We start from the raw sequence: 57,671 nt of genomic DNA, 5'->3' as shown, positions 1-57,671 counted from the left end.
CCCCGACCGCACGAACGACCCCGCCTGGTCTGCCCAGTAGGTTGGCGCCATGGAGGGTCTCTGGCTCGCCGCGCTGAGCGGCCTCATCGGTGGCGGGACGCTGCTCGTCGGCGCCGGCGTGGCATGGTTCGTCGACATCCCGCAGCGCGTCGTCGCCGGGATCATGGCGCTGGGCGCCGGCGTGCTGATCTCGACGCTCGCGTTCGAGCTCGTCGAGGAGGCCGCCGACGACGGCGGACTGGTGCCGACCGCTGTGGGGTTCCTCGGCGGCGCGATCCTGTACATCGTCGCCGATCAGCTCATCTCGCGTCCGAAGAAGCGCAAGCCCGTCGCCGGGGTCGACGGGGACGGCAGCGCCAGCATCGTCGCACGGCGTGCCGGCGCCGCCGGAGCCGCGAGCGGCGCAGGCCTCGTGATCGCGGTCGGGGCCCTCATCGACGGCATCCCCGAATCGATCGTGATGGGCCTCTCGGTGCTGCAGGGCGGCATCAGCATCCCGATCGTCGCGGCGATCGCCATCAGCAACTTCCCCGAGGGGCTCGGGTCGACGGCCGCGCTCAAGCGCGGTGGAAGCTCCGCGCGCTACGTGGCGCTGCTGTGGTGCGGCATCGCGGTGGTCACCGTGATCGCGTCGGTGCTGGGATACGCGGCGTTCCAGGCCGCTCCGCCCAGCCTCATCGCGCTCATCACGACGATCGCCGCCGGCGGCCTGCTCGCCATGGTGTGCAACACGATGATCCCCGAGGCCTTCGACGAGCAGCGCGCGCTCACCGGCCTGTGGGCGACGATCGGGTTCCTCGGGGCGTTCCTGCTGCACGAGGTGGCCGGCTGACCCGGGAGGGAGCGCTGTGCCAGGGTGTGAGACATGAGGTTCCTGCGCTGGTTCGTGCGATTCCCCGTGGTGTGGCTCACGATCATCGTCCTCATCGTCGTGCTGGCGTTCGGCGCCGCCGGGTACGAGCGCACGACGAAGTGGATCGCGATCGTCTACGTGAGCCTGGTCATCGCGTGGACGCTCCTCGGGATGGTCCGGGACGTCCTGCGCGGTCACGTCGGCTTGGACGTGCTGGCGGTGGTGGCGATGGTCGCGACCCTCGCCGTCGGCGAGTACGTCGCCTCGCTCGTCATCGTGCTGATGCTGTCGGGCGGTGAGGCGCTCGAGGATTACGCCAGCCGCCGGGCCAAGCGCGAGCTCACGGCGCTGCTCGACCGCTCGCCGCAGGTCGCGCACGTCCTCGTGCACCCGCAGTCCGACAGCGACGAGGTGCAGGACGCCGACGCCGACGACGTGCGCGTCGGCGACGTGCTGCTGGTGCGACCCGCCGAGATCGTGCCGGTCGACGGCACGCTGCTGAGCGAGGACGGCTCGTTCGACGAGTCGTCGCTCACCGGCGAGAGCCTGCCCGTGACCCGCTCGGCAGGCGACGAGGTTCTCTCGGGCTCGGTCAACGGGTCGCGGGCGGTGCGGATCCGCGCGCTGCGGCGCAGCGCCGACAGCCAGTACCAGCAGATCGTCGAGCTCGTGAAGCAGGCGCAGGAGGATCGCGCCCCCACGGTGCGACTGGCCGACCGCTTCGCCATCCCGTTCACGGCGGTGTCGCTCGTGATCGCGGGGGCGGCGTGGGCCGTGTCGGGCGATCCGACGCGCTTCGCCGAGGTGCTGGTGCTGGCCACGCCGTGCCCGCTGCTGATCGCCGCACCTGTCGCGTTCCTCGGCGGCCTCTCGCGAGCGGCGAAGGCCGGCATCATCGTCAAGGGCGGCGCGGTCATCGAGCAGCTCGCGCGCGTGCGGTCGGCGGCCTTCGACAAGACCGGCACGCTCACCGAGGGGCGCCCCGACCTCGTCGCCGTCGAGCCGGCTCCCGGCTTCGGCGAGGACGAGCTGCTGACGCTCGCCGCGTCGGCCGAGCAGTACTCCAGCCATGTGCTGGCCGACGGGATCCGCCGCGCGGCAGCGGGCCGCGGCATCCACCTGCTCTCTGCCGACGAAGCGCACGAGGTGGCGACGAACGGGGTCACGGCGCAGATCGACGGACGCACGGTCGTCGTCGGCAAGCCCGCGTACGTGGCGTCGCTGGCACCCGACACGGTGCGGCGAGGCATCCGCGAGGGCGAGGCTGCCGCGTACGTCGCCGTCGACGGGCGGTTCGCGGGCACGCTCGTCCTGGCCGACGATCCGCGCCCCGAGTCGCGCGCGGTCGTGACGTGGCTGCGTGACACCGGGGTCGAACGGATCGCGATGCTCACCGGCGACGCGAAGGCGACGGCGGATGCCGTGGCCCGCAGCGTCGGGATCACCGATGTGCATGCCGAGCTGCTGCCGCCCGAGAAGGTGCAGCTGGCCGCGCAGATGAGGCCGCGGCCGGTGATGATGGTCGGCGACGGCGTGAACGACGCCCCGGTGCTGGCCGCCGCCGACATCGGCGTCGCAATGGGCGCCAAGGGGTCGACGGCGGCGGGCGAGGCGGCGGACGCCGTCGTGCTGAAGGACTCTCTCGCCGGCATCGCCGACGCCGTCTCGATCGGGCGCCACACCCTGCGTGTCGCGTACACCGCGATCTGGATCGGCATCGCGCTCAGCATCGGGCTCATGCTCGTCGCGACGACGGGTGTGATCCCCGCAGTGGCCGGCGCCCTCATCCAGGAGGGCGTCGACCTCGCCACGATCCTCTACGCGCTGCGCGCACTGACGGGACCGGCGTCGGGGCTGGTCGTGCCCGCCCCTGCGCCGGACGGACGGGCCGCCGTCGCCGAACCCGCCTGAGGCCCCACCGGTCAGGACAGCGCCGCAGCCGCGACGGGAGCGGCGACGCGGCGAGCGAGCAGCGCCGTCGCGGCGCCGAGCACGACGGCGACGACCGACACCCAGATCAGCACGCGGAAGTCGACGACCGCGAGCAGCCCCGCGCCGATGACCGATGCCAGGGTCTGCGGCACGTTGATCACGACGTTGGCGGCCGCACCGGTGCGGCCCTGGAGGGCGTCGGGCGTGAGCCGCTGCCGCAGGGTGGCGAAGGCCACGACGGTGAGCGGGATGCCCAGGCCCAGGACGAACATGCCGACGCCGCCGGCGATCACCGAGCCGAACGCCCACGGAACGCTTCCCGCGGCCACCAGCACCAGGCCGAGCGCGGCGGTGCGCCCCTCGCCCCAGCGCGTGACGAGCGTGGCCGACAGCACGCCGCCGAGCACGGCGCCCGCGCCCTGGACGGGGACGAGCACGCCGATGGCGGCGGGGTCGGCGTGCATGGCATCGAGTGCGGGGAACACCACGATGTTGAGCAGGCCGGTCGCGCCGAAGCCGATCGCGACGGCGATCGTCACCACGCGCAGGCTCTGCGGCGAGAAGAGCTGCACGAACCCGGCGGCGAGTTCGTGGAAGTACCCGCGCCGCGCCTCGCGCACCGGTGCGGCAGCGCCGACCGGGAGCCCGGCGACGACCACGGCGGCCACCGCGAAGCACGCCGCCGTGAGCACGATGACGGCGGGAGCGCCGAGCCACACGTACAGGGCCGTGCCGATGAGCGGCGACACGAGCCGCAGCGCGTTGTCGATGGTCGACAGCAGGCCGTTGCCTGAAGCGAGCTGGTCGTCGCGCAGCATCGCGCGGATGATGCCCGACTGCGCCGACCCCGTCACGTACCCGGCGGCGCTGTAGACCACCATGACCGCGTACACGAGCCACAGCTGCTCGGCGCCCGAGACGAGCAGCAGCGACAGCAGCACCGGGACCAGCGCGGCGTTGTTGATCACGAGGAGCCGGCGGCGCGGCATCCGGTCAGCCATCATGCCGATGAACGGCGCGAGGATCGCAGGAACGCCGAGCGCCACGAACACGAAGCCGGCGGCCACATCCGACCCGGTGAGCTCCTTCACCCACACCGCGATCATGAGGTACAGGGCGCTGTCACCGAGGTTCGTCGCGACCCAAGCGCCCGCCAGGCGCGGGAACCCGGGGGCCGACCATGCGACAGGAAGCCGCAGGCGGCGCGGCGACGCCCCGCTCATCGGTCCGCCTCCGGGTCGAGGCGCACGGGTTCGGGGTTGACGACGGCGAAGAAGCGCGAGAACCGCGCACCCTCGGGGCGCTTCGACGGATCCGAGTGACGGCCCGCGAACCGGTTGGTGATGTCCTGCACCTCACGGCTGAGCTGCGCCAGCTCTTCGGCCGTCGCCCAGAACGACGAGCGCGTGAACGTCGTCGCCTGCACCCATTCGTCGCTCTCGCGGTCGATGCGCGAGAACCAGTCCCTGGCCCGCAGGAACTCGGACTCGAGCCCCATCGACGCCACGGCCTGCACCGCGAGCATGGATCCGGGCACGTCCGGATCGGGACGCATGTCGAAGTCCGCCACCTTCACCCGCCAGGGCTTCTCGCGCCCGCGGCGTTCGGCGCGCTCGATGTAGCCGTACTTCTCGAGCATGCGCAGGTGGAACGAGCAGCTCGCAGGCGACTCCCCCAGCGCCTCCGCGCACTCTGTCGCGGTCGCCTCGCCGACGTCGCCGAGATGGTCGAGCAGTGCGATGCGCACGGGGTGGGCCAGCGCGCGGATGCGCTCGGGGTCGGTGATGCGCTCGCGGCGTCGTTCGGTCATACGGCGAGACTAGATTCTAAAGACTCCTTTCGCAAGACTGCTTTAGAATAGAGCTTGGGGATGCCGCCACCCGGCCGGGTGGCGGCATCCCCCTCATCGAGCCCGGGTCACGGCCACGGCGACGGCGCCGGCGGTGCGACCACCGGCGGGCGGTCGTCGCACGTGATGGTGTTCGGCAGCTCCCACGACGCGAGCCACGGGCCGGTCGTTCCGCCGCCGTCGTTGCCGCCGAGATCCGTGACCGAGAACTCCGACCCCGTGGGCGGGAAGCCGAACGACCCGCAGTTGTTGATGCCGACGGCGCCGACATTGCGGGCGTCGACGTTCTGGAACGACGCCCCGCCCTTCACGCGCGCACTCAGCACCGACGTGCCCGTGCCGTCGACGCGCACGTCGGCGAACGACACGTCGGACATCGAGTAGAGGTCCTTCACTCCCCACTCCGACACCAGCAGGATCGCGTTGTACGTGCTGTCGAGGTAATGGTCGCCGGTCACGTGGATGCCCGAGATCGAGCCCTCCAGGGCGTAGACCCACAGCGACCCGAGCCCGATGTTCCAGTTGAGCTCGCGCGTGCCCGCGCGCACTGTTGTGTTGTCGCGGAAGGTGAGCGCCCCAGCGAACGGGTGCGCGCCGAACCGCGAGCCGGCGTGCAGCGCGCTTCCCTCGCGGATCGTGTCGGCCACCAGGTTGCCCGCCACCGTGTTGTCGGTGCCGCCGTAGATCGCGATGCCGTTGGCGAGGTTCGGCGTCTGCACGGTGTTGCGCTCGAACGTGTTGCGCGCGTTCGTGAGCGTCGTGCCGCCCTTCGCCTCCGCCCACATCGCCAGGCCGTCGTCGCCGGAGTTGCGCACGAAGTTGTGCCGCGCGACCGAGTCGGTGACGCCGATGTGGAAGTTCAGCGCATCGGCGATCTGGTCGACGATGATGTTGCGCTCGACCGTCACGTTCGACATCGGGCCGTCGAACCACATCCCCACCTTGGTGTGCTGGATGTAGAGGTCCGAGAACGACGAGTCGTGGAACGCGCCGCCGATCGCGTTGACCTGGTCGGTGTCGATGCGCTCGCGCACGTCGCCGATGATCGAGAAGCCCGACAGGTGGACGTCGGTGCTGCCTCCGTCGGCGGCATCCTTTCCGTAGAACCCGACGCCCGTATGCGTCGAGCCGTCCGCGGCGGGCTCGGCGAGCGCCACCTCAGAGCCGAAGACGATCGTGTGCCAGTTGCCGGCGCCCCGGATCGTCACGTCGTCGACGACGATGTGGCGTTCGACGCGGAACCGCCCCTGCGGCACATACACGACCTGCCCCCGCTGCTTGGCGGCCGCGATCGCCGCGTCGAAGGCATCGGCGGAGTCCGTCCGGCCTGTCGGGTCGGCGCCGAAGTCGACGACGTCCACCGCCTTCTTCACGACGACCGGCTTGCCCACCAGCTCGGTGTCGATGAGGTCGATCACCGTCCACGGCACGTCAGCGGACGCGGTCAGGCGCACCTTGTCTCCCGCCTTGTAGGTCTTGTGCAGCGGCAGCCGCTGCTCGTCGTAGAACTTCATCGGCCGGAAGGGCGTCGCCGGCTCGAACGCCGGCGTGGTCGCCGCGGGCACGCACGCGCATTCGGCGACCCACCAGTCCGGATGCAGCAGCCCCGCGCGCGGGTCGTTCGTGAACGGGTACTGGTTGTAGAGGTACGCGTACTCCGACGTGAGCTGCATCGTCGTGGTGTGGGGCCCGGCCTGAACGGTGAGCGGCGCGGTGAGCCCACCGCCGCCTGGCGCGTCGGGGATGCTGTAGCGCACGGTCAGCGCGTTCGCCGCCGCCGGAAGCGTGAACTCGACGTACTCCCCCGGCGCCAGGCGCACGGCCGAGCGCCCCGACGCCTCCGCCTCGATCGTGTACGCCTCACGGCTCGGGCCGATCACCGTGCCGTTCGTGACGGCGTTCTCGGCCTCCTGCTCGAGGAACGCCACGTCGGCACCGCGCCCGGCGACGAGCGCGGGATCGAGCGCCGCGCGCGTGACGACCGGCGCGGGCGTGTTCCAGCCCGGCGGCGCCGCGACGGCGGCCGGGGCCGTCACCGCCGCTCCGAGGGCGAGGGATGCCGCGGCCACAGCCGCGACGAGGGTTCGGGGTCGTGTCATCAGCGACTCGCTTCATCCGGGACGGGACGGGCGACGATGCCCGCTCGCGCTCAATCTAGAGCGCGAGCACGCGAGTTCTCAAGCACTTGCCGTGTTTTTGCGTCATTCCTATGATTTCTTGCGCGTCTTGCGCAAGCCGATCCGTCCCGGACGAGGCGTTTCGTCTGCGGGCGCCAGAGCGCCCTCCGCTCAACGACCGGTTACCGGCTGACCCCAACCACCACCGGCCGTTGAGCGAGCGAGGAACGAGCGAGACGAAACGCCCGCACCTCTGACCTCCCTCACCACCGGCCGTTGAGCGAGCGAGGAACGAGCGAGACGAAACGCCCACGTGCACGATCGGCCTGGGCCGCCGGCATCCACTTGCAACGCGCTAGGCGGTGGCCCAGAGGTCGTCGTCGTCGACCGCCGCACCGGGGGCGTCGACCGCCAGGCCGTGCAGCAGCTCGAGCGCGCCGTGGACCTCGTCGAGGCGTCCTTCGACCGCCAGCTCGCGCATGCGCACCGACGGCTTGTGCAGCAGCACGCCCGCCAGGTGACGCAGCGCCGCCTCGACGTCGTCGCCGGCGCCGCGCGCGCGGGCACGGGCGATCTCGTCGTCCACGACCTTGAGCACCTCGCCGCGCAGCGCGGTGATGGCAGGGCCGACCTCGCGGTCGGCGGCGAACTCGGTCGCGGCGTCGCCGACGATCGCGCGGGCGTCGGCGTGCGCGCTGAACTGCTCCAGCGGCGCGTGCAGCCGGATGGTCTCGAGGTCGAGCAGCTCGACCCCCTCGACCTCGCCGACGGCGGGGTCGACGTTGCGCGGCAGGCCGAGGTCGATCACGAGCACCCGGCGACCGGACGTGAACGCGTCGGCGTGCACGACGGCGTCCGCCGTGCACGTGATCACCACATCGGCCTGCGCGGCCGCCGCGGCGAAATCCGTCACCGGCAGCAGGCCGCGCTGCACGGCGAAGCCCTCGGCACGCCCCGAGGGCGAGAAGACGTGGAGGTCGCCGGCGCCGCGGGCGCGCAGCGCGTCCACGGTGCGCGCGGCGTAGCGGCCGGTGCCGACCAGCACGATGCGCGCAGCCGACCAGTCTGCGACGCGGCTCGAGGCGAGCTCGAGGGCGAGCCGCACGAGCGAGCGGTGGGCGCCGCGCAGCTGCGTGCGGTTGCGCACGCCGCGGCTCGTGTGCGTGGCCCTCTGGAACAGCCGCTCCAGCTCCCCGCTGGTGAGGCCGTCGGCGCGCGCGGCATCGAGGGCCCGGCGCACCTGGCCCGAGATCTCGTCCTCACCGACGACGACCGACTCCAGGCCGCTCGTGACGGCGAACAGGTGGGCGGCGGCATCCGCTCCCTGATGCACGGCCACCGATGCGCGCAGCACGTCCGCAGACACATCGGATGCCGCGGCCATCGCTTCGACGACGGACTCGACCGCGACGGCCTCGCCACCGGTGAGCGGCTCATCGATGTCGAGATAGGCCTCGAACCGGCTGCAGGTCGCGAGGACGACAGCGCCCGAGACGAAGATCTCGTCGCGCACGAGTGCACGCGTCGCGTCGGGCGCCCCGACAGAGAGACGCTCCAGGGTGTCGAGGCTCGCGTTCCGATGGTTCGCGGTCAGACAGAGGAGCACGACTCTAATCTTAACGTGTGATGTTGCATGACTCTCACCCTTCCGTCCTCCAGAGAAACGATCCCCCCGCGCTGATACGCGCGTACCGGGGCGATCGGCCCGCGGTGACGCCGGTGTGGTTCATGCGGCAGGCGGGCCGCTCCCTTCCCGAGTACCGCGAGCTGCGCGTCGGCACCGACATGCTCGACGCGTGCCTGAACCCCGAGCTGGCCAGCGAGATCACCCTGCAGCCGGTGCGTCGGCACGGCGTCGACGCGGGCATCTTCTTCAGCGACATCGTGATCCCGGTGCGCCTGGCGGGCGTCGACGTGCGCATCGTCGCCGGCCGCGGTCCCGTGCTCGAGAACCCGGTCCGCACCGCGGCAGACGTGGCGTCGCTGCCCCCGCTCGACCCCGCGGCGCTCGCTCCCATCCGCGAGGCCGTCGCCCTCACCGTGGCCGAGCTCGGCACGACGCCGCTCATCGGCTTCGCGGGCGCCCCGTACACGCTCGCGTCGTACCTCGTCGAGGGCGGCCCGTCCAAGGAGCAGCTCAAGACCCGCGCGCTGATGCACTCCGACCCCGACACGTGGGCCGCGCTGCTGACGTGGTGCGCCGGAATCACGGGCGCGTTCCTGCGGGCGCAGCTCGAGGCCGGCGCGTCGGCGGGCCAGCTGTTCGACTCGTGGGCGGGCTCGCTGAGCCTCGCCGACTACACGCAGCACGTCGCGCCGTTCTCGTCCCTCGCCCTCGACGCCGTGCGCGACCTGGAAGTGCCGCTCGTGCACTTCGGCGTCGGCACCGGCGAGCTCCTCGCCGCGATGCGCGACGTCGGCGTCGACGCCGTGGGCGTCGACTGGCGCCTGCCGCTCGACGAGGCCGTACGACGCGTCGGTCAGGGTGTCACGGTGCAGGGCAACATCGACCCCGCGCTGCTGCGCGCTCCGTGGCCGGTGCTCGAAGCGCACCTCGTGGACGTCCTCGAGCGCGGCAAGGCGGCCCGTGCCCACGTGCTCAACCTCGGCCACGGTGTGCCGCCCGACACCGACCCGACCGTCCTCACGCGCATCGTGGAGTTCGTGCACGCGCATGCCTGACCGCTCCGGCCGCTTCTCGATCGTCGGCGGCGGCGTCGGCGGGCTCGTGGTGGCCCGGCGGCTCGCGGCCTCGGGGGCGCGCGTGACGGTGTTCGAGGCATCCGATCGCCTCGGCGGCACCGTCGCCCGCCACGAGGTCGCCGGGATCGGATTGGATGCCGCCGCCGAGAGCTTCGCCGTCCGCGGCGGCGTCGTAGCGGGCCTGCTCGCCGAGCTCGGGCTGCAGGACGACATCGTGGCGCCCGCGCCGGGGCCGGCCTGGCTGCAGCCGGTCGCGGGCGACGCCGTGCCGCTGCCGGCGACGGCCCTGCTCGGCATTCCGGCGGACCCGCTGGCGGACGACGTCGTGCGGGTCGTCGGCCGCCCGGTGGCCGAGCGCGCCGTCGAACTCGACGGGCTGCCGCTGGACGACGTCCCCGCGACGCTCGGTGCCCTCGTGCGGTCGCGCTACGGGGACGGCCTGCTCGACGGGCTCGTCGCACCCGTCGTGCACGGCGTGCACTCGCAGCACCCCGACGACCTGCCGGTCGCCCGCGCCCACCCGGGCCTGGGCGACGCCGTGCGCGAGGCCGGGTCCTTGCACGCCGCGGTCGCGCGACTGCGCGCGGCCGCTCCCCCGGGCTCCGCGGTCGCCGGCCTCCGCGGCGGCGTCCACCGCATCGTGCCCGCGCTCGCCGACGACCTCGAGCGCCACGGCGGCGAGGTGCGCCTGAACGCGCGCGTCGACGATGTGTCGGCGCTCGACGGCACCGTGGTCGTCGCCGCGCCGGGCGTCGCGTCGACGCCGGGCCCCGGCCGGCGCATCGATCTCGTCACGCTGGTGGTCGAGCAGGCCGAATTGGATGCCGCACCCCGCGGCACCGGCCTGCTGGTCGCCGCGGGGGCCCCGGTGGGCGCCCGCGCCCTCACGCACGCCACGGCCAAGTGGGCGTGGCTGCGGGAGGCCGCCGCCGGGCGGCACATCCTGCGACTGTCGTACGACCAGACCCCCGCCGACCCGGTGGGCGCGGCCCGCGCCGATGCCGAGACGCTGCTGGGCGTGAAGCTGCCGACCCTGGTCGACGCGGCGCACGTCTCGTGGATACGGCCGGGCGCGGCATCCATCCCTCCCGAGATGACGGTCGTGGGCGAGACCGTCGCGGGCTCGGGTCTTGCGGGCATCGTGGCGCACGCCGAGCGGACGGCGACGGGCCTGCTCGCCCGCTGAGCGCCCGCTGTCCTCCGTCCCCACGCTTCGTCTCGCCGGCGCTCGCTCAGCGACCGGGTGCCCGATCACCGGACGCTGAGCGAGGGAGGAACGACCGAGACCAAGCGCCACCTGTACCGCCCCGCGGCCGAGAGCGTGCTCAGCGAGGCGTGAAAAGATGGAACCATGACGGACACGCCGGCCCCGACCTCCCCTGACACCCTCGGCTACACCCTGTGGGCCGTGTTCCGGCGAGACCCGTCCCGCCCGGCTGGGGAGGGCGATCTGGCTGCCGCCGTCGCCGAGGTCGAGGCGTCCGGGGTCGTCGTCCGCGGCTTCTACGACGTGTCGGGGCTGCGCGCCGACGCCGACCTCATGATCTGGCTCACCGGCATCGGGGTGGCCCCCGAGGTGCTGCAGTCGGCGCTGCGGACGCTGCGCCGCGCCGAGCCGCTCGCGAGCCTGCTCCCCGTGTGGAACGTCATGGGCGTGCACCGCGACGCCGAGTTCTCGGCATCCCACCTGCCCGCGTTCATGCGCGACAAGGACCCCGAGGCGTGGCTCACCGTCTACCCCTTCGTCCGGTCGTACGACTGGTACATCCTTCCCGACGACGAGCGCCGCCAGATGCTCGCCGACCACGGCCGCAAGGGCGCCGCGCACCGCACGGTGCTGAGCAACACCGTGGCGTCGTTCGCGCTCGGCGACTACGAGTGGATCCTCGCGCTCGAGGCGCCCGAGCTCGTCGAGCTGGTCGACCTCATGCGCGACCTGCGCCAGACAGAGGCCCGCCGGCACGTGCGCGAAGAGGTGCCGTTCTTCACCGGGCGCCGCATCGGCCTCGATGAGATCGCCGAGGTGCTGGCATGACCACCCTGCGGATCGGGACGCGCGGCAGCACGCTCGCCCTCGCCCAGACCGGCATGTTCGCGGACGACCTCGCCGACGCGACCGGCGTGACGACCGAGATCGTCACGATCACGACCGACGGCGACCGCTCCAACGAGCCGCTGTCGCGGGCAGGCGGCACGGGCCTGTTCACCGGCGCCCTGCGCGACGCGCTCGAAGCGGGCGAGTGCGACGTGATCGTCCACTCGCTGAAAGACCTTCCCACGGCGCCGCACGAGCGGCTCGTGGTCGCCGCGATCCCCACCCGTGAGGACCCGCGCGACGCACTCGTCTCCCGCGACGGCCTCACGCTCGACCAGCTGCCCGCCGGCGCCCGCGTGGGCACCGGCTCGCCGCGCCGCATGGCCCAGCTGCGCGCCCGTCGGCCCGACCTCGAGGTCGTCGACATCCGCGGAAACGTCGACACGCGCCTGGGCAAGGTCACCAGCGGAGAACTGGATGCCGTCATCCTGGCCGCCGCGGGCCTTCGGCGCATCGCACGCGCCGATGTGGTGACCGAGTTCCTCGACGCCGACGCGTGGCCCACCGCGCCGGGTCAGGGTGCCCTGGCGGTCGAGGTGCGCCGCGGTCAGGAGGACCTCGTGAGCGCCCTCGACCACGCCGAGACCCGCGCCGCCGTCGAAGCCGAGCGCGAGGTGCTCGCGCTGCTCGAAGCGGGCTGCTCCGCGCCCGTGGGCGCGCGGGCCGTCGTCGACGCCGGCCTGCTGCTGCTGTCGGCGAGCGTCTACAGCCTCGACGGCACCACCGTCCTCACCTCGTCGCACGCGGCGGTCTGGCCCGATGCCGACGCTCCGCGCGACATCGCGACCGCCGTCGCGCGCGAGCTGCTCGCCGCCGGCGCCGCCGACCTGACCGGAGAACGCCCGTGACCACGGACCGCCCCCGTCGCCTGCGCGCGACGCCCGCCATGCGCCGGCTCGTCGCCGAGACGCGCCTGCACCCCGCCGAGCTGATCCTGCCCGTCTTCGTGCGCGAGGGCGCCGGCGCGCCCGTGCCGATCTCGTCCATGCCCGGCGTCGTGCAGCACACCACGGAATCGCTCAAGGGCGTCGTGGCGGATGCCGCGTCCGCCGGCATCGGCGGCATCATGCTGTTCGGCGTGCCCGAGCACAAAGACGCGGTGGGATCCGGCGCGACCGACCCCGACGGCATCCTCAACGTCGCCACACGCGTCGCGGTCGCCGAGGCGGGCGACGCTCTCGTCGTGCAGACCGACCTCTGCCTCGACGAGTTCACCGATCACGGCCACTGCGGTGTGCTCGATGCGAACGGCTACGTCGACAACGACGCGACGCTCGACCGCTACCGCGAGATGGGCGTGGCGCAGGCGCAGGCGGGGTCCCAGCTGCTCGGACTGTCGGGCATGATGGACGGCCAGGTCGCCGCCGTGCGCGACGCGCTCGACGACGCGGGGTACGCGAACACACCGATCCTCGCGTACGCCGCCAAGTACGCCTCGGCGTTCTACGGCCCGTTCCGCGAGGCCGTGCAGTCCTCGCTCGTGGGCGATCGCCGCACCTACCAGCAGGACCCGGCCAACCGTCGTGAGGGGGCCCGCGAGCTCGAGCTCGACCTCGCCGAGGGCGCCGACATCGTCATGGTCAAGCCCGCGATGAGCTATCTCGACGTGCTGGCGGATGCCGCGGCATCCAGCCCCGTCCCGGTGTGGGCGTACCAGGTGTCGGGCGAGTACGCCATGATCGAGGCGGCCGCCGCCCACGGCTGGATCGACCGCCGCCGTGCGATCGAGGAGTCGGTGGTCGGCATCCGCCGCGCCGGCGCCGACGCCGTGCTGACCTACTGGGCCCTCGAGCTGGCGGAGTGGATCCGATGACGACCAACGCCCAGGAATTCGACCGCGCCCGCGGCGCCATGCCGGGCGGCGTGAACTCGCCGGTGCGCGCCTTCGGCTCGGTGGCCGAGACGCCGCGGTTCTTCGTGTCGGCGTCCGGTCCGTACGTCACCGACGTCGAGGGTCGCGAGTACGTCGACCTCGTCGGCTCGTGGGGTCCGGCCATCCTCGGCCACGCGCACCCCGCCGTCGTGACGGCGGTGCAGGATGCCGCAGCCCGGGGCCTCGGGTTCGGCGCGAGCACGCCGGGCGAGACCGAGCTGGCCGAGCTCATCGCCGCCCGCGTCACCCGTCCCCCGCTCGTTGAGCGAGCGAGGAACGAGCGAGACGAAACGCCGCGAGCCGGCCTCGAGACGCACCCCGTGGAACGCGTCCGGCTCGTGTCGACGGGCACCGAGGCGACGATGACGGCCATCCGCCTCGCCCGCGGTGCGACCGGTCGCGACCTCGTCGTGAAGTTCGCCGGGCACTACCACGGCCACTCGGACGGTCTGCTGGCCGAGGCGGGGTCGGGCGTCGCGACGCTCGCGATGCCGGGCTCGGCCGGCGTCCCCGCGGCCATCGCCGCGCAGACACTCGTCATCCCCTACAACGACCTCGACGCGGTGCGCGAGGTGTTCGCCGCTCGCGGCGACGAGATCGCCGCGGTGATCGTCGAGGCAGCGCCTGCCAACATGGGCATCGTCCCGCCCGCGCACGGCTTCAACGCCGCGCTCGCCGACATCGCCCACGCCCACGGCGCGCTGCTGATCCTCGACGAGGTGCTCACGGGCTTCCGCGTCGGACCGGCCGGCTGGTACGGCATCGACCCGGTGCCGTTCGCGCCCGACCTCATCACCTTCGGAAAGGTCGTCGGCGGCGGGCTGCCGCTGGCCGCGATCGGCGGCCCGGCGGCGCTCATGGAGCTGCTGGCGCCCCTCGGTCCCGTCTACCAGGCGGGCACGCTGAGCGGCAATCCGCTCGCCGTCGCGGCCGGGCGGGCGACGCTCGACCACCTCGACGCCGCCGCGTACGAGCGCATCGACACCGCGGCCGCGACGGTCGCGGAGGCGACGACGGCCGCCCTGCACGAGGCAGGCGTCACGCACGTGCTGCAGCGCTCGGGAAACCTGTTCTCGATCCAGTTCGCCGCCGAGCCGCCCATCGACTACGACACCGTGAAGGCACAGGAGGCGTTCCGCTATCCGCCGTTCTTCCGGGCCATGCTCGCGCAGGGCGTGTCGCTGCCGCCGTCGGTCTTCGAAGCGTGGTTCGTGTCGGCATCCCACGATGACACCGCCGTATCGCGCATCGTCGACGCCCTACCTGCCGCTGCGCGCGCGGCGGCGGAGGCCACGCCGGACTGACCCGCTCGGCACCCACGTGCCGGGGCGGGATCATCCGCGGGGATGACGCCGGGCAGGGCGGATCCCTCTCGCGCCCGACGCGCCGCGCCACCCGTGCGCGGCACGGTGGAAGCATGAGTTCTTTCGTGATCGAGGCCACCGGCCTCGAGAAGTCCTTCGGCACGACGCGGGCGCTGGCGGGGGTGTCGCTCGCCGTTCGCGCGGGCGAGTCGCTGGCCATCATGGGCGCCTCCGGATCGGGCAAGACCACGCTGCTGCACTGCCTCGCCGGCATCACGCTCCCCGACGCAGGGACCGTCGCCTTCGACGGCCGCGCGGGCCGGGTGAAGGTGAACGCGCTGAACGAGCGGGACCGCTCGCAGCTGCGCCGCGAGCAGTTCGGGTTCGTCTTCCAGCAGGGGCTGCTGATCCCCGAGCTCACCGCCATCGAGAACGTCGCCCTGGCCCTCATGCTGAACGGCATGACCCGTCGTGAAGCCGTTCCGCACGCCGCCGGCTGGCTCGCCGCGCTGGGCCTCACCGGCATGGAGGACCGCCGCATCGGACAGCTCTCGGGCGGCCAGGCGCAGCGCGTGGCCATCGCCCGCGCTCAGGTCACCGGAGCGGTCGTCGTGTTCGCAGACGAGCCCACGGGTGCCCTGGACTCCGCGACCTCCGCCGACGTGATCGGCGCGCTCCTGCACTCGACGACCGGCCAGGGCCGCACGCTCGTCATGGTCACCCACGACGCCGAGGTCGCCTCCCGGTGCTCACGCATCGTCGAGGTGCGCGACGGCCGGATCGTCGGCGAGCGCGTCGGAGCCGCGGCATGATCGCGCGCGTCGCGTGGCTGCTGGCTCGGCCGGGGGCGTCGGGGTTCGCGACGCTCGCCCTGCCGGCCACCGCGTTCGCCATCGTGACCGCGCTGCTGCTGACCGTCCTCGGCGGTGCCCAGTCGTTCTGGACGTGGACGGACGACATCGCGTTCACGTATCAGCTGCTCGCCGTCGTCGCCCTGGTCCTTCTGGTGGTTCCGCTGGCGTCGCTCGGCGGCGCGGCCGCGCGGCTCTCGGCACGCCGCCGTGACGACCGGCTCGCGACGCTGCGGCTGCTCGGCGCGACCCCCGCGACGGTCTCGGCCCTCGCCGTGCTCGAATCGACCGTGCTCGCCCTCGCCGGTGCGCTCGCGGGGGTGGTCGTCTACTTCGCGATCGTCCCCGCGCTCGCCCTCGTCCCGTTCCGCGGCGAGCCGCTCGGCATCGGCGGGGTCGTGCTGAGCGCTCCGGCGATCGCGGGAACCGTGCTCGGGATCGCGGTGCTGGCCGCCGTCAGCGCAATGGTGGGTCTGCGCCAGGTCGTCATCTCGCCGCTCGGCGTGCGCACGCGTCAGGACGCGCCGAAGCTCTCGTGGCTGCGCGCGGGGATCGCCGCGGCCGTCGTCGTCCTGTCGTTCGGCCTGATGAGCGTGCTGCAGGTCGCCGGCAGCGCCATGGTGATCGTCGCGTTCCTCGCCGCTGCGTTCGGCGGCACCCTCGCCGTCCTCAACCTCGTCGGACCGTGGGTCATCCGCCTCGTGGCGCAGGGGCAGGCCCAGCGATCGGCCCGCCCCGCCAAGCTGCTCGCCGCGCGCTCGGCTGGAGTCCCCGAAGGCCGCCTGGCGCCAGGTGTCGGGCGTCGCCATGACGAGCTTCATGGCCGTCTTCGCGGGCGTCGGCATCGCCGTCGCCGACCTCGCCGGTGGCGAGGGCCTGGACGCGGAGTCGGCGCAGCTGTTCGCCGACGTGCGCACCGGCATCCTCATCACGGTCGTCGGCTCCTTCCTGATGGTCGCGTGCTCCGTCGGCGTCAACCAGGCGGCCGGCATCCTCGACCGCCGCGACCTCTACCGCTCGCTCGACATGCTCGGGATGCCCCAGCGCACGATGGATGCCGCACGCCGGCGCGCCGTCATGTCGCCGCTGCGCCTCACGGCGATCGGCTCGGCCGTGATCGCCGCCGTCGTGATGCTCCCGTTGACGGGCGTCGCGCTCCTCGTCCAGCCGCTGGCGCTGATCGTCATCGCCGCGGTGCTGGCGGCGGGGATCGGCGTGGTCGCGCTGGGCCTCAGCGTGACCAAGCCCCTCCTGCGCCGGGCCGCGACAGACGGCTGAGTCGCGTCCCTGCGGCGTCCGCGCATGGCTTCACCCGCGAATTAGGGTGAAGCCATGCGCATCCTCGATTCCATCGACGACGAGCTCATCGGGCAGCTGCGTCGTGACCACGAGTTCTTCTGGCTGGATGCCACGGACCTGCCCGCCGACGAGATCAAGCGTCTCGGCGCACTCCTCGACCTGCATCCGCTCGCCGTCGAAGACAGCATGCTGTTCGGCCAGCGCCCGAAGCTCGACACCTACGGCGACACCGCGCTCCTCGTGCTGCAGGGCGCCGTGTCATCGCAGCCCGAGGACCGCAACATCCACCCGCTCGAAGAGATCCACTGCCACCTCAGCGGCGACTTCATCGTCACGCTGCACCGGCGTCCGTATCCGGATCTCGCCCGGGTCGTGCCGCTGTTCTCGAATGCGAAGACCGCCAAGAGCGAGCAGTACCACGTCTACAAGATCATCGACGTCATCGTCGACAGCTACTTTCCGATGCTCGGCGACCTCGAGGAGCAGATCAACGACCTCGAAGACGCGATCACGTCAGGCGGCGGACGCCGTGAGCTGGAAGAGACGTTCCGCCTCAAGCGGCTGCTGCTGCACCTGCGCAGGGCCGTCGTGCCGATGCGCGACGTGTTCGCGCGCGAGATCGAGGTGATCGCCGATCTCGCCGGGCTCGAGGCCGACAGCCACGACTACTTCCGCGATGTCTACGACCATCTCCTCCGCATCAACGACGAGCTCGACGCCGACCACGAGATGGTGACCGGCTGCACCGACCTGTACCTGTCGACCGTCGCGAACCGGCAGGGCGAGACATCCAAGCAGCTCGCGATCATCGCGTCGATCTTCCTGCCGCTGAGCTTTCTCACCGGGTTCTTCGGCATGAACTTCGGCTGGGCGGTGACACACGTCTTCGACGGACCCTGGGCGTTCTTCGGGCTCGGCCTCGGCACGATGGCGATCTCGGCCGGCGGCATGTGGCTGTTCTTCCGGCGCAAGGGCTGGACGGGTCAGGACGGCTGACGCTCCGCGGATTCGTCGATCCCGTGCTGATCCCGCGAGGGCAGGAGGCCGAGCGACACGAGCGGCGTGACGGCGACCAGTGCGAAGGCGAGCGGGTACCCCACCGCCGTGATGAGGGCGCCGACGACCGGACCGACGACGGAGGCGGTCAGGAACTGCCCCGTGTTCTGGATCCCCAGCGCCCGGCCCGCCCAGCGCGGGCCGGCAGCCTCCGCGACCGATGTGAAGGCCAGTCCGTTGTCGGCGACGCTGATCGTGGCCGCGATGACGAAGACCGCCGCGGCGACGATGTCCCAGTGCGCCCAGCCCGCGGCTCCCAGGGCGACCATCGCGATGACACCGGCGATGGCGACCCAGCGCAGCACTCCGACACGCGTGCCCACGCGGTCGCTGAGGTGGCCGATGACGATGCGCCCCAGGGCTCCGACGAACTGGGATGCCGCCACCAGGAGTCCCGCCGCCGTCGCGTTCCATCCCATCCCCGCCGTCAGCCACACCAGACCGAACGTCGACAGCGTGAACTGCGGGAAGACGAGCAGCGCCGAGACGACGTGGATGCGCAGCAGGAAGCGGTCGCGGGTATACGGATTGGCGGTGCGGGGAGCCGCAGCACCGACCGGCGCGCTCGGACGCGGCGGGTTGCGTATGCCCCACGCGCACAGCACCGTCAGCACGAGAGCGGCGGCGCCCGAGAGCACGAACGGCGCGGCGAGCCCGTACCCCGAGGCCAGGGCGGGGACGGTCAGCGCGGCGACGGCCACACCCAGCGGCTGCGACATCTGGCGGATGCCCATCGCGAGCCCGCGGCGCTCGCGCGGGAACCAGCCGACCACGATACGGCCGCTGGCAGAGTTGGTGCTCGCCGATGCCGCTCCGCCCAGCACCAGGACGACGGCGAGCCACGCGTAGCCGTCGACGGCCAGCGCCGCGAACGCGAACAGCGAGGTCAGGGCGAGGCCCCCGGCGATGACCCACCGCTCTCCGAAGCGGTCGGCCGCCGCTCCCCACAGCACGAGCGTGAGCACCATGCCGAAGGTCGGCGCCGCGGCGAGCAGGCCGGCCTGCGCGAGCGGCATCCCCTGCTCGGAGTGCAGCAGCGGGATGAGGTACGCAGGCGTCGAGACGAGCAGCGTTCCTGTCGCCTGCGCCGCGACACCGAGGCCGAGCATCACCCAGGCCTTCGCCGGGGTCCGCACGGTCCGCATCTGCGTCGTCGCCGCCTGGTTCGACATGGGCCTTCTCTCCGTCACACTGTTCGAATACCATTACGGTATACCACTCCGGTGCACCACAATGGATGCCATGAACGCAGCGAACGATGGAGGCCTGTACGACAGGCTCCGCACCGCGATCCTCTCCCTCGAGCTGATGCCCGGTGAACGACTGAGCGAACGCGGGCTGGAGTCCCTGCTCGGCGCGTCGCGCACGCCCATCCGCGCCGCGCTGATGCGGCTCGAGAACGAGGGGCTCACGCAGCGCGAGGGACGCGGCTGGCAGGTGGCGCCGATCGATCTGGCCGAGATCCGCGCGGTCATGGAGTATCGCGAGGCCGTCGAGGCCGCCGTGGTCGAGCATGCGGTCGAGCGCGCCGACGACGCCGAGCTGGCATCCCTCCGCGCGCTCGCGGACGCTCACCATCGCCACGACGACGAAGAGGTCGGCCTGCGCGACGGCAGCGACTTCCACCTCGCCCTGGCGCGCCTGTCGCGCAACCCGTTCCTCGCCGACGCGATGGCGGGCGCCCTGACCCGGTTGAGCCGCACGCGGTGGCTCGAGGTGCGCACGCCCGAGTCACGGGCGCAGGCTCGCGCCGAGCACATGCAGATCGCCGCAGCCGTCGCGGACCGCGACGCCGCCGCCGCCCGACGCCTCGTCGCGCAGCACAGCCGCGGCACCCGCGATCGCCTGCTGGCCTCGCTCGAAGAGGAGCGGCGTCGACTCCGCGGCCGTGGCGTCTCGATCATCGAGTCGTCGGCAGCTCCCCCGCCGCTGAAGGCCGTCTGAGACGCAGAAGAGCCCGCCGGATCCGGCGGGCTCTTCGGTGTTCTGGTGGACCTGAGGGGAATCGAACCCCTGACCTCCTCGATGCGAACGAGGCGCGCTACCAACTGCGCTACAGGCCCGTGAACCTCGAAAACACTATCACGGCTCGAAGCGTGCTCCGAATCGGCCGGCGACCCCGGGCGCGCCTCACTGACCCGCTGCGCGGCGGCTCAGCAGGTCGCGCACGTGCGCCTCGATCTCGGCGTCGTCGACGTACCCCATCCGCGAGTAGTCGGTGCCCGGCGAGGTCGTCCGTGCCGTCCGAGCCGTGTCGATCGACGGCGGACGCTGGTCCTCCGCTCGCGCCCGCATCGCCTCTTCGAGGGCTGCCTGACGCAGTGCGGCGCGAGCGGCCTGCGCGTCCAGCACGGCGGCCGCGCGCGATCCGGCGGACGCGGTGAGCGGCTGCGGCAGGGTGCGCGGCTCCCACACCCGCTCCTCGACCTCGAGCGCGACATCCTGCACCGCCGTCGCGCGTCGGGGTGCGGCATCCGCCGACGCGGCGACAGCGCGCGCGGCGACCCGCGCGAGCCGGTGAAGGACGAGAAGGGATGCCGCAGCCAGTCCCACCCCCGTCCACAGGAGCGTCTGCACGCCGGCGGTGACGGTCTCGTACGCGCCCCACGCGGCCAGCCCGAGACCGAGCACCCCGACGAAGGTCGCGGCGAGGCGGAACCGGCGGCGCGCACGCGCGCGGCGGGCGGCCGGGAGGGCGCGCGCCGCTGCGAGCTCGGCACGCGCGGCAGCCTCGGCCGCGGCACGCTCCGCACGTGAGCGCTCCAGGTCGACCCGCGCGGCGGCCTCGGCGGCGACCCGCTCGGTGCGGGCGCGTTCGAGCTCGGCCTTCGCGCCTTCGAGGGCCGCCTGCTCGCGTTCGGCGAGAGCGCGCTTCGCGAGCCGCTGCTGGGCGGCGGCGGTGCGCGCGTTGAGCTCCAGCCGCACCTCTTCAGGCGTCTCACTCGTCTCGGCGAGCACCCGGAGCGCCTGGTTGAGCCGCACGGCGTTGCGCTCAGCGGCGTCGTACTGACGCCTGCTGTGCCACGACGGCAGCAGGTAGACCAGCCACAACGCCGCGGCGACGAGGACGATCACTCCCCCGCCCAGTACCTGCCCACCCATGCAGTCCACGGTAACGCGACGGCATCCCGCGGACACACGCATCCGCTCGCGTGTCGCGCGATGCGCGTCGTCGGCCTACGCGTGCAGGCGATCCGCGGGAGGGACGGTCGCCGCGTCCTGCGGCGCCCGACCGGACACCCACCGCTGCAGCACGCCCTCGGGCACGTCCTCTCGCACGAGGGCGAACGCGTAGTGGTCGCGCCAGTCCCCGTCGATGTGGATGAAGCGTCGCCGCAGGCCCTCGTAGCGGAACCCGAGCTTCTCGACGACGCGCAGGCTCGCCCGGTTCTCAGGCCGGATGCAGATCTCCATGCGGTGCAGGCGCAGCTCCGAGAAGCAGATGTCGGTCGCGAGCGCCACCGATGTGGGCGTGATGCCACGACCGGCGAATCGCTCGCTGACCCAGTAGCCGATCGTGGCCGATGCGAGCGAGCCGCGCGCGACGCCCCACACGTTGAGCTGTCCGGCGACCTCGCCGTCGTACTCCATGACGAACGGCACGCCGACGCCGTCGCGGTACTGCTGCAGCAGCCGGCGCACGCCGACGCGCATGTCGAACGACACAGGGCCGTCGGGGCTCGTGGCCTCCCACGGACGCAGCCAGCCGCGGTTGGCGAGCAGCTCGCTCTGCAGCACGCGCGCGTCGCGCTGCTTCACCAGCCGGATCGCCACCGGGCCATGGCTGCGGGGAGCCGTCAGATCCACGAGACTCCCTTGAACGGGCGGCGTCAGAGGTTCGCCGCGAACTCCTTGAACCAGGGACGCAGATCGGGACCGAGGTCTTCGCGATCGACCGCGAGCTGCACGATGGCCTTGATGTAGTCCACCCTATCGCCGGTGTCGTAGCGACGGCCACGGAAGACGACGCCGTACACGCCGGGTCCGTCTGGGTCGGCCGCGAGCTCCTGCAGTGCGTCGGTGAGCTGGATCTCGCCGCCCTTGCCGGGCTCCGTGCGCTCGAGGATGTCGAACACGGCGGGGCTGAGCACGTAGCGGCCGATGATCGCGAGGTTCGACGGGGCGTCCTCGGCGCTGGGCTTCTCGACGAGGCCGTTCACCTTGACGACGCCGTCCTGCTCGGTCGCCTCGGCCGACGCGACGCCGTAGAGGTGGATGTGCGATTGCGGCACCTCCATGAGGGCCACGATCGCGGCGCCCGTGCGCTCGTGCTCGGCGATCATCGTGGTCAGCAGCTCGTCGCGCTCGTCGATGAGGTCGTCGCCGAGCATGACCGCGAAGGAGGAGTCGCCGACGTGCGCCTTCGCACGCAGCACGGCGTGGCCGAGACCCTTCGGCTCGCCCTGGCGGACGAAATGGATGTCGGCGAGGTCGCTCGACTCCAGCACGCGGCGAAGGCGATCGACGTCGCCCTTGTCCTTCAGCTTCTCTTCGAGCTCGGGCACCGAGTCGAAGTGGTTCGAGATGGCGTTCTTGTTGCGACCGATGATCACGAGGATGTCATCGATGCCGGCCTGCGCGGCCTCCTCGACGACGTACTGGATCGCGGGCTTGTCGACGACCGGGAGCATCTCCTTGGGCATCGCCTTCGTCGCCGGGAGGAAGCGGGTACCGAGACCTGCGGCCGGGATCACGGCCTTGATCGGAGAGTGAGGCATTGTCCGAGTCTATGCCGCCAGGGTTATCGTTCCCGGTGGACATGGACGCGGTCTAGAATCCGCCGCCGTAGAATCGAGGGCATGTCCGACGCGATCGCCGACGCGAAGCGCGCGCTGCGAGCCGAGCTGCGCGAGCGCCGTCAGCTGCTCTCGGACGCGGCCCGCGAGGGCGCCGAGGCCGGTGTCCACGCGCAGCTCGATGCCCTCGTCGCCGAGCACGGCGCCCGCTCGATCTCGTGCTTCCTGTCCACCACGACCGAGCCCGGCACGCGTTCGTTCGTGGCGGATGCCGCGGCCCGCGGCATCCGGGTCCTCCTTCCCGTGACCCGCACCGACGGGCTGCTGGACTGGGCCGTCGCGACCCCCGACGGCGACATCGCCGAGGGGCTGTTCGGCCTCCCGGAGCCCGTGGGCGAGTTGCTCGGCCCCATCGCGCTGAACGACGTCGACCTGCTCGTCGTGCCCGCGGCCGCCGTCGACCGCACCGGCATGCGGCTCGGCTGGGGCCGCGGCTTCTACGACAAGACCCTCGGATCCATGGAGCGGTGCCCGCCCGTGTACGCCGTCGTGTACGACTCCGAGGTCGTCGACGAGGTGCCCAGCGACGTCCACGACCAGCGCGTCAGCGGCGTCGTGACCCCCACGCAGACCATCACCCTCGCGCCCACGCGGCGCTGACCCCCACCGAGCGAGAGAAATGCCCACCTACGCCTACGCCTGCAAGCAGTGCGGTCACCGCTTCGACGCGGTGCAGTCCTTCGCCGACCCCACCCTCACCGAGTGCCCCGAATGCGGCGGTCCGCTGCGCAAGGAGTACGGCTCGATCGGCGTGACGTTCAACGGCTCGGGCTTCTACCGCACCGATTCGCGCGCGGGGGCCAAGACCTCGGGATCGGATGCCTCGGGTAGCGGCTCCTCATCGACTTCGGCATCATCGAAGTCCGAGGCGAAGGCCTCGCCCGCGTCGTCCGGAGCCTGATCCGGAGCCCGATCCGTCGCGGGACGACACCCAGGGGGTACCACGTGATCAAGGGCTTCAAGGAATTCATCCTGCGCGGCAACGTCATCGACCTGGCGGTCGCGGTCGTGATCGGCGCGGCGTTCACGGCAATCGTCGGCGCACTCGTCGACGGCTTCATCAATCCGCTCATCGGCGTCGTCTTCCAGGTCGGCGACCTCAGCAGCTGGGTGTTGACCGTGCCGACGCTGTCGGGCGGGACCTCCACGTTCCAGATCGGCACGATCGTCGGCTCGATCATCAACTTCCTCGCGGTCGCGGTCATCGTGTACTTCGTGTTCGTCATGCCGATGAACCACTTCAAGGAGCGCCAGGCGGCCCGGGCCGGCGCCGGCCAGCCCGAGGCCGAGCCGCTGCCGACCGAGCAGGAGCTGCTCGTCCAGATCCGCGACCTGCTGCAGAAGTCGCCCGGCCGCTGAGCGGGCGAGACGACAAGCGCCCTAGTAGTGCGGGGGAACGTCGCGGCGCATGCGCTCGTCGTTCGGCCCCGCAGAACCGGTGGATGCCGCACCTCCTGCGGTCGCGGCATCCACCGGTTCATCGGCAGGGGTGGGCTCGGCGGTCGTGCCGGGGGCGGGCGTCAGCTTCGCACGCCGTGAACCGCGGACCCGCTCGATGCGCTGACGGTCACTCGACGACATCGATCGGCTGCGTCTCGTTGTCGACGCGCGGGGCATCCGGCGGCACGCCGAGCATCGCGGCGATCCGCTGAGCCACTTCGGCGGGGTCGCGGTACAGGTCGAACGAGTGCACGCGGACGTAGTGCCAGCCGAGGCGCCGCAGCACCTGCGGGCGCAGCCGCAGCGACTCGCGCAGCGACTCGCCCACCGTCTCGGGGTCGCTCTCGACGACGACGGCCTTGCCGTCGTACTGCGCCACGAGCGGCAGCAGGCCGCGGTAGTGCACGTCGACCGACAGCCCGGCGCGCCGCAGCTCGCGCGCGAGCGCGCGGGTCAGCGGATCGGCGAGGTCTTCGAGCCGTGCCTCGCGCGATCGGGCGGCGATGTTGCCGAGGATCGACATGAGCGTCGCCGCGCCGTACTCCAGGCGGCCGTCGTCGAATGCCGACGGGCGGATGGACGACACGATCACCATCGACCGGCGCGCACGGGTCATGCCGACGGTGAGCAGTCGTTCGCCGTCGGGGGTCGACAGGTCGCCGAAGTCGCTCAGCACGCGGCCGTGCTTGGTGAGACCGAAGCCGAGCGAGAAGATCACGCGGTCGCGGCTCTCGGCCACCGACTCCTCGAGCGTGAGCACGGCGAACGGCTCAGCGGTGTCGCGTGAGACGAAGTCCGCGACGTCGGACCGGCCGACGAACGCCGCCTCGACGGCACCGCGGATGCGCTCGGCATGACGCGCGCTCGCTGTCACGACCATGAGCGACTCGGTGCCGCGGTTGACGGCGTGCTCGACGACGAGAGTCACGACGCGCGCGACCTCGGAATCGGGACTCTCGACGGCGCCCGTCACGGGATCGGGTGCGCCGTGGCCCCCCTCGACATAGTCCACCGCGAGGCTGCCGCGTCCGAGGTACGACCCCGCCCACGGCAGCGACACGAGCTCGCCCCCGTAGAACGCGTCGTTCACGAGCGCCGCCAGGTCTTCGCCGCCCGCGCGGTAGCTGCGGGTCAGCGTCTCGACCGGGAACAGCTCGGCCAGACGTTCGAACACGCTGGTGTGGTCGAACGGCACCTCGTCGTCGGCGGTCTCCTCCCCCGCCATCGCGGCGGGCGCGGAGGGCGCGGCCGAGTAGGCGGCGGCGACCACGAAGGGCGTCGGCTTCTGCGTCACGGGATCGCCGAACGCCACGACCTGCCTCGCCCGTCGCAGGGCGGGTGCGGCCTCCGCGAGGCACAGGGCCCCAGCATCCGCCAGCACGACGACGTCGAAGGCCGCTGCCTCGGGGATCCGTGGCACCTCGTAGGGCGACGCGAGCCACACCGGCGCCAGCGTGCGCGACAGGGTCGGTGCGACGGCGAAGAGCTCGGCGGGCGTCACGGCACCACGTTTGAGTGCCTGCTTGAGCGCGGCAGCCTCATCGGCGTGGTCGACGATGCCGATCCGCCACTGCGTGGCCAGCTGCGCAGCCAGAAGCGGACCGGATGCCGCCGCATGCGCCTCGTCGACGAGACGGAAGTCCCGCTCCAGGCGGTCGACGACCGCGGTGTTGGCGCCGAGGACGGCCCGATCCGTGCGCAGCACCAGTTCGAGCGCGGACTGCCACCACGCGAACTCGAGTTCGGCCGCCACCTGCTCTTCGGGAACGTGCCGCACCGAGAGCTCGAGCAGCAGCGGCTCCAGTCCCAGGGCCGCCAGCTCGGTGCGCAGCGTGGCGCGCTCCTTGAGGTTGTCGAAGACGTCGGAGTCCGCGGCAAGGCCCGCGAGCGTGCGCACGAGCTGCTTCACGGGCAGCGCTCCGAGGCGATCGGGTCCGCTGCGGCCGAGCACGCTGTCGAGTTCGCCGAGCTCGGACTCGACGCGGTGCCACGCGACCTGCACGTCGCCGAGGCCCAGCGGCACCTCGGGCGTCACGCCGGCCTCGACGTACCGCTGCCACTCCGTGCGCTGCTGCTGGATGCGCACGAGCGCCTCGTACATGTCGGGCACGTGGACGCCCGGACGCAGGTACTCGCGCGACAGGCGGCGCAGCCGGCGGCGGTTCGCCCCGGTCATGTCGGGTGCGTCGCGTCGGGCCGCGTGCGCCTGGATCAGCTCGCCCAGCGGACGCTCGAAGACCGTCATGCTGAACTTGTCGAGCGAGTCGCGGATGCCCTGCATGAGGCGCAGGTAGACCCCGAGCTCATCGACGGTCTGGAAGGGGCGCATGCGCGTCTGGCCGACCAGTTCGTAGCCGCGCTCCAGCAGCGTGGGCAGATCGCTGCGCTGCAGCTTTCCGGCCAGCGCATGCGCGGCCCGCGCCTCTTCGACGGTCGAGAACGTGACGCCGTACCACGGCGAGTCGTCGGGACCGAAGCGGAACTCCCCGAGCCGCGCGGCCGCCGCGAGCTTGGCCGCCGCCTCCGGGCGCGTGGTCGCAAGGCGCTCGAGCGCCTCCTCGTCGAAGCGCGCCTCGGTCGCCGGTGCCGCGCCGGACTCCGCGAGCGTCGCGAGGGCGCGCAGGATGTCGAGCACCGAGACGCCGAGCGACGGATGCGGGTCGGTCACCGCGGAGCGGTAGTCGCCGAGCACGCCGCGCAGGCGCACGAGCGCGTCGTCGATGTCGGCGACCTTGGGGGTCTCGGCCTTCTCGTTGCGGCCGATCGCGCGGATGAGGTCGCGCTGCAGCCGGTCGGGCGACACCGCGAGCCCTGGCAGCCCGATCCCCGCGAGGCGATGGCGGACGCCGTCGAGCGTCGAGCGTCGCGCGCTCACGACGAGCACGTTCTTGCCGGCACGGACCAGCTGGCCGACCGTGTTGATGACGGTCTGCGTGCCGCCGGTGCCGGGCAGCGTGTGCACCACGATCGACTGGCCGTCGGCGATGCGCGCCAGCACCCGTTCCTGTTCGGAGTCCGCGTCCAGCAGCAGCGTGTCCGCCGCCGGCGGACGATGGTCGGGGCTCGTCGGAACGGGTCCGTCGCGACGGATGGTCAGCGACTCGCGGTCCGAGACGTGGCCCGCGAGCGCGTTGAGCACGGGGTGGTCGAGGTTCGTGGCGTCCGCCGCCATGCTCCCGCCCACGTCCGCGAAGCTCGAGACGAGCAGGCGGGGCTTCACGACGTAGCTGTCGATGGACGCGGTGAGTGCGCGCAGGTGGTCGATCACCGGCTGCGGCTTGAACAGCCCGCCCTCGTAGGCGAGCGCGGCGAGGCCTCCCGCGTCGATCGCGATGCCGAAGTGCCGCCGCATCGCGCGCACCAGCTCGGGGTTGACCGAGAACGTCCCGTGCAGCTTGAGTTCGAAGTCGCCGTGGTGACGGCGGATCGCCAGCGGGCGCAGCAGCACAGGGGCGCTGCACACGAGCCCGCCGAGACGCCAGTGGGCGAGTCCCACCGCGAGGCGGACGGTGTCGAGCCCGCGCGTCGTGCGCAGCTCGAGGTCCTTCGCCGTGATGCGCTCGGCGGCCAGGCGCGCGCCGCGCAGCGCCACCTCGTCGCGGAAGAGGTTCGACAGCAGCGTCGACCTGCCGGTGATGAACTGCGGGAGGCTGCCGGGGTGCGCCTTCGTGATCTCGATCGCCGCGTCCTGGCCGTCGATGAAGTGCTGCAGCGTGGAGCGTCCGCCGAGCGCCGCGGACTGCAGACGCAGCCGGTCGCGCTCGGGTTCCGCGACGTGCACGACCGTCACGTCCGGTTCGGCGAGCCCGAGATCGCCGGGGGTCACGACCGACCCGCGTTCGGCGTCCTCTGCGCCCAACACGGCGCTCCGCTCTGCTCGCCACACACGAGCCACCCTAAACGGAGCATGCACGGGGTACTTGCAATGGACCTGAGTTTCGCGGTATTGGGCGGCCGGGCCGGCGTCCTCTCCTCCCCAGGCCACGGTTCGACCGGGGCGAGCGCCGGCTTCCCACATTCCGCGATCCCGCTGTCCGGAACGTCATCGCCCCGCGTCAGGATGGTCGCATGACCACGACGGATCCGCCCCGCTACCGCGTCCACCCGTCGCCCGTCGGCGACATCCTCATCGTCGTCACCGAGGACGGTATCGTGACGCTGCATCCCTTCGACGGCCCACTCGACAGCGAGATCGAGCGCGTCTCGCTGCGGCTCCACGCCGCGCCCGTCCCCGACGATGAGGGGGATGCCGCGGGCACCGCTTCGCCGAGCGCCGAGGCGGACCCGTTCGAGGTGGCCGCCGCCCAGCTCGACGAGTACTTCGACGGCGCCCGCACGCACTTCGACCTCCCGCTGGACTGGAGACTCGTGCGCGGCTTCACGCGAGCCGCGCTGGAGGCGGTGTGCGACATCCCCTATGGCGAGACCGCGGGCTACGGCGAAGTGGCCATCGCGGCCGGCACCCCCCGCGCCGCTCGAGCGGTGGGCACCGCGTGCGCCGCCACCCCGTTCTCGATCGTCGTCCCGGTGCACCGCGTCGTGCGTGCCGACGGCTCGATCGGCGAGTACGGCGGCCGGCCCGACATCAAGCGCTTCCTGCTCGACCTCGAACGCGAACCGAGCACCGGTGCCGAGCCAGGAAGGGGACGGAGCATCCCGCCCGCGCCGCAAGCCGCGCGAGACGCACAGACCGCGGGCGTGTAGGCCGCCCGCGCGGCGGGGCCCGAGGCGAGCGTCCGGGCCCCGCCCTCCCCCGGGTTCGCGTCGCACGCCCGGTGGTAATGTCGACGCGACGAAGACGGCGGCGAGGACGCCGTCACCCCGGAAGTAGGTAGTCGTGGGCGCGTCCCTCCCACACCAGGCACCGGGCCCTGACCGCGCTCGAGCGGGGGTCGGTGCTGCCTTCGGCGCACCCGACGACGACCTGAGCGATGCGCAGGCCCTCGACCACGCGGTCGCCGAGCTCGTACGACGCACGCGGTTCCCCGTCGCCTTCGGCGGTCTCGTGCTCGACGGCGCGATCCACGTCACCTCGATCCATGGCGCACGCACCCACAGCCTGGAGGGCCTCGTCGTCGAGGAGGCCCGCGGCCTGGGCGGTCGCGCGCTCATCGAGAAGCGCCCCCGCTTGGCCATCGACTACCGCTCCGCCCGCAGCATCACGCACGACTACGACCGGGCAGTGCTCGGCGAGGGCATCGCGACGCTGTTCGCCGTGCCGATCATGGTGTCGGGGCGTGCGCGCGGGGTCATCTACTGCGGCTCGTGGGCCGAGGCTCCCGTCGGCGACGTCGTGGCGCGTCCCGCCTTCGCCGTGGCCGACGAACTGTCGAGCGAGCTGCGCATCCGCGAAGAGGTGCAGCGCCGGTTGTCGAGGACCCACGGCGCGGCGACCCCCGCGGCCCTCCCGGCCGCGACGCGAGAGGGACTGCGCGAGAGCTACGCCGAGCTGCGCAGCATCTCCGCACTGGTGGCCGACCCTGCCGTGCGCGCGCGACTCGGGCGCCTCGAGCAGCGCCTGGCCTCGCTGTCGAACGACGCCGCCGAGCCGCCGCTCGAACTCGACGTGCGCCTGTCTCCTCGCGAGCTCGACGTCCTGGCCTGCGCCGCGCTCGGCTCGACCAACGCCGAGATCGCCGCGACACTGAACCTCAAAGAGGGCACGGTCAAGTCGTATCTGCAGTCTGCGATGGCGAAATTGGATGCCTCGACCCGCCATGCGGCGGTCGTCATGGCGCGCCGCGCGGGAATCCTTCCTTGACACCAATGCGCGGCTATTGTCGGCGCGTCGCGGCGAAATTCTTGGCACCATGCAATTGCCCTGCGTAATGTGATTGCACATGGCCCGAAAAATCATCCACCAGCTCGTCGACGACATCGACGGCACCGTCCTCGAAGTCGGCGACGGCGAGACCGTTCTTTTCTCGCTCGACGGCATCGCCTATGAGATCGACCTCTCCGCCGAGAATGCGGCCGCCCTGCGCGACGCCCTCTCGGCCTACACCTCAGCCGGTCGGCGTGTGAGCTCCGGCCGCACGGCCGCTCCCACCTCCGCTGCCGGCGGCCGCCGCCGCACGGGTCAGCGCGACCTCAGCGTCGTGCGTGAATGGGCGAAGGCGAACGGCTTCAAGGTCTCGGAGCGGGGCCGGGTTCCGGCATCCATTCTCGAGGCATACGACGCAGCGCACTGATCGATGTCGAAAGGCCCTCACGGTGATGAAGCCTCACCGTGAGGGCCTTTCGCTGTCACACGGCAATTCGTGAGAGCTGCATGAGAATCTCGTCGACTTTGTCTTTCGCGTCGCCGAAGAGCATCTGCGTGTTCTCGCGGAAGAACAGCGGATTGGCGACGCCGGCATATCCGGACGCCATCGACCGCTTGAAGACGATCACATTCGATGCTTCCCACACGCGCAGCACGGGCATTCCGGCGATCGGACTGGTGGGGTCCTCGGCCGCCGCAGGATTGACCGTGTCGTTCGCGCCGATGACGAGCACGACGTCGGTGTGCGCGAGGTCGTCGTTGATCTCGTCCATCTCGAGGACGATGTCGTAGGGGACCTTCGCCTCGGCGAGCAGCACGTTCATGTGCCCGGGAAGACGACCGGCGACGGGATGGATGCCGAACCGCACGTCGACGCCCCGTTCGCGCAGCTTCTGCACGAGGTCCGCGACACCGTGCTGCGCCTGCGCGACGGCCATGCCGTAGCCGGGGGTGATGACGACGGAACCGGCCCCCGCGAGCAGGTCCGCGGCACCGGCCGCGTCGATCTCGCGATGTTCTCCGTGCTCCTCGTCGCCGCCCTTCGGCGCCTCGATCCCGAACCCGCCCGCGATGACCGACAGGAACGAGCGGTTCATCGCCTTGCACATGATGTAGCTCAGGTACGCGCCCGACGAGCCCACCAGGGCCCCTGTGACGATCAGCAGGTCGTTGTTCAGCAGGAACCCGGCTGCGGCCGCCGCCCATCCCGAGTAGCTGTTGAGCATCGAGACGACGACGGGCATGTCGCCCCCGCCGATGGAGGCGACCAGGTGCCAGCCCAGCGCCAGCGCGAGCACGGTCACGAGCACGAGCAGCCACAGCTCGGGCGTGAGGACGTACCAGACGGTCAGGGCGACGAAGACGACGAGCGCCCCGACGTTGAGCGCGTTCTTGCCCGGAAGCATGAGCGGCCGCGACGAGATGCGGGCCGACAGCTTCAGGAACGCCACGATCGACCCCGTGAACGTCACACCGCCGATGAAGACGCCGATGAACACCTCGGCATGGTGGATGTCGGCGAGGGCGCCGTCGAGCCCGGCGTCGTACAGGGCGCCGTTCCAGCCCACCAGCACCGCGGCGAGACCGACGAAGGAGTGCAGTAGCGCGATGAGCTCCGGCATCCCCGTCATCTCGACGACGCGCGCCCGCCACAGCCCGATCGCCCCGCCGACGACCACGGCCGCCACGAGAAGGATGAGGCCCGTCGTCCCGGACGGGGTGCCCCACGCGCCGGCGGCCGTGAGCCACACCGTCGCCACCAGGGCGATGATCATGCCGACGATGCCGAACGTCACGCCGCGGCGGCTCGTCTCGTGCTTGCTGAGCCCCGCGAGGCTCAGGATGAACAGCAGGGCGGCGACGACGTAGGCCGCTCCCGCGACGGCACCTGCGACGGCGATCATCGGGCGTCGCCCTTCTGGAACATCGCGAGCATGCGGCGCGTGACGGCGAAGCCGCCGAAGATGTTGATGCTCGCCAGCAGCACCGCCACGGCGGCAAGGATCTGCACGGTCAGGTCGGGCGCCGTGATCTGCACCATGGCGCCGACCACGATGATGCCCGAGATGGCATTGGTGACGCTCATCAGCGGCGTGTGCAGCGCGTGCGCGACGTGCCCGATGACGTAGAAGCCGACGACCACCGCGAGCGTGAGCACGAGGAAGTGCTGCGGCAGCGGCGGCGGCGCGAACGCGCACACCGCGAACAGCGCGGCGATCCCCACGGCGACCAGCGCCGTGCGCGCACCGGCCGACATCGGAGCCCGCGCGGGCGGGGCCTCCGCGGGCACAGCCGGCGCCGCTGCCTGCGCCGCTGACACCTGGACGGGCGGCGGCGGCCACGTCACCGCGCCGTCGCGGACGACCGTGACGGCACGCTGAACGACGTCGTCGAAGTCGAGTGAGAGCACGCCGTCCTTGCCCGGCGTCAGGAGCTTCAGCAGATTGACGAGGTTCGTCGCGAACAGCTGTGACGCCTGCTGCGGCAGCCGGCCCGCGAGATCGGTGTAGCCGAGGATGACGACGCCGTTACTGGTGACGACCCTCTCCCCCGCGACCGAGCCCTCGACGTTGCCGCCCTGGCCGGCCGCCATGTCGACGATGACGCTGCCCGGCTTCATGCGCGCGACGTCGGCGGCGGTGATGAGTCGCGGCGCGGGCCGTCCGGGGATCAGCGCGGTCGTGATGATGATGTCGACGTCGGCGGCCTGCTCGGAGTAGATCTCGGCCGCCCGCCGGTCGTACGCCTCGCTCGTGGCCTTCGCGTAGCCGTCGGCCGACGCCTGCCTGTGCTCGTCGGCAACGACGACCTCGAGGTACTGGCCGCCGATCGACGCGACCTGGTCGGCCACCTCGGGGCGCGGATCCGTCGCGCGCACGATGGCGCCGAGGCTCGAGGCTGCGCCGATCGCCGCCAGCCCCGCCACGCCCGCTCCCGCCACGAGCACCTTCGCGGGCGGCACCTTGCCCGCCGCCGTGACCTGCCCGGTGAAGAACCGCCCGAACTCGTGGGCGGCCTCGACGACGGCGCGGTACCCGGCGATGTTGGCCATCGAGCTCAGCACGTCCATCGACTGCGCGCGCGAGATCCGCGGCACCGCGTCGAGGGCGACGGCCGTGATGCCCCGCGTGGCGAGCGCCTCGACGAGATCCGGCCGCAGCGCCGGGCTCAGCATCGCGACGACCGTCGCTCCATCGGCAAGCCGGTCGATCTCCGCCGGCGTCGGCGCGTTCACCTTCAGCACCACGGGCGACGCCCACGCCTCGGCCGCGTCGACCACGGAGGCTCCGGATGCCGCGTACGCGGCATCCGGGAACGACGACGCCGCCCCCGCACCGGCTTCGACGACGACGTCGTAGCCCAGGGTGATGAGTTTCGGAACGGTGGTGGGGGTCGCGGCCACCCGGTTCTCTCCGGGCGCTTCGGCGACGATGCCAATGCGGGTCATGCGTGCCACCATGTCAGACCGCCACCGTCGTACGCCACGGATGACAGCCGACACGGTCTAAGAAACCACCGAACTTTCTGATCGCATAAGGATTCTTCGCCGAGCGGCCTCATAGGCGACGGCAAGACGCGTCGTAAGCGGGGTCCGTACCCATGAAGCATGGACACTTCGCACAAGAAGCGGCGCACCCGCAACATCGTCATCGCCTCGGGTCTCGTTGTCGCGCTGAGCGCGGGCGGCGGGGCGGTGTGGGCGGCCGACCGCTTCCTGATCGAGCATGTCGAGATCGCCGACGTGTCGGAGTACGAGGCGCAGAACTCCACGACGTCCGCCGATCCGTCGACGACCGACGACGCCGAGACGGACGGAGCGACGGATGCCGCGACCACCGTCACCGATACGTCCTACTCCGACGGCTCGACGTCGATCACGATCTCGACGGTCACCGAGGGATCGGGCTCCGACACCGTGACGTACTACGTCGCCGACGTCACGCTCTCGGACGCCACGGCCGTGCGCAGCGCTTTCGCGAAGGACCAGTTCGGCGAGAACATCACCGAGACCACGAGCGCCATCGCGGCCGACAACAACGCGATCTTCGCCATCAACGGCGACTACTACGGCTTCCGCGACACCGGCATCGTCATCCGCAACGGCGTCGTCTTCCGTGACGAGCCGGCGCGGCAGGGGCTGGTGTTCTACACCGATGGCCGCGTCGCGGTGTACGACGAGACCACCACGACGGCCGACGAGCTCCTCGCCGACGGCGCCTGGAACACGCTGAGCTTCGGCCCTGCGATCGTCGAGGAGGGCTCTGTCGTCGACGGCATCGAAGACGTCGAGGTCGACACCAACTTCGGCAACCACTCGATCCAGGGCGACCAGCCCCGCACCGCCGTGGGAGTGATCGACGAGAACCACCTCGTGTTCGTCGTCGTCGACGGGCGGCAGTCGGGCTACAGCGCCGGCGTCACGCTCACCGAGCTCGCCGACATCATGATCGACCTCGGCGCCACCACGGCGTACAACCTCGACGGCGGCGGGTCTTCGACCATGTACTTCAACGGCGAGGTGGTCAACCAGCCGTCCAACGGCGGCGAGCGCGGCACGAGCGACATCCTCTACATCGCCGACGCGTCGGCGGAGGGGTGAGCCGTGATCGTGCTCATCCCCGCCTACGAGCCCGGGCCACGGCTGGCCGGGCTGGTCGCGCGCCTGCTCGCCGCCGATCCCGACGTCGAGGTGGTCGTGGTGGACGACGGGAGTGGTCCGGCCTTCGCGCCCGTGTTCGCGATGGCCGAGGGCCTCGGCGCGACGGTGCTGCGGCACGACGTCAACCGCGGCAAAGCGTCCGCTCTGCGCACGGGGTTCGACCATGTGCTCGACGTGCACGCCGGAGATGACGTCGTGACCGCCGACGCCGACGGGCAGCACACCGTGGCCGACATCTTGCGCGTGGCCGACGAGCTGCGCGCCGACGCTGCGAAGGGCGCGCCGACGCTCGTGCTCGGATGCCGCGACTTCTCGGGCCGCGTGCCGCTGCGCTCCCGTGCAGGCAACGCGGTGGCACGCGCCGTCTTCCGGCTCGCGGCGGGGTGGAGCCTGAGCGACACGCAGACCGGGCTGCGCGGCATCCCCTCACAGTTCCTCGAGTGGGTGAGGGACCGGCCGGGCGAGCGCTTCGCGTACGAGCAGAACGTGCTGCTGCACTGCCGGCGCGCGGGCATCGCGACGCGCGAAGTGCCGATCGAGACCGTCTACCTCGACGGGAACGCGTCGAGCCACTTCCGCCCGATCGTCGATTCGCTGCGCGTCATGCTGCCGCTGCTGCTGTTCGCGGGCTCGTCGCTGCTCGCGTTCGCGGTCGACACGGTCATGCTGCTCGTGCTCACGGCGGTGACGGGCGCCCTCGTGCCGGCGATCGTCGGCGCGCGTGTCGTGAGCGCCTCGGTCAACTTCGCGGTGAACCGTCGCATGGTCTTCCGCGCCCGGGGGCGGCGAGGGATGCCTCGTCAGCTGGCCCGATACGGGGTGCTGGCCGTCGCGCTCCTGGCGTCGAACATCGTGTGGCTCGACGCGCTCACGCGCTACGGAGTGCCGCTCGTGCTCGCCAAGGCGGTCACCGAGGCGGTGCTGTTCGTCACGAGCTACGGCGTGCAGCGCAGCTTCGTCTTCGGCACCCAGCAGGATCGTGCGGAACTCAGGCCCGGGCCCGAACCGCGTCATAGGGACCCCATAGCGGCCGCGGCTCGAATGGATGCGAACGAACACCCCATCGGGAGGAACCCATGACCACCAGCGCGCTGATCCTGATCGGCATCGATCTGGCCGCCGCCCTCGTCCTAAGCCTCGGCCTCTACTACCGCCGGCATCACCGTCGCGACCTCGTCGTCGCCTTCCTCGGGGTCAACGTCGGGGTCATGGCCGTCGCGGCGGTGCTGGGCACCGCCGAGGTCGCCATGGGCCTGGGGCTCGGCCTGTTCGGCGTGCTGTCGATCATCCGGCTGCGCTCGTCCGAGATCACGCAGCGCGAGGTGGCGTACTACTTCGCCGCGCTCGCGATCGGACTCGTCACGGGACTGCCGCAGGCCGACCCGTGGCCTGTGGCCGCCCTCGTCGCTCTCATCCTCGTCGTGCTGTGGGCCGCCGATCATCCCGCGTTCCTCGCTCGCGCGCGACACCAGGTGGTGCGGCTGGATCGTGCCGTGACGGACGACGACGAACTGCGCTCCGAGCTCGAGGCGCGCCTCGGCGGCGTGGTCAGCTCCACGACCGTGCACGAGCTCGACCTCGTGAACGACACGACTCTCGTGGATGTGCGGTACCGGATGCCGCGTCCCGGTGCCCGCGCGGTCACCGCCGTCGCGGGGGCCGGACGATGACGGCGCTGGGCCGGTTCGACCCGGTGATGCTCGAGGAGCTCGTGGCCGAGGCATCCCTCCTCACCCGCGTAGACCGCAAATACGTCGTCCCGCGCGCGGACCTGGATGCGATCGTCGCGGCGATCGACCCCCGCACGCGGGTGCTCGAGATCGACGGTGCGAGAGAGTTCGCCTACGAATCCGTGTACTTCGACACCCCCGACCTTCTGAGCTTCCGCATGGCCGCGCAGCCGCGCCGACGCCGGTTCAAGCTGCGCACGCGCAGCTACCTCGACACCGGCACGTCGTACCTCGAGATCAAGACCCGCGGAGCACGCGGCACGACCGTGAAGGATCGCGGCGAGTACGACCCGCGGCACCGCGACCGGCTGACGGACGACGCGCGCGACGACGTCGCCGACGCGTTGGCCACCATCGGCGTCGCGTCAGAGCGCGCCGACGAGCTCGACGCCACGCTCATGACGCGCTACCGGCGGGCGACGCTGCTGGCCCCCGGCGCCTCGGGCCGCGCCACTGTCGACACCGCGCTGGAGTGGATCGAGCCGGACGGGAGCGGCTTCGCCCTGCCCGAGGTGGCGATCGTCGAGACGAAGTCCGGCGCCCGCCCGTCGGAGGTCGATCGGGCGCTGTGGCGTGCCGGCCACCGCCCCGCCACCGTCAGCAAGTACGCGACGGGACTGGCGGCGCTGCATCCCGATCTGCCACGCAACCGCTGGTCGCGTCTGCTGCGCGGACCGTTCGACGACGCACGGCGCGCCGCGCCCCAGACCGCATCGACCGCCACGAACGAGGAGGACTCGTCATGCCCCGTCACCACCAGCGCCGCCTGATCCTGGCGGCCGCACCGCTCACGCTCGCCGCCGTCGTGCTCGCCGGCTGCGCGGCCCAGACCGCCGCCTCGTCGTCGGCCGCTACGAGCGATACCTCCACCGCCGAGACGGCGACAGTCGTCGACTCCGACCTGAGCGCTGAGGCGGTGCTCGCCGCGAACGCCGACGTCACCACGGTGAACGACGACGAATGGAGCGAAGCGGATGCCGCCGACATCACCCTCAGCGGCTCCTCCGCCTCCTCCGACTCCGACGCGGTAACCGTCGACGGCTCGACCGTCACGATCACGGCGGCAGGGGTGTTCCGCCTGTCAGGCTCGCTCGACGGGCAGATCGTCGTGGCGGCCCCCGACGGCGCGCAGGTCGTGCTGATTCTCGACGACGCCGACGTGACGGCATCCGGCTCCCCCGGCATCACCGTGACGAGCGCCGACGATGTGGCGCTGTATCTCGCCGACGGCAGCTCCAACTCGGTGTCGGACGTGTCGTCGTACGCCGACGACGCCGAGGCGAACGCCGCGATCTACGCCGACGCCGATCTGACGATATCGGGCACCGGGTCGCTCGAGGTGTCGGGCAACGGCAACGACGGGATCACTTCGACGGACGACCTGGTGGTCCTCTCGGGTGCGCTCACCGTCGACGCTGCCGACGACGGCCTGCGCGGCAAGGACTCGCTCACCGTCGAGGGCGGAACGATCGAGATCACCGCCGGCGGCGACGCGCTCAAGAGCGACCAGGATTCCGACGCCACGCAGGGCTTCGTGGCGATCACCGGCGGAACCATCGACCTCACGAGCGGCGACGATGGCATCGCGGTCGCGACCGACGCCGTCATCACGGGCGGCACGGTCACGATCGAGTCCGGTTCGGGCGCCGACGGCGACGCCGACGCGGGCGCCAAGGGCATCAGCGCCGGCGTCGTCGTCGCGATCGACGGCGGCGAGGTCGGCGTCGATGCCGCCGACGACGCGATCCACTCGAACGGCTCGGTCGGCATCGGCGGGGGCACCGTGACGGTGGCCACCGGCGACGACGGCATCCACGCCGATCAGCGGCTCGAGATCCGCGACGGGGACGTGACGGTGACGGACGCATACGAGGGGCTCGAGGCCACCGACATCGCCCTCGCAGGTGGCACGGTCGATGTCACCGCAAGCGACGACGGGCTGAACGCCGCCGGCGCCGGCGCGGGCGGCGAGCAGAACACCGGCGAGACCCTGACGATCTCAGGCGGATCCCTGCGCGTCGTGTCGGGCGGCGACAGCCTCGACTCCAACGGCACGATCGCGATCACGGGCGGCACCGCGGTGCTGAGCGGCCCGAGCGACGCGGGCGGTCAGGGTGCGCTCGACGCCAACGGCGCCATCACGATCGACGGCGGCGAGGTGCTCGTGGCGGGCACCGCGCTGGTCGACCCGACCGGTGCGCAGCAGTGGCTCGCCGCGACGGCGTCGGGGTCGGCGGGCGATACGGTGACCGTGATGGATGCCGCCGGCACCACGATCGCCACGTTCGAGGCCGGCCGCGACTTCAGCGCCGTGTTCTACAGCGGCCCGGGGGTGACTGACGGCGGTTCGTACACCGTCGCCGTGAACGGAACGACCGCCGCGACGATCACCGAGGGTTCGAACGTCGCCGGTGGGATGGGCGGCGGCCCCGGTGGCGGGGGCCCGCGCCCGTGAGGCACCCCTTCGGTCGTTGCGCGAGCGAAGCGAGACGAAACGCGGTGAGTCGACTACAACCGGCCCACAAGCATCGACCGAAAACGTGGGAGGTTCCTCCGAATCAGCGCCCTGCGGCGCGTAGGGGTTGCGGGTGGGCCGCGTTCTCGGAATCGTGGCCCGTCCACAGCCGCAACGGAAAGGAAAGCAGCATGCTCACGCTGACCCAGACCGCCGCCGAGGCCGTCAAAGAGATCGTCTCGCGGGTACCCGACGTGAATGAAGGCGGTGTCCGCATCCGCGACACCGGCGGCACCGGCGGATTCGAACTGAGCGTCGCCCCCGACCCTCAGCCCGCCGACACCATCGTCGTCACGGACGGCGCCCGCGTCTTCCTCGACGCGACCGCAGCGATCGCGCTTGAAGACCGCGTTCTCGACGCGGAACTCTCGGACGACGGCGCCGTGCGCTTCGCCCTCGCAGCACAGGGCTGACGCCCCGCTTCGGGCCCCGGCATCCACTTCTCCCCTTCGGGACGGATGCCGGGGCCTTCGTCGTGCGGGTGCCCGGCGCAGGTAGACTCGACCGGCCAGCCTCTGTAGCTCAATGGAAGAGCAGTTGCGTCCTAAGCAAACGGTTGGGGGTTCGAGTCCCTCCAGGGGCACAGTCTCTTTTTGCCTCTGACCAGGCATTTCTTCTGTGGTCAGACCACTCAGACTGCGCTTTTGCCCGCTTTTGGCCGCATTCTGAAACTTCGGTGAGCCGAAAATGGTGCCTTCGACGGCCCGCGCGCGGCGTCTGAGAGCGTAAGAATCGAGCGTTTCCGGATGCCGCGACGAATGGGCAGGCGAGCCGGGAGCGGCGCGGCCGCGGCATCCTTGAACAGTTGACGCCCGTCTAGGATGTTTCAAGCTCAGCTGGGTGTCTCGAGCGGGGATTGGACATGGGGTTACCTCCGGGTTGGTATGACGATGGCGTCGGATTTCGAAGGTGGTGGGACGGCACTGCCTGGACAGAATGGGTCGACAAAACGCCTTGGGATGACGGACGCTCATCGAGCGAATTCGCGCATACGGACGCAGCGCCGGGACCCGCTGCGCCTGATCGCGCTAGCCGCACCTCGGCACGACCCCAAGAGGCCAAGAAGCGCCTCTCTATCCTCGCGAAGGTATTGCTTTTCGGCCTGCCCGGGATCGTCGTCGCCGGGGCGGCGACCACGGTCGTCGTGGGCTTGTTGACAGCGGAGCATTGGACCGTGGTGGATGTGCCAGAGCACAAGGAGACTTTTCGCACGGAAGAGTACCTGACTGGCGACTACATTGTTGAAAACCTGGGCGGCAACCCTTGCTACGTGGGTCAGGACTGGTATGAGTGCCGGAACAACATGGTGGACGAGTACAACCGAGAGTGCGCTGAGCGATCGCTAACGGAAAGCTCCCGCCTTCTTTGTGACGACTACGGTGCGGAACTCGACCGCATGGAGGAAGTCGGAGACTACGGCTGGGTCGTTGAAACGCTCGGCAGCTACGGATACCTGCGCTCCACACAGGAATCGAGCACCCGCCAAGTGTCGAACAACGACTATCGACCGGCGATCACCCACGAAGCCACGTGCTATCTCGGCTTCCTCGGCGAGTGTCCTGACTAACCGCTAACGGTGAAGCACCCCGATACGCCGGACACGCGTCCTTCATTGAAGGCGTCGATTCGGTCGAGCGGATCCCCATGATCAGTCGTGTCGGTCCAGGGGGTCTCGTCGGCGAGTTCGGTGAGGGCATGCGTGATCTCTGCGGTGTCGCCTGACTCCCAAGTGAATTCACCATCTGCTTCGGCGCCGTAGAGTGCCGCCGCGGCGAAGCAGTCCGCTTGTAACTCCTCTGCCGTCCAGACATCGTTGTTGTGCGCTTGGATCGCGTGACCCCACTCGTGCGCGACGATGAGATAGACAACCGCGTCCCCTGCGCCATGGGCTGCTTTCATGAGGTCGCCATCCCACCCCAGGGTGTTATCGACTGGGCAGTAGTACGCGTTGTAAGGAACGAGTGCTTGGCCGCCGCACGAAGGCGGATCGGAAGCACTATACGCGCCTACGACCTGTGGTGGCTGATACGTGGCGCCCGGGTAAAACTCAGCGAAGTGGTCGCGCCAGAAAGCCCCCACAACTTCCACGGCATCGTTGATCTCCGCGTCGACCTCCTCATCGCCAACGGGAGCACCAACCTGCGCGCTCTCATATGCAGCGTCGCCCGAGTTAGTGTCCGCCGTGGGCATCTGCACCTGCGAGCTCAACATCGCCGACAGGATAATTGACGTCGACACTATGCCGACGAATAACCCGGTGGATGCGAGCGCGAGCCCCGTGATTGAAAGCCCTTTGGGCTGGCGCAGTACCACCGCGACAGTGCCAAGGGCGACCGCGATGAGTCCGAGGATCACACCCAGAAGTGGGACCACCCCTACAGCAACGGCGGCAACACCGAGAATCAAAGCCGTGATCCCCAGGGCTCTTGATCTGGATTGTCTACGCGTGCCTTGTGTCGTCGATGTGATGTGTCCCGGGATGTGATGTGCTGCATCCGGCGTCAGCGGCAGGCTCCGGCCGCCATCGAATGGTGAAGGAGTCGGTGGAGGGATAGGCGCGATCGCCAGCTCGAGCCAGCGGCGACCGTCCCAGTAGCCACGCGAGCCGTCGGACTTCAGATGCCACCCTGGAGGTGTCGGTGGATTATTGCTCATGGCCTCGTTCCCCAATCAAGACAGCTAGGGAATGCTCTCATGAAGAGCCCCCATGCGGTGTCACGAGTACCGCTCTACGCCGTACGACGACGCGCCCTCTGACCTCGGCCCGGATGACTCACGAAGGCTGCCGACGCGGAGGGCGCAGGTCGATCGTCGGCACCGAATCACCATCGACGCCTCGCTTTGCGAGCATGTCGACCATGTCCTCCTGGCGGGGTTGGCCGAGCGTCAACCGGTAGAGCGTCAGCGCGCTGCGCAGTCGCTCGTACTTCGCGATGTCGCGACTGAGTGGGTACTGCGCGATCACGCGGTGAATGCGTGCCGATCCCGGATAGAGCCACCAGGGCGAGAACTCACCGAGCTCATTCCCAACATTCGCCGCCGCATCGAAAGCGGCCCGCCAAGCGCGCACGTCGTCGGAGGCCAGCACATCGGGCCAGTGAGACTCAGCCACGTTCTTACGGACGGCGTGACCCGCAAAGCGGTTGACGCGGCCTTCGCGCTGCTCGAAATCCACCGGATTCGAGGGGAGGTTCCAGTGCACGACCGAATGGCTCCACCAGTGAAAGTCGATGCCCTCCTGTCCGACGCTCGTCGAAGCAAGCACGAAGGGTGCGAACGGGCTGTTGAACGCAGCCCGCACCTCGGTCTGGCGCACCCCCGAGGTGTCATCCGACTCGGTGGCGTACTTGCCGCCGTACCGAAGGGCGAAGCGCGCCATCATGGGAATCTCGTCACGTGCCGTCGTGTTGTCGCGAGCGACGTAGCGGGCGGGGCGGAGCTCCATCGACTCGACCGTGCGGCGAGCGAGAGCTGCGAGCCCGGCGTCGTCGAGGTCGCCGCCACCGGTCTCGCTGAGCAGCTGGTAGATGTACTCGTCCATGACGGCTTGCAGGTTGCCGTCGGCGCAGTAGTCGAGCACGCTTCGCCAGAACGGTTGCTCATCGCCGTACAGCGTGACGAGCAGGGCGATCGATTCGGTGCGGTTGAAGAGGGTACGGATGCCTCGCACGAGTTCGAAAGCGGCGGTCCAGAGTCCCTCGGGCGTGACGTCGGGCCCGGCAACGGTGCGCAGTGCTCGCCAGGCGATGTTCCCGGGTGAGTGGGCGGCCACGCGTGCGAGGTCGGGGTGTGAGAGGACACCGTTCGACGACGGTTCCAGCGCTAGCCGGACGTGCTCCAGGAGGCCGCCGATGCGCCCCTCCTCGGCGCGAAACTCGACGAGCTGTTCCGCTGTCGCGCCGCCGAGTTCTGCCGGCAGCATCACGGGATATGCGAACACGGCGTCCGCAACCTGGTCCGTCGCCGAACCCCTGGTCAGCTTCGCGTCGACGGTCGCGAGCAGAGCATCTGCCGACACGGTCGCGCCGGCGGTTCGTGCGGCTTGCAAGGGATCACCAAGCTCAGCCAAGCCCGGGTGGGGCCAAAAGAGCGCGAGTGTCGACATTGCGGCTGGACGGCCTTCCGCGAGGCGGTACTGCAGGCGTGCACCGACCGCCTTTCGGGCATCTGGGGTGTTCGCGCGGAGGAGTTTTCGGTCGCCGGCCGCGAGACGGTCGGCCTCGTAGCTGAGCAATGATGCGATCGCGGTGGGAACTCCGGTCCAAGCCGAGAACACCACGTGCTTCGTGACCGATCCGTCTGACAACGGCGCATAGATCGGCCCTGGTTGGAGAAACGGCATCGTTGGTGGCACCCACAGCAGCTTCCACCATCCGCGCTCCAGCGTCTCGTCGGCCAAGGCCCGCAAGTGTCCATTGCCGAGGTCGACAGGTTCGAATTCGGCCACCGCGTCTGCTTCGAGCGACCGCGTCCTCGCGAGGAGAGAGCGGACGTTCTCCGCGTCGGGTCCGTCCAGTGCGGCTTTGACGCGATCTGCCGCCTTGTATCCGTCCATAAAGCTGGCGAAGTAGGGAATCGACTTCCAGTACTCGAGGTCAATCGGCGAATCGACGGCGCGCCCGAGCGCACGCAATGACGCCCACTCGCGAAGGTCGGCTGCCGTGGGAGAGCCGGTCGCCAGGTGCCGCACGGCGACGAGGTCTTCGCGCTCGCCGATGGGCGGTCGCTCTGACCTGGTCATGAGCGGTGTCAGCGCATCGCTGACGCGGCGAGCCGAAGCAGCCGCGTCACCGCCGACCACGAGTGACTGACGGTATGCCGCGAGCGCTGCGGCGACCTGTCGCTCGGCACCGGGCGCCCCGCCTGCGAGGAAGCGCACTGTCGCGAGGAAGTCCTGATAGTGGTCGTCCTCGGCATCGTCGCTGTTGGTGAACGGCTTGTACGGCGTTGCTGAGAGCAGCAGAACCTTCGCATCGGGATGCTCGAACAGCGCGTGGGCCAGTTCGGCGGCGTCGCCTGACTCCGGGTTGAGCAGGTGCCGGAACCGCTGGAACTCGTCGAGGATGATGAGGTCCGGCTCCAGAGTGTCGACACCGGCCTTGGCCAAAGACTGGCGAAATTCGGCGATCAGATCATGGTTGCGCTGCTTCAACTCGCTCGGCATCGAATGCTTGCGACGGACCTCGTCACGGAGGGCGATGAAGCGGTCGAGTGAGCCGTCCGTCTCGATCATTCGGGTGAACGTCGCCACGATGCGCGGGTCGGGTTCTCCGGCGAGGTCGCGCAGGAGTGGCTGGACGTGCCGCTGATCGAATCTCTCGGGTGTGGCGACATTGCCGTGCATCAAGAGCCGTGTCACCCGGCGGTCGGAGTTCGTGCGGTTCGCGATCTTGTCGAGAATCACAGTCAACATCGCTCGCTCCGGCGCCGACCCCTGCCGCCACCCGCCTTCGCTGAACGACGTGCCCGGCGTGAAGGAGACGAGGTTGACCTTCTTGCCGGCGTCCGCCGTCTTCTCCGACAGACGCCGACTTTCCTTGGCGAGCAGCGTGAGCCGGGTTGCCATGCCGATGTGCTTGTCGCCGGTGACGTTCAGGCGGCGCAAGTTCTGCGTAGCGAGGTCGACGTTGCTGCAGACGTAGACGATGTCGATTCGGTCGACGTGGTCAACGTCCTGCAGGTGCTCGATCGCCTTCGCGATCACACCGCGCGCGACGATGCTCTTGCCGAGTCCCGTTTCGTCAGCCACGAGAAAGCGACCGGATGCGTCACCAGAGGTGGCACCGTAGAACCGCTCGATGACGTGGTCGACGGCATCTCGCTGGAAGCCCTTCAGCCCTGCCATGACAGCGTCGACGTCGACAGCGCTCACACGTGACCTCCGGACAGTTCGAGGTGCGCCGACCAGACCTGACTCCACAGCTCGTCGAAGCCTTCAGGCAATACGGCGTCTTCGTCGTGCTCGCGCAGATAGTCGATGATGCGCCGAGCATCGGCGAGTCCGTGATGGCCCTCACCGACGGCGCGGACGAGCGCCTCGAACAGACCGGTGCCGACGCCGGAGGCATCCGCGGTTCCGAAGAAGCCTGCGGCGCCGGAGCTGGACGTCGTCAGCGTCCAAGCGCCGGACAACTCCAACAGCAGCGTCAGGACGCGCACGAACGCCGAACGGTCGGTGAGCTGGCGCGCGATGATCGCATCGTGCCTGCTCTCGACGTCGTCGAGCAGCCGTGCGAGAACGATGGTGCGACGCTCGTTGCCCGCGGCATCGCGAGCGACCAGCACGACGAATGGGGTGATGTCGGCGAGCGGAATCCCCTTAAGCAGGACTCCCTCTGATTCGGACGCGCTCACGACCCTGCTTCCCAGGTCGGGACGAGTGAGCAGGTGCCACCGTACCGAGACGTCGTCGGCGCGACTGGCCAGTGCCGACGTGACGGAATCCTCCGCCCACACCCGCAGCGCGTACGGATCCGCGGGGAGCACGCGGGCCGTGAAGCGCGCGCCCGCGAGCACGCGCACAAAGGCTTCGAGCTTGCGCTCCCCCTCCTCTTTGGCATCTGGCTCACTACCGCCCGTGGTGGCGTACTCCTCCTTCAGCTCACCGAGCGCGTCCAGTGTTGCCTCCACCCCTACCTTCGGGATGGGCCCGACGAACTCCACCATCACCTCGACGTTGCTCTGCCAGCCCGCATCCGTTGCGTTCGCAGACCCGAGGAGGACGTGAGCGCCATCCAGACGATCCACTACGACCGCCTTCGCATGCAGGCCCGCAAGCCGGTCGCCCGGAGGGACGAACCCGCCGTGGTCGTCAGTGTCGTCGGGCGAGTAGGTCGCCGCTTCGTCTAAGACGTATGTCGAGAGCTTGGCATCGAGAGAGCGAGGCAGAAGCCGGTCGAGGCTCTCGGCGCGTGAGAGAACGTGCGTCTCCGTGCGGACGCCGGACCGCAACATCCGCAGTCCGTCATCTGACAGAAAGGGCGACACGATCAGCGCGCGCTTGCCGTGTAGGTCAGGCGCGCTGGCGCCGGGCACCCCGAAGACGTGGAACGCGATGCTGCGCATCGGGTCAGGGTGCTCCCAGACCACGTTGCGCCACCTCTCGCCCAGCTCGTCGATGCGCGCTCGCCGCGCGGGATCGAGTTCGTGCACGCCGAGCGACGGCAATCGGCGCAGCAGCTCGACGAGTGGTCGGTTCGCCGCGGCGGCTTCTCGCTTCTCGCCAGGCCCTGCTGGCTGACCGTCGAGACGGACGATGACGTCCCAACTGCGGTCGGCCGTGAGATTGCGGCTTGCGCACAGGAATCGGTAGGCGGTGCGCTCACCGGCTCGATACTCCAGAAACCACACCTTCGGATGGAACAGGCCTCGACGGAGCGCGACCGGGTGCACCATCGGCTCCAGGAACGCGACAAGGTCAGAGCGGGCGCCCATCGAGATCTCGCCGGCCTGCGCGAACACATCGACGCGATCGGCAGCGCGGCGAATCGCGTCGAGGACGCCAAGTGTGTCTTCCTGCGCCGACAGCCGATGCGAGGCGAACGACAGCGGTACCGCCAGCGCGGTGGCGAGGTCGAGCGTGAATGTGGTGCCGACGGCATGGGAGAGCTCGAACCCTGTGGGCGGTTTGAGCTGCTCGGTGAGTGCCGCGCGAGACTGTGGCTCAAGCATCCGTCATCTCCGGTGTGCGTTCGAGACCGTCGTGGATATCGAGGAGGATGCCGCGGACCTGTGGCCATCGGTACACCAGTGCGCCCGCGCCGGAGCTGCCGCCCCAGCTGGCGAGGCGGGCGCGGTTGCCGAGACGTGCCTGGGCGCCCTTATGCTGCCGCTCGCGTCGGGTCATGAAGGCGCGGGCCGCCGCGCTGTCGGCGAGCGCGTCGGTTCCGTGCTCGGCGAGAAGATCGCGCCAGCCGCGGACGAAGCGGCGGGAATTCAGGTTGACGGGTGACCCTCGCGTCAGCTCGACTCGGGCGAGCAGCGCGTCGAGGTTCCAGGTCGTGAGGTTGACCATTGAGGGGAGGTCGTCGGACCATCGGGTGAGGCGATCACGGAACGCCTCGCTCGGATCGCTGAGCCGGTCGTAGCCGGCATCCTGATACTCCTCGGCGAGCAGCAGGTTGTAGAGCAGCTGCGCGCCGTGCATCAGTGCCGAGAACGCGCGCGCATCTGCGAGCAGTTCGTGGGCCTCGCCGTCGACGGCGAGGGCGGCGGCGTCAGCCCAGGGCGCCGGGCTCTCGGCGGTGGGTCGTTCCACGGCGAGGTGCGCGAACAGCGATCCGGCTGCCTCGTCGAGGATGCGGTCACGCAGCCATGCGGCTTCGTCGGGCTGCAGCGCGAACCCGTCGGCGATCGACTTCGGAAAGCCCTCGGGAGCCGAGGGCAGCGTCGTCGACCACGCGTGAAACCGGGTGCCGGACGTGTCGCCGAAACCGTCGCCGGAGGTGCTCATGCCGTCGAGTCGGAGAGCATCGTCGCGTGACAGGGAGGCGTCGGCGAGGATGCCGTAGTGGCGCAGCATCGTCCAGTAGATCGCTGAGGGGAGGTTCTTCAACGCCTCGCCGGCCTGCATCCCCAGCAGTCCCGCGTAGTCGCCCGAGTCCTTCACCGCGTGGATGATGTCGCGTTCGAACCGGTCGGCGTCGGCCGCGGGATTCGGGCGCCGGGATGCCTTCTGATACGCCCACGGCACGAACAGCAGATACCGCGCGCGGGTGAGCAGCGTCGACGTGCCGGGGAAGAGCGAGTCGGCGATCGCGTCTCGGATCTGGCCGAGGCCGAGCTCGTCGCGGCTCTCGCGTTCGGCGAACAGGCGGATGATGTCGCGCATGCGGCGCTGTTCTTCGCTCGACGCATCGAGCCATGCGATGAGGGATGGCACGGTCTACTCCGACTGTTCCGGCTGGAGCATCACGCAGCGGTATTTCGCGCGCGTGAGAGCGACGTACAGCAGGTCGTTCCAGTCAAGGCCCTGCGACGCGATGAACTCGGTCGCGTCGGCGCCGAGGTCGGTGACCACGACGGCATCGGCATCCAGTCCCTTGAACTTGAAGACGGATCGCCATCGGATCCTCCCCGGCAGCCCCTCGCTCTGCAGCTGCTTGCGCAACCAGCGTTCGTCTTGCGTCTTCTCGGCGTGCGAACGTAGCCGGCCCGCGAGCGACCGCTTCTCAGCGAAGGGGCTCAGCACGACGATGTCTTCGGGCGCGTGATGCTGCAGCAGCTCCCGCAGGGCCGATGCGAGCGCACCGGTCTCGTTGCCATCGACGATGTCGATCGTGGTCAGCCCGCCTGGGACGCTCTTCGCGACGCGGTGGCGGGTGTAACCCAGCTGCTGCCTGAGGGTCCACTCGACGGCCGAGGTCAGACCGGGCACCGAACGGCAGTTGCGCCGCACGCGCACATGCACGAGGTCCGGGATCAGACTCTTCGCAATCGCGAAGGGGTTCACCTGCTCATCGACCCGGCGCATGATCTGCTGGCGTGAGTCGCCAGCGAAGACGAGCTTCGTACTGGCCGGACGGCCCGTGCCCGCGAGGGCGAAGATGAGCTCGAGCACCAGAAGATTGCCGGCGACGTCTTGGAACTCGTCGATGCAGATCGCCTCGTACCCGCCGAGGTGCGGCTTCTCTCGAAGCACCGCGAGGGCCTGCTCGGGCAGGTCACGGGTGTACCACTCGTGCGGCGCATCGGGAGGATTCGCCGGCATTCCGACCAGCCGCAGCATGAGCGAGTTCACGTCAGTGACGTCGACGTTCGGCAGCCCGCCGACGAACCGCTGAAGTTCGTCCGCCATGAGGACGTTCCAGCATGCGACGAGGGTCTTGCGTCCCTCGCGGTTGAGTCGGCGCGCCGACTGGGTGATCAGGTACGACTTGCCGGTCCCGGCAGGCCCTTCGAAGTAGACGTGATCGTTCGTATCGATCAGCTCAAGCACGACCTCCTGCGATCCGAGCAGCTTCATCTCGGTCACCCGGCGTTCGTGTGCGCGCTCTTCGGGTGTCTGCTTGGCGACGAAGTCAGAGACGAGGGCATCTGCAATCAGGTCGACGCGCTCAGCAGTCAGCGCAGCGGGATCGTTCGCGACCTCGTCGACGGACGAGTACCAGCGGTTGTATTCGGCGAGCGTCTTCTCGACGATCCGGGTGGGCTTGGCGAGGTCGTCGCTCCACCCCAGCTCCCACTCGAAGAACTGCAGATCGCCCGGTGTCTTGTTCTCGAACTGGTGACGTCCGATCGAGGTGAACCAGACGAGGCGGGCGATCGGCTCGCTTCCGGTGAGCAGGTCGCGTTCGCGAAGATGATGACGGATGCTTCGCCGGGCACCGTCGAGCTGCTTGAGCGGATCCTTGCGCGGCGAGGGCACGCGGTCGAGGTACCAGTCACCGCCCTTGTACTCGACAAACGCGGGTGACTTGACCTCGATGACCAGGATGCCCAGGCCGGGCGCGAGCACGATGAAGTCCGCCTCGCCTTGGAAGGCCGACGCGTGACGCCCGATGCCGAGCGAGTGGATGGCCACCCAGTCGTCGCGCCCCTGGATGCCCTCGAGCGCGGTGAACACCTTGCGCTCGGATGCGTTGGCGCCCTCGCGCGGGTAGGCCGGGATCATGCGGACCATGGTGTCGCCGTTTCTCTCGGCGTGGTCTTCATGAGCTGCCCGCTCGACGGTCGTCCGCGTAGCGCGAAGCCATCGACTCCATCTGATCCATCACGAGCTTGATCGCTTCGGGCTGCTTGTCGGGCGGGTACTTGTACTTCACCAGCAGCCGCTTGATCGACGAACGCAGCTTCGCGCGCACGTCGTCGCGCACGGTCCAATCCGTGCGCACGTCGCGCCGCATCACGGCGACGAGTTCGCGCGCGATTTGCGCCAGCACGTCCTCGCCCTGCACGTCCACCGCTGACTCGTTCGAGGCGACAGCGTCATAGAACGCCAGTTCGTCGCTTGATAGCGGTGGCGAGAAGTGCGATCCACGGGATGCCTCCGCCGCGACCTCTTTCGCCAGCTCCACCAGCTCCGCAATGACTTCAGCAGAGGTCAGCTGCTGGTTCGTGTAGCGGTTCATGATTTCGGCGATTCGCTCCGAGAACGCCCGCTGCCGCACGAGGTTTCCTCGGGTCGCCCCGGTTCCGGCATCCGTCAACGATTTGCGCAGAGCCTCGATCGCGAGGTGCGCGTTCGGCGAGCCCTGCGCCTTCGCGAGAAACTCGGGCCCGAGGTCATCGAGCGCGAGGCGCGGCAGGCCGGCCGCTTCGTAGATGTCGAGCACGTCTCCGGGCGCGATCGAGTCCGCGACCAGGGTGCCGAGCAGGCGCGAGATCTCGTCGGGGATGGGCTCGTCACGGGACTGCCGCTCAGCGGCGTCGAACTTCGCCATCCAGACGCGGACCTCTTCGTAGAACCCGATCTCGTCGTGCAGCTCAGCAAGGCCGGCACGACCCGACGCGAGTGCCCAGGCACGAGCGAGCCGTCCGGTGGCTGTCCGGAAACGCGATGCCAGGCGCTCGGGCCCCAGCTCTTGCGCATTGAGCGGGTTCGCGGCGTTCCTCAGGTAGTTCGTGGCCGTCGTCGCGGCGGTGCGCCACGCCCGCGACCCACCTTGCGCGACGATCGAACGCCAGTCGCAGTCCGCGAGCATCTCGCGGATCTGCGCGACCAATTCGGTTGCGATCCCCACTGCTTCGTCGACGTCGCGACCGATCGGCTTGTTCTCCTGGTCCGAGACGGTGTACTCCGACAGCGCCTTGGCAAGATTGTCGGCGAGGGGCGCATAGGCAACGAGCAGTCCGTCCTGCTTGCCCTTGAATGTGCGGTTCACACGCGCGAGCGTCTGCATCAGCAGCGCGCCCTTCAGCGGACGATCGAGATAGAGGGTGTGCAGCGGCGGAGCGTCGAACCCGGTCAGCATCATGTCTTTGACGATCACCAGCTCCAGCTCGTCGTCGGCGCTCTTCAGCCGCGCCTTGATCGCCTTGTTCTCGGAATCCCGTCGCACGTGATCACTCACCGGCGGCTGGTCGGATGCTGAACCCGAGTAGACGACTTTGATGCGGCCCGAGTCCAGCGCATCGGAGTGCCAGTCCGGGCGCAGCGCGATGATTGCCGAATAGAGTCGTGCGCAGATCTCGCGCGTTCCGCCCACGATGAGCGCCTTACCGGGCGATTCGAGGAACGGCTTCATGCGCTCGCGCCGCTCTTCCCAGTGCGCGACGAGGTCGGCGGCCAGGGTCTCAATGCGCTCGGGCGCCCCGTACACGGCGTTGACGACGGCGACGGATGCCTCGAGACGCGCGCGCTCCGTGTCGTCGAGGCCGAGCGTGTACTCGTCGGCGGCGGCGTCGATGTCTTCTTCGCTGGTGCCGTCGGCGAACGACACCTTGATGAGCCGTGGTTCGAAGTACACCGGGACGGTGGCTCCGTCGTCCACGGCGCGGGTGAGGTCGTAGATGTCGATGTAGTTGCCGAACACCGCGCGGGTGTCACGCTCGGCGAACGAGATCGGGGTGCCGGTGAACGCGATGAGGGTCGCGTTCGGCAGCGCGTCGCGCAGGTGCCGGGCGTACCCGTCGAGGTCGTCGTAGTGGCTGCGGTGTGCCTCATCGACGACGACGATCACATTGCGACGGTCGGTGAGCAGGGGATGCTGTGTGCCCGACTGCTTCTCGGCCTCGGTGAGCCCGAACTTCTGCAGAGTCGTGAAGTAGATGCCACCGGTCACCCGGTTGCGCAGCTCGTCGCGCAGCTGCGCGCGCTCGCGCACCTGCACCGGCTTCTCTGCCAGCAACAGGCTCTGATCGAATGTCTGGAACAGCTGCCCGTCGAGCTCGGTGCGGTCGGTGACGACGATCACCGTGGGGTTCTTGAGCTTCGGATGCCGCGACACGAGGTTCGCGTACAGCTCCATCTCCATCGACTTGCCCGACCCTTGCGTGTGCCACACCACGCCGGCCTTGCCGTTGGTCTCGACCGCCTGCACCGTCGAACCGACCGCCTTCGTCACGGCGAAGTACTGATGTGGTTTGGCGATGCGCTTGGTCAGCCCGTCGGAGTTCTCGTCGAACGCGGTGAAGCTGCGCACGAGTTGCAGGAACCGCTCCTGGTTGAACAGCCCGTTGAGCGCATCGTCGATCGGCTCGACCGACACCCCGTTCTCGACCCGCGGCTGCTTCAACGGCAACCCATCATCGTCGACGTTCCAGGGTGCGAAGTGGTTGAGCGGGGTGAACGGCGTGCCGTACTTGGCCTCGAGCCCGTCGCTGGCGAGCGTGAACACACAGAACCGAAACGCCATCGGAAACTCGCGCAGATACGTCTGCAACTGCGCATGCGCGGGCGCAACACCGGTGGATGCCGAACCCGCACGCTTCAGCTCGACGATGACCAGCGGCATCCCGTTGACGAACAGCACGATGTCGAACCGGCGATGCAGATCACCCTGACGCAGCGTGACTTGATTGACGGCGAGCCAGTCATTCTCAGAGGGGTCCGACCCGAGAAGCCGCAGTCGCAGGTTCTGCTCGACCCCGTCGGAGTCGATGTAGCTCAGCGGATACCCGCCCACTAGATACTGATGGATGCGGTGGTTCTCGGTGATCGCATCCTGCGACTTCGGCCCCGCGATCTCAGCCACCGCCTGCTGCAGGTACTCGCCCGGGATGCTGGGGTTCAGGCGCCGCAGGGCATCGAGCAGCCGCGCGCGGATGAGCAGATCGTCCCAGGACTCGCGCTCATCACTTCCCGGCGCGATGTCTTCGCCCCGCGCGGGTCGCCAGTCGAGCGGCTCGGCGAGCGTCTCGAGAGCGTCCTGCTCCCAGTCCGCCTCGGTGAGAGATGTCATGCGGGTCCCTTATGACTTCGCCATGCGCTGTTCCATCATCTTGCGCATGACATCGAGGAAGGTGGGGGCGTAGTCGCCCCAGGATTGCTGGACTTTGGCGAGATCGAGCTTGCCGGTGTGGACCTGCTCGCACAGTCGCATCCATGCCTCACCGGTTGCGGCAGTGATCGCGGCGGCCACTCCGGCATTGATGACGCTGCCGACGCCGGGAATGACCTTGATGACGCTGCGGGCGAGAGCTTGACCGGCGAATTGCACGCCGAGTTGCGCCAACGCGCCGGCGGACATCATCGTCTTAAGTTCGAGATCGTAGATCGTGGCGATGCTGCCCATCATTCCGAGTTGGATCGGCGCCAGGGCAATCGCATCTGCGACGGGGATGGGAACGGCGGCAGCTGTGGCAGCCGCAGCGGAGGCTCCCAAGATGACCGGCCGCGCCATTTCCCGCTTCCACGGGAGGTTGAGGCGCTGTGCGATGCGAAAGGCATCCTTCTCGTCTTCTGGTGCGAGCGTCAGGGTCTCCGCCACGAGCTCACCGAGACCGTGTCCCTTGCCCTTCCCGTGCTTGTCGCTGGTGGAGGTGAGGATCACTCGCTCGTAGGGGATCGAGATCGGCTGATCGGTCGAAGGGTCGACCGGATCCTCCAGCCACGACACGAACTGTTCGACGCTCTTGGCGACGCCCCGCTGCCCGGTGAGCGGGTTCTTGATCCAATCGACCTTGGTCAGCACGAGGATGACGGGCAGTCCCGCGGCATCGAGCTCGCGGATCATGGCGATGTCGGCGGGAGTGAGGCGGTCATCGTTCGACTTGACGCAGTACCAGACGACCGAGATCTGCTCCTTCGCGGGATGCTCCGAGATCGCCTTGAGATGCCCACGGAGCTGCTCACCGGGTGGAACGGGCGAGCCGATCTCGAAGCCTTCGACATCCCAGATGCCCAGGGAGTCGTCGTGGTAGTACTGGACCCCCCGGGTCACCGGCAGCCCTTTGCCGACCTTTGCCCAGTCACGCCCGAACACCGCGTTCACCAGCGACGACTTGCCGACACCGGAGCCACCGATCACGGCGAGGTTGAACCTGCCGTAGCGGGACTTCGCCTTCGCGGTCGCATCGAGGAATGGCTGCTCGTCGATCTCCGGGTTGGCGGGGGTTTCGGGTTCAATGCTCATAGGTTCGTCCTCCCAGAGGGATCGTAGAAGAAGTCATTCTTCGAACACGAACGTCAGTTCAGCATCGGGATCGATGCTCGTGGCGAGCTTGGTGAAGTAGAACTCCGTCTGATCACGCAGAAGCTCCTGATTAGCTGCGAGATGCTTCTGCTTGACCTCATCGTTGATGATCGCGGTGACCTGCTCGCTTTCACTGTCCTGCTCCGTGAATGCGCTCAGCACACCGTCGTTGCTAAAAACGTCGCCGACCTTGAACTCGTCCTGGCCGATCCAGATGAACTCGGGGACGGTAACGATGAACTTGTGATCATCGGTTGCCTCGATCGTGACCGTGTCGACGCCGAGCTGCGCCTTCATGCTGTAGACCATGTATCGCGCCTTCGCGAGCAGCGGGAAGTCCTTCAGAATGGCCGGAGGGATTCCCTCGGCCTCAGAGATGCCCTCCACGCCGAGCGAAAGCAGGACAGTCTGCTCTTCCTTCTCGATTGAGGTGACTACCTGCTCGTTTCGGATCGGCGTCTGGGGGCCGAGCGCTGACGCAAGCCAAGTCGGGGTGAGAAGCCCGGCCCCAACACCCGCGACCAGTGCCCCGAGGACAAGCACGACGATCCCGAAGGTCGCGAAGTGGGACCACAGCGGAACGGGCTTTCTCAGAAACCTCACCGAGTCACCTCATACTGGCCGCGCACGGGTGCGGTGGCCGAAAGCGGCGTGGCCGGAGTGGTCATGCGTTGTATCTCCCCAGATGCATGCAACGGTGCAGTCTTGTGAATCTATCCGGTCCCGGTGCCGCTCGCGCTCACACGCCGGCTTCGGATGCTGCCGCCTCGGCATCGCGAACGCGCAGCCTGCCCGACATGAGCTGTGGGAGAAGCGCGTCGCGGGTTGCGGCAAGCGTGACGTTCTCGGAGCGGGCTGCATCGCTTCTTGCGGAGAGCGCGCGAAGCGTCGCGCCGAGGCGATCAGCGCGGTCGCGGCTGGGGATCCGGATGCGAGCCCGTCCCAGTTCGACTCGGCTTAGCTCGGTTTGACCGGTGCTGCCCTCGCCAAGCGCTTCGATGTCGGCTTCGATTGCGAGGATCGCCTGCCCAATCACAGCAGGATCGCTGACGTCGGGATTGGGCCTGACGATCGTTACGTGGGAGTCGACTGTTGCCCGCTCCTGCAGAGTCCAGCGCGCGACGCGGCCAAGGGTGCCTTGGCCCGTCGAGTTGACCAAGACATCGCCGACGGCAATGAGCTTCTCCTGCTTCACCTTTGAGTCGTCTGTCCACCTCGATGGCTCAAGCGAGACCACCTGATCCCGCACACACTTCTGGTTCAGCACCCGCGTGCCTTCGCCATCAGGCAGATACCGCGGCGTGATCCCCCTCGCGAGCAGGATCGAGACTTCGTCAATCGACAGTTCAAGGGCCCCAGCGCGGATTGTCGCGCGCAACTCAGTACTGGCAACCGCGGCTGCGGTCGCGGCGAGGGCGGTGTTGGCGGCGATCTTGTCGTCGAGCGCGCCCAGCACCTCGGCGATCGCCTGCTGCTCGGAAAGGCGAGGAAGTGGGATGTGGAGGCCCGAAAGTTGTGACTTGGTCAGCGCGTTTCTCGTACCGCCGCCCGTCGCGATTGTCAGGAGGTGCGTCTTCATTTTTGGAGCGACGAGCAGCTTCTGCAAGAAGAGCGAGTTCAACGACAAACCTGGTCGAATAATCGCGACGTGCTGATTAACCCGCGCGGGAAGAATCGAAGGGTCCACTACCGCACATCGCGCCACGGAGTCACCGGTGATGTTGATAAGCACGTCGCCAGGCTCGACTGTCACTCCGCGGAGTGCTTCGGCAGCATCGTCGGAAATGTGTGCAATGTCATCGACCCGCATGGCGTTGTCCAGCACGTTCTGCGAACGAATAAGCGACACTCCATGGGACTGGTAGACCGCCTCGCCGCCTCGGGGTGTGGCGCCGGAACCGATCTTCATCGTCTGAGACCCAAGTGCGACCAGCGGCCACTCAGACATGGACTCTCCCGAGCTGTGCACGAACAACCTCCGCCAAGCGCGCCGACTCTGTGAACTGCGACTCGAGCTCACCCCGCAACCTCGCGAGCTTCTCCTCGATCGGCTCACCGTCGTCCTCGGCCTCGGCGGCTCCGACGTAGCGTCCCGGGGTCAGTGCGTAGTCGGCGGCCTTGATCTCAGCAAGCGTGGCCGAGAAGCAGAAGCCCGGAACGTCCGTGTACTCGTCGGGCGCAGCATCCGATTCGACTCCGCGCCATGCGTGGAAGGTGCCCGCGATCTTCGCGATGTCGTCATCCGACAGTGCGCGTTCGGCGCGATCGACCATATGCCCCAGCCCTCGAGCGTCGATGAATAACACCTCGCCGGCCCGCGCGCCCTTGTCCTTCGCGAAGAACCAGACGCACACCGGAATGCCTGTGGAGCGGAACAACTGGGTGGGCAGTGCAACCATGCACGAGACGAGGTCAGCTTCGACGATCTCAGCGCGGATCTGGCCCTCGCCGCCGGAGTTCGACGACATGGAGCCGTTGGCCATGACGATGCCGGCCTGGCCGCCGGGGGCGAGCTTGGAGAGGATGTGCTGGATCCACGCGTAGTTCGCGTTCCGCGCTGGCGGAACACCAAACCGCCAGCGGGGATCATCTTCGTTGCGAGCCCACTCGTCCTGATTGAACGGCGGGTTTGCCATCGCGAAGTCCGCCCCATTGGACCCCGTCAGCTCGGGGTGCAGGTCGCGCGCGAACGTGTCACCCCACCTCGGCCCAAGATTCCCTGCCAGGCCGTGGATCGCCAAGTTCATCTTGGCGAGGCGCCAGGTGCGCTCATTGTTCTCCTGACCGTAGACCGAAATGTCTGATCCTTCGCCGTGGTGCGCGTCGATGAACTTCTCCGATTGCACAAACATCCCGCCCGAACCGCACGCGGGGTCGTACACGCGCCCGCGGGTGGGCTGAAGTACTTCAACCAGGACGCGCACAACTCCAGCCGGCGTGTAGAACTCGCCGGCACGCCTACCTTCAGCGGCAGCAAATTTGGCGAGAAAGTACTCGTAGACCTCGCCGAGCAGATCGCGGGCGCGGCGGCCGTCCGACCCGCCCTGCCCCTGGGCGGCGAAGCGGGCCGAGTTGAACAGGTCGACGAGTTCGCCGAGGCGGCGCTGGTCGACGTTGTCGCGGTTGAAGATGCGCGGCAGTGTGCCGGACAGTTGCGGGTTGGCGTGCATGACGGCATCCATCGCTTCGTCGATCAACAGCCCGATCGACTTGTCGACGCCGTCGACCTGTGCGCCCTTCGCGTTCTCGGCGAGGAATCCCCATCGTGCGTTCGCGGGCACCCAGAACACGCCGCGGCCGGTGTACTCGTCGGTGTCGTCGATGAGGTCGGCGATCTGGTCCTCGTCGTACCCGTCGGCACTGAGCTCGGCGTGGATGCCCGCGCGGCGCTCGTCGAAGGCGTCCGACACGTATTTGAGGAAGACGAGCCCGAGGATGACGTCTTTGTACTGCGAGGCATCCATCGATCCGCGCAGTTTATCGGCGGCCTTCCAGAGCGTGTCTTTCAGCTCCTTCATGGTCGACGGCGCCTGCGGTGCGGCTTTCTGTGTGCGGGGCATGCGTGTTCCTTACTGCGGGGATGCCGCATCCGCGGCGTGGCTCGTATCGATCATGGTCACCGCTCCCGACGTCGCTCCCGCAACGATGAGATTGGCGTAGTCGTTGAGGCGCGCGGCGCGGGCCTCGAGGTCTTGGCGGGCAGACGCGATGTCGGCCAGGGCTTGGCGGAGCGGCGCGACGGTGTGCGGGGCGACGCGGC

The 57,671-nt window shown here is 69.7% G+C and carries 48 protein-coding genes, 2 tRNA genes and 2 pseudogenes (1 of these 52 cut by a window edge); 27 read left to right on the top strand and 25 right to left on the bottom strand.

Annotated elements, in window-relative coordinates; translation table 11 throughout:
• Positions 1-49 precede the first annotated feature (49 nt).
• Entirely contained in the window at positions 50-832 is a 783-nt protein-coding gene (locus JNB62_RS06720) for a ZIP family metal transporter (RefSeq protein ID WP_220300095.1), read from the top strand.
• Positions 833-865: 33 nt separating this feature from the next.
• Positions 866-2,764, top strand: coding sequence for a heavy metal translocating P-type ATPase (locus tag JNB62_RS06715; protein WP_220300094.1), 1,899 nt, complete (start codon positions 866-868; stop codon positions 2,762-2,764).
• A gap of 11 nt (positions 2,765-2,775) precedes the next feature.
• Here the strand turns inward: JNB62_RS06715 and JNB62_RS06710 are convergent.
• The 4 genes and pseudogenes from JNB62_RS06710 to JNB62_RS06695 form a co-directional block, all read right to left on the bottom strand.
• A pseudogene (locus JNB62_RS06710) lies at positions 2,776-4,014 on the bottom strand (MFS transporter); the annotation flags it as partial.
• Positions 4,005-4,595, bottom strand: a complete 591-nt coding sequence (locus JNB62_RS06705; RefSeq protein ID WP_220300092.1) for an ArsR/SmtB family transcription factor — start codon at positions 4,593-4,595, stop codon at positions 4,005-4,007. The gene JNB62_RS06705 and the pseudogene JNB62_RS06710, both read right to left, overlap by 10 nt.
• Before the next feature lie 107 nt (positions 4,596-4,702).
• Positions 4,703-6,733, bottom strand: coding sequence for a glycosyl hydrolase family 28-related protein (locus JNB62_RS06700; protein ID WP_220300091.1), 2,031 nt, complete (start codon positions 6,731-6,733; stop codon positions 4,703-4,705).
• Between the two features lie 373 nt (positions 6,734-7,106).
• Complete coding sequence (locus tag JNB62_RS06695; protein ID WP_220300090.1) at positions 7,107-8,357, bottom strand: glutamyl-tRNA reductase; 1,251 nt, start codon at positions 8,355-8,357, stop codon at positions 7,107-7,109.
• A gap of 20 nt (positions 8,358-8,377) precedes the next feature.
• On the opposite strand from JNB62_RS06695, the gene hemE reads away from it, so the two are divergent.
• The 8 genes and pseudogenes from hemE to JNB62_RS19660 form a co-directional block, all read left to right on the top strand.
• A complete protein-coding gene (hemE, locus tag JNB62_RS06690) occupies positions 8,378-9,433 on the top strand; it encodes a uroporphyrinogen decarboxylase (protein WP_220300287.1) in 1,056 nt (351 codons plus the stop codon).
• Positions 9,426-10,640, top strand: a complete 1,215-nt coding sequence (locus tag JNB62_RS06685) for a protoporphyrinogen/coproporphyrinogen oxidase (protein WP_220300089.1) — start codon at positions 9,426-9,428, stop codon at positions 10,638-10,640. Before hemE ends, JNB62_RS06685 begins: the two co-directional genes overlap by 8 nt.
• Before the next feature lie 165 nt (positions 10,641-10,805).
• Entirely contained in the window at positions 10,806-11,489 is a 684-nt protein-coding gene (hemQ, locus tag JNB62_RS06680) for a hydrogen peroxide-dependent heme synthase (protein WP_220300088.1), read from the top strand.
• Positions 11,486-12,397 carry a hydroxymethylbilane synthase gene (gene hemC / locus JNB62_RS06675; protein ID WP_220300087.1) on the top strand — a complete coding sequence of 304 codons (912 nt, stop codon included), beginning with the start codon at positions 11,486-11,488 and terminating at the stop codon, positions 12,395-12,397. The genes hemQ and hemC overlap by 4 nt, the downstream gene beginning before the upstream one ends.
• Positions 12,394-13,362, top strand: a complete 969-nt coding sequence (gene hemB / locus JNB62_RS06670; RefSeq protein ID WP_220300086.1) for a porphobilinogen synthase — start codon at positions 12,394-12,396, stop codon at positions 13,360-13,362. The genes hemC and hemB overlap by 4 nt, the downstream gene beginning before the upstream one ends.
• Positions 13,359-14,726, top strand: coding sequence for a glutamate-1-semialdehyde 2,1-aminomutase (hemL, locus tag JNB62_RS06665; protein WP_220300085.1), 1,368 nt, complete (start codon positions 13,359-13,361; stop codon positions 14,724-14,726). Before hemB ends, hemL begins: the two co-directional genes overlap by 4 nt.
• A 113-nt stretch (positions 14,727-14,839) precedes the next feature.
• A complete protein-coding gene (locus JNB62_RS06660; RefSeq protein WP_220300084.1) occupies positions 14,840-15,538 on the top strand; it encodes an ABC transporter ATP-binding protein in 699 nt (232 codons plus the stop codon).
• A pseudogene (locus tag JNB62_RS19660) lies at positions 15,535-15,981 on the top strand (FtsX-like permease family protein); the annotation flags it as partial. The gene JNB62_RS06660 and the pseudogene JNB62_RS19660, both read left to right, overlap by 4 nt.
• Before the next feature lie 110 nt (positions 15,982-16,091).
• Here the strand turns inward: JNB62_RS19660 and JNB62_RS19165 are convergent.
• Positions 16,092-16,235 (bottom strand): hypothetical protein, encoded by a 144-nt coding sequence (locus JNB62_RS19165; RefSeq protein WP_223230988.1) that lies wholly within the window; start codon positions 16,233-16,235, stop codon positions 16,092-16,094.
• 149 nt (positions 16,236-16,384) lie between these two features.
• Here JNB62_RS19165 and JNB62_RS19160 point away from each other — a divergent pair, with 149 nt between their 5' ends.
• Positions 16,385-16,855, top strand: a complete 471-nt coding sequence (locus tag JNB62_RS19160; RefSeq protein WP_223230987.1) for a hypothetical protein — start codon at positions 16,385-16,387, stop codon at positions 16,853-16,855.
• 54 nt (positions 16,856-16,909) lie between these two features.
• A complete protein-coding gene (locus tag JNB62_RS06650; RefSeq protein ID WP_220300083.1) occupies positions 16,910-17,872 on the top strand; it encodes a magnesium transporter CorA family protein in 963 nt (320 codons plus the stop codon).
• Here the strand turns inward: JNB62_RS06650 and JNB62_RS06645 are convergent.
• Positions 17,860-19,104, bottom strand: a complete 1,245-nt coding sequence (locus JNB62_RS06645) for an MFS transporter (protein ID WP_220300082.1) — start codon at positions 19,102-19,104, stop codon at positions 17,860-17,862. The two genes, JNB62_RS06650 and JNB62_RS06645, sit on opposite strands and share 13 nt — an antisense overlap.
• A gap of 70 nt (positions 19,105-19,174) precedes the next feature.
• Here JNB62_RS06645 and JNB62_RS06640 point away from each other — a divergent pair, with 70 nt between their 5' ends.
• Entirely contained in the window at positions 19,175-19,876 is a 702-nt protein-coding gene (locus JNB62_RS06640) for a GntR family transcriptional regulator (RefSeq protein WP_220300081.1), read from the top strand.
• A gap of 43 nt (positions 19,877-19,919) precedes the next feature.
• Here JNB62_RS06640 and JNB62_RS06635 read toward each other — a convergent pair.
• The 4 genes from JNB62_RS06635 to galU form a co-directional block, all read right to left on the bottom strand.
• Positions 19,920-19,995: transfer RNA gene (locus JNB62_RS06635), tRNA-Ala, on the bottom strand.
• Between the two features lie 67 nt (positions 19,996-20,062).
• Complete coding sequence (locus tag JNB62_RS06630; RefSeq protein ID WP_220300080.1) at positions 20,063-21,034, bottom strand: large exoprotein; 972 nt, start codon at positions 21,032-21,034, stop codon at positions 20,063-20,065.
• 75 nt (positions 21,035-21,109) lie between these two features.
• Positions 21,110-21,739 (bottom strand): GNAT family N-acetyltransferase, encoded by a 630-nt coding sequence (locus tag JNB62_RS06625; RefSeq protein ID WP_220300079.1) that lies wholly within the window; start codon positions 21,737-21,739, stop codon positions 21,110-21,112.
• A 23-nt stretch (positions 21,740-21,762) separates the two neighbouring features.
• A complete protein-coding gene (gene galU, locus JNB62_RS06620) occupies positions 21,763-22,650 on the bottom strand; it encodes a UTP--glucose-1-phosphate uridylyltransferase GalU (RefSeq protein WP_220300078.1) in 888 nt (295 codons plus the stop codon).
• An 81-nt stretch (positions 22,651-22,731) separates the two neighbouring features.
• On the opposite strand from galU, the gene JNB62_RS06615 reads away from it, so the two are divergent.
• From JNB62_RS06615 to mscL, 3 genes are read left to right on the top strand one after another with little or no spacing between them, the layout of a single operon-like run.
• On the top strand, positions 22,732-23,328 hold the full coding sequence (locus JNB62_RS06615) for a 5-formyltetrahydrofolate cyclo-ligase (protein ID WP_220300077.1): 597 nt from the start codon (positions 22,732-22,734) through the stop codon (positions 23,326-23,328).
• A 19-nt stretch (positions 23,329-23,347) separates the two neighbouring features.
• Complete coding sequence (locus tag JNB62_RS06610; RefSeq protein WP_220300076.1) at positions 23,348-23,629, top strand: FmdB family zinc ribbon protein; 282 nt, start codon at positions 23,348-23,350, stop codon at positions 23,627-23,629.
• A gap of 44 nt (positions 23,630-23,673) precedes the next feature.
• Complete coding sequence (mscL, locus tag JNB62_RS06605) at positions 23,674-24,087, top strand: large conductance mechanosensitive channel protein MscL (RefSeq protein WP_220300075.1); 414 nt, start codon at positions 23,674-23,676, stop codon at positions 24,085-24,087.
• A gap of 21 nt (positions 24,088-24,108) precedes the next feature.
• Here the strand turns inward: mscL and JNB62_RS06600 are convergent, their stop codons facing one another.
• Together JNB62_RS06600 and JNB62_RS06595 are read right to left on the bottom strand one after the other, a co-directional pair.
• The gene (locus JNB62_RS06600) at positions 24,109-24,309 is read right to left on the bottom strand and encodes a hypothetical protein (RefSeq protein WP_220300074.1); all 201 of its coding nucleotides are present in this window, start codon (positions 24,307-24,309) and stop codon (positions 24,109-24,111) included.
• A complete protein-coding gene (locus JNB62_RS06595; protein ID WP_220300286.1) occupies positions 24,296-28,027 on the bottom strand; it encodes an AAA family ATPase in 3,732 nt (1,243 codons plus the stop codon). The genes JNB62_RS06600 and JNB62_RS06595 overlap by 14 nt, the downstream gene beginning before the upstream one ends.
• A gap of 209 nt (positions 28,028-28,236) precedes the next feature.
• Here JNB62_RS06595 and JNB62_RS06590 point away from each other — a divergent pair, with 209 nt between their 5' ends.
• The 3 genes from JNB62_RS06590 (at position 28,237) to JNB62_RS06580 (ending at position 30,359) form a co-directional block, all read left to right on the top strand.
• On the top strand, positions 28,237-28,872 hold the full coding sequence (locus JNB62_RS06590; RefSeq protein WP_220300073.1) for a methylated-DNA--[protein]-cysteine S-methyltransferase: 636 nt from the start codon (positions 28,237-28,239) through the stop codon (positions 28,870-28,872).
• A gap of 133 nt (positions 28,873-29,005) precedes the next feature.
• Complete coding sequence (locus tag JNB62_RS06585; protein WP_308291742.1) at positions 29,006-29,929, top strand: helix-turn-helix transcriptional regulator; 924 nt, start codon at positions 29,006-29,008, stop codon at positions 29,927-29,929.
• 79 nt (positions 29,930-30,008) lie between these two features.
• Complete coding sequence (locus tag JNB62_RS06580) at positions 30,009-30,359, top strand: histone-like nucleoid-structuring protein Lsr2 (RefSeq protein ID WP_220300072.1); 351 nt, start codon at positions 30,009-30,011, stop codon at positions 30,357-30,359.
• A gap of 55 nt (positions 30,360-30,414) precedes the next feature.
• Here the strand turns inward: JNB62_RS06580 and pntB are convergent, their stop codons facing one another.
• A complete protein-coding gene (gene pntB / locus JNB62_RS06575) occupies positions 30,415-31,836 on the bottom strand; it encodes a Re/Si-specific NAD(P)(+) transhydrogenase subunit beta (protein ID WP_220300071.1) in 1,422 nt (473 codons plus the stop codon).
• Positions 31,833-33,380, bottom strand: a complete 1,548-nt coding sequence (locus JNB62_RS06570) for a Re/Si-specific NAD(P)(+) transhydrogenase subunit alpha (RefSeq protein ID WP_220300070.1) — start codon at positions 33,378-33,380, stop codon at positions 31,833-31,835. The genes pntB and JNB62_RS06570 overlap by 4 nt, the downstream gene beginning before the upstream one ends.
• A 159-nt stretch (positions 33,381-33,539) precedes the next feature.
• Here JNB62_RS06570 and JNB62_RS06565 point away from each other — a divergent pair, with 159 nt between their 5' ends.
• The 8 genes from JNB62_RS06565 (at position 33,540) to JNB62_RS06530 (ending at position 40,404) form a co-directional block, all read left to right on the top strand.
• Positions 33,540-34,532: a phosphodiester glycosidase family protein gene (locus JNB62_RS06565; RefSeq protein ID WP_220300069.1), complete on the top strand. Its 993-nt coding sequence runs from the start codon at positions 33,540-33,542 to the stop codon at positions 34,530-34,532.
• Positions 34,533-34,535: 3 nt separating this feature from the next.
• Entirely contained in the window at positions 34,536-35,672 is a 1,137-nt protein-coding gene (locus JNB62_RS19560; protein ID WP_220300068.1) for a bifunctional glycosyltransferase family 2/GtrA family protein, read from the top strand.
• A complete protein-coding gene (locus JNB62_RS06555) occupies positions 35,669-36,262 on the top strand; it encodes a DUF4956 domain-containing protein (protein WP_220300067.1) in 594 nt (197 codons plus the stop codon). The genes JNB62_RS19560 and JNB62_RS06555 overlap by 4 nt, the downstream gene beginning before the upstream one ends.
• Positions 36,259-37,092: a polyphosphate polymerase domain-containing protein gene (locus tag JNB62_RS06550; RefSeq protein ID WP_220300066.1), complete on the top strand. Its 834-nt coding sequence runs from the start codon at positions 36,259-36,261 to the stop codon at positions 37,090-37,092. Before JNB62_RS06555 ends, JNB62_RS06550 begins: the two co-directional genes overlap by 4 nt.
• Positions 37,065-38,777: a carbohydrate-binding domain-containing protein gene (locus tag JNB62_RS06545; RefSeq protein ID WP_220300065.1), complete on the top strand. Its 1,713-nt coding sequence runs from the start codon at positions 37,065-37,067 to the stop codon at positions 38,775-38,777. The genes JNB62_RS06550 and JNB62_RS06545 overlap by 28 nt, the downstream gene beginning before the upstream one ends.
• 191 nt (positions 38,778-38,968) lie before the next feature.
• Positions 38,969-39,250 (top strand): Fe-S cluster assembly protein HesB, encoded by a 282-nt coding sequence (locus tag JNB62_RS06540; protein WP_220300064.1) that lies wholly within the window; start codon positions 38,969-38,971, stop codon positions 39,248-39,250.
• A 98-nt stretch (positions 39,251-39,348) separates the two neighbouring features.
• Positions 39,349-39,420: transfer RNA gene (locus tag JNB62_RS06535), tRNA-Arg, on the top strand.
• Positions 39,421-39,699: 279 nt separating this feature from the next.
• Positions 39,700-40,404 carry a DUF2510 domain-containing protein gene (locus JNB62_RS06530; RefSeq protein WP_220300063.1) on the top strand — a complete coding sequence of 235 codons (705 nt, stop codon included), beginning with the start codon at positions 39,700-39,702 and terminating at the stop codon, positions 40,402-40,404.
• Here JNB62_RS06530 and JNB62_RS06525 read toward each other — a convergent pair.
• The 11 genes from JNB62_RS06525 to JNB62_RS06475 all read right to left on the bottom strand — a co-directional run.
• On the bottom strand, positions 40,401-41,192 hold the full coding sequence (locus JNB62_RS06525) for a neutral zinc metallopeptidase (RefSeq protein WP_220300062.1): 792 nt from the start codon (positions 41,190-41,192) through the stop codon (positions 40,401-40,403). The two genes, JNB62_RS06530 and JNB62_RS06525, sit on opposite strands and share 4 nt — an antisense overlap.
• Positions 41,193-41,610: 418 nt before the next feature.
• Positions 41,611-44,709, bottom strand: coding sequence for a helicase-related protein (locus JNB62_RS19555; RefSeq protein ID WP_220300061.1), 3,099 nt, complete (start codon positions 44,707-44,709; stop codon positions 41,611-41,613).
• Positions 44,706-46,508 (bottom strand): phospholipase D family protein, encoded by a 1,803-nt coding sequence (locus JNB62_RS06515; RefSeq protein ID WP_220300060.1) that lies wholly within the window; start codon positions 46,506-46,508, stop codon positions 44,706-44,708. The genes JNB62_RS19555 and JNB62_RS06515 overlap by 4 nt, the downstream gene beginning before the upstream one ends.
• The gene (locus JNB62_RS06510; protein WP_220300059.1) at positions 46,501-47,718 is read right to left on the bottom strand and encodes a DUF6361 family protein; all 1,218 of its coding nucleotides are present in this window, start codon (positions 47,716-47,718) and stop codon (positions 46,501-46,503) included. The genes JNB62_RS06515 and JNB62_RS06510 overlap by 8 nt, the downstream gene beginning before the upstream one ends.
• Before the next feature lie 3 nt (positions 47,719-47,721).
• The gene (locus JNB62_RS06505) at positions 47,722-49,458 is read right to left on the bottom strand and encodes a nuclease-related domain-containing DEAD/DEAH box helicase (RefSeq protein WP_220300058.1); all 1,737 of its coding nucleotides are present in this window, start codon (positions 49,456-49,458) and stop codon (positions 47,722-47,724) included.
• A gap of 28 nt (positions 49,459-49,486) precedes the next feature.
• Complete coding sequence (locus JNB62_RS06500; protein WP_220300057.1) at positions 49,487-52,678, bottom strand: type I restriction endonuclease subunit R; 3,192 nt, start codon at positions 52,676-52,678, stop codon at positions 49,487-49,489.
• Positions 52,679-52,687: 9 nt separating this feature from the next.
• Positions 52,688-53,851: a GTPase gene (locus JNB62_RS06495; RefSeq protein WP_220300056.1), complete on the bottom strand. Its 1,164-nt coding sequence runs from the start codon at positions 53,849-53,851 to the stop codon at positions 52,688-52,690.
• Between the two features lie 33 nt (positions 53,852-53,884).
• Positions 53,885-54,514, bottom strand: a complete 630-nt coding sequence (locus JNB62_RS06490) for a hypothetical protein (protein WP_220300055.1) — start codon at positions 54,512-54,514, stop codon at positions 53,885-53,887.
• A gap of 136 nt (positions 54,515-54,650) precedes the next feature.
• A complete protein-coding gene (locus JNB62_RS06485) occupies positions 54,651-55,820 on the bottom strand; it encodes a restriction endonuclease subunit S (RefSeq protein ID WP_220300054.1) in 1,170 nt (389 codons plus the stop codon).
• Between the two features lie 31 nt (positions 55,821-55,851).
• On the bottom strand, positions 55,852-57,471 hold the full coding sequence (locus JNB62_RS06480; RefSeq protein WP_220300053.1) for a class I SAM-dependent DNA methyltransferase: 1,620 nt from the start codon (positions 57,469-57,471) through the stop codon (positions 55,852-55,854).
• Between the two features lie 9 nt (positions 57,472-57,480).
• Positions 57,481-57,671: the end of a hypothetical protein gene (locus JNB62_RS06475; protein WP_220300052.1), read on the bottom strand. It continues 1,786 nt past the right edge of the window; only the last 191 of its 1,977 coding nucleotides appear in the window; the start codon falls outside the window, past its right edge — the gene reads right to left on this strand; its stop codon occupies positions 57,481-57,483.

Source organism: Microbacterium jejuense, from assembly GCF_019511665.1.
Taxonomy (GTDB): Bacteria; Actinomycetota; Actinomycetes; order Actinomycetales; family Microbacteriaceae; genus Microbacterium; species Microbacterium jejuense_A.
This window is presented reverse-complemented; position numbering and strand designations above follow the sequence as displayed.

Coding starts and splice junctions, on each gene's coding strand:
- JNB62_RS06720 (WP_220300095.1), top strand. CDS start 50: ATGGAGGGTCTCTGGCTCGCCGCGCTGAGCGGCCTCATCGGTGGCGGG.
- JNB62_RS06715 (WP_220300094.1), top strand. CDS start 866: ATGAGGTTCCTGCGCTGGTTCGTGCGATTCCCCGTGGTGTGGCTCACG.
- JNB62_RS06705 (WP_220300092.1), bottom strand. CDS start 4,595: ATGACCGAACGACGCCGCGAGCGCATCACCGACCCCGAGCGCATCCGC.
- JNB62_RS06700 (WP_220300091.1), bottom strand. CDS start 6,733: ATGACACGACCCCGAACCCTCGTCGCGGCTGTGGCCGCGGCATCCCTC.
- hemE (WP_220300287.1), top strand. CDS start 8,378: ATGTTGCATGACTCTCACCCTTCCGTCCTCCAGAGAAACGATCCCCCC.
- JNB62_RS06685 (WP_220300089.1), top strand. CDS start 9,426: ATGCCTGACCGCTCCGGCCGCTTCTCGATCGTCGGCGGCGGCGTCGGC.
- hemQ (WP_220300088.1), top strand. CDS start 10,806: ATGACGGACACGCCGGCCCCGACCTCCCCTGACACCCTCGGCTACACC.
- hemC (WP_220300087.1), top strand. CDS start 11,486: ATGACCACCCTGCGGATCGGGACGCGCGGCAGCACGCTCGCCCTCGCC.
- hemL (WP_220300085.1), top strand. CDS start 13,359: ATGACGACCAACGCCCAGGAATTCGACCGCGCCCGCGGCGCCATGCCG.
- JNB62_RS06660 (WP_220300084.1), top strand. CDS start 14,840: ATGAGTTCTTTCGTGATCGAGGCCACCGGCCTCGAGAAGTCCTTCGGC.
- JNB62_RS19160 (WP_223230987.1), top strand. CDS start 16,385: ATGACGAGCTTCATGGCCGTCTTCGCGGGCGTCGGCATCGCCGTCGCC.
- JNB62_RS06650 (WP_220300083.1), top strand. CDS start 16,910: ATGCGCATCCTCGATTCCATCGACGACGAGCTCATCGGGCAGCTGCGT.
- JNB62_RS06645 (WP_220300082.1), bottom strand. CDS start 19,104: ATGTCGAACCAGGCGGCGACGACGCAGATGCGGACCGTGCGGACCCCG.
- JNB62_RS06640 (WP_220300081.1), top strand. CDS start 19,175: ATGAACGCAGCGAACGATGGAGGCCTGTACGACAGGCTCCGCACCGCG.
- JNB62_RS06630 (WP_220300080.1), bottom strand. CDS start 21,034: ATGGGTGGGCAGGTACTGGGCGGGGGAGTGATCGTCCTCGTCGCCGCG.
- galU (WP_220300078.1), bottom strand. CDS start 22,650: ATGCCTCACTCTCCGATCAAGGCCGTGATCCCGGCCGCAGGTCTCGGT.
- JNB62_RS06615 (WP_220300077.1), top strand. CDS start 22,732: ATGTCCGACGCGATCGCCGACGCGAAGCGCGCGCTGCGAGCCGAGCTG.
- JNB62_RS06610 (WP_220300076.1), top strand. CDS start 23,348: ATGCCCACCTACGCCTACGCCTGCAAGCAGTGCGGTCACCGCTTCGAC.
- JNB62_RS06600 (WP_220300074.1), bottom strand. CDS start 24,309: ATGTCGTCGAGTGACCGTCAGCGCATCGAGCGGGTCCGCGGTTCACGG.
- JNB62_RS06590 (WP_220300073.1), top strand. CDS start 28,237: ATGACCACGACGGATCCGCCCCGCTACCGCGTCCACCCGTCGCCCGTC.
- JNB62_RS06580 (WP_220300072.1), top strand. CDS start 30,009: ATGGCCCGAAAAATCATCCACCAGCTCGTCGACGACATCGACGGCACC.
- pntB (WP_220300071.1), bottom strand. CDS start 31,836: ATGATCGCCGTCGCAGGTGCCGTCGCGGGAGCGGCCTACGTCGTCGCC.
- JNB62_RS06570 (WP_220300070.1), bottom strand. CDS start 33,380: ATGACCCGCATTGGCATCGTCGCCGAAGCGCCCGGAGAGAACCGGGTG.
- JNB62_RS06565 (WP_220300069.1), top strand. CDS start 33,540: ATGGACACTTCGCACAAGAAGCGGCGCACCCGCAACATCGTCATCGCC.
- JNB62_RS06555 (WP_220300067.1), top strand. CDS start 35,669: ATGACCACCAGCGCGCTGATCCTGATCGGCATCGATCTGGCCGCCGCC.
- JNB62_RS06550 (WP_220300066.1), top strand. CDS start 36,259: ATGACGGCGCTGGGCCGGTTCGACCCGGTGATGCTCGAGGAGCTCGTG.
- JNB62_RS06545 (WP_220300065.1), top strand. CDS start 37,065: ATGCCCCGTCACCACCAGCGCCGCCTGATCCTGGCGGCCGCACCGCTC.
- JNB62_RS06540 (WP_220300064.1), top strand. CDS start 38,969: ATGCTCACGCTGACCCAGACCGCCGCCGAGGCCGTCAAAGAGATCGTC.
- JNB62_RS06530 (WP_220300063.1), top strand. CDS start 39,700: ATGGGGTTACCTCCGGGTTGGTATGACGATGGCGTCGGATTTCGAAGG.
- JNB62_RS06515 (WP_220300060.1), bottom strand. CDS start 46,508: ATGCTTGAGCCACAGTCTCGCGCGGCACTCACCGAGCAGCTCAAACCG.
- JNB62_RS06505 (WP_220300058.1), bottom strand. CDS start 49,458: ATGGTCCGCATGATCCCGGCCTACCCGCGCGAGGGCGCCAACGCATCC.
- JNB62_RS06500 (WP_220300057.1), bottom strand. CDS start 52,678: ATGACATCTCTCACCGAGGCGGACTGGGAGCAGGACGCTCTCGAGACG.
- JNB62_RS06495 (WP_220300056.1), bottom strand. CDS start 53,851: ATGAGCATTGAACCCGAAACCCCCGCCAACCCGGAGATCGACGAGCAG.
- JNB62_RS06485 (WP_220300054.1), bottom strand. CDS start 55,820: ATGAAGATCGGTTCCGGCGCCACACCCCGAGGCGGCGAGGCGGTCTAC.
- JNB62_RS06480 (WP_220300053.1), bottom strand. CDS start 57,471: ATGCCCCGCACACAGAAAGCCGCACCGCAGGCGCCGTCGACCATGAAG.